Origin of the sequence: Microbacterium sp. NPDC087589, assembly GCF_044743635.1 — a bacterium.
In the GTDB taxonomy this organism is placed as follows: domain Bacteria; phylum Actinomycetota; class Actinomycetes; order Actinomycetales; family Microbacteriaceae; genus Microbacterium.
Map to the genome: position 1 here is coordinate 1 of NZ_JBIUWV010000002.1, position 54319 is coordinate 54319.

Consider the following 54319-nt stretch of genomic DNA (forward strand, 5'->3'; position numbering starts at 1 on the left):
ACGGGTTCAGCCTGCTCGCGGCCCCGGTGCAGTTCACCATCAACCCCGACCGCACCGTGAGCGTGACCGCGGGCGGCGACGAGGCGGTGACCGCCGCCGGTCAGATCATCACGGTGCGCGATGTGCCCGCGTTGACCCTTCCGACCACCGGGGGGACGGGCGCACTGCCCTACATCCTCGCCGGTTCTGTGACCGTGCTCGCCGCGGGCGGGCTGGCCCTCTGGGTTCGCCGCCGCAGCACACGAGTCGACACGGGGGTGTGAGACCGCCGCTGCAGCGGGCGCTCGCGCTTCGGACCCAGCCTCAGTCCCCGGCATCCAGCGGCGAGCCGAGTTCGGACGGGTGAGTGAGTCGCCACCACTCGCTGGGCGGGTCGATGCTTCCCGAGATCGTCACGGGAGCGGTGACGATGTCGGGGCCGGCTGTCCAGGTGATGCTTCCCACGACCGTGCCGTCGCGGTACGTGGGTGGAGTCTCGATGTCCATCGTCAGTTCGATCGGCGTGTCCGACCAGGTGAGGATCGACGCGCTCTCGCCGATGACGATCTCGGCCGCGGACCCCCAGGGTGTCGAGATGGCCCCGATCTTCTGACCCTCGGTCGCGACGGGCACCTGGTGGAAACCGGAGCGGATGCTGTCGAGTGCGGCGACCACCGTGGCGTTCACCGACTCGTGCGAGTATCCCCCGAGGACGACCCCGGTGACGGAGAGCGGATCGGTCGCGCCCACGTCGAGTGTCGCCGTGTACAGCAGGTTGTGGGTGCCCGCGCCCAGGTTCCCGGTCTTCAACCCGGTGATGCCGGCGGTGCCGAGGAGGCTGTTGGTGGTGTACACCGGGCCGGCGCCGGGGATCGAGATCGCCGGGGTCGCGACGATCTTCGCGATCGCCGGATGTGCGGCGGCGAGCTTCGCGATGGCCAGCAGGTCGGCGGGCGTGCTCGTGTTGCGCGGACTGAGACCGGTGGGCTCCGTGATCGTCGTTCCGGTGAGCCCGTGGGAGACGAGCCAGTCGCGCGTCGCGCCGAGGAATGCACTCTGCGAGCCGAAGATCCGCGATGACAGCGCCTCGGCGTAGTTGCTCGCGGAGGGGATCAGCATCGCGGCCAGGGCATCGCGCAGCGACATCGAGGCGCCGGTGGGCATCGGAGCGATGGTGGCACCCCGCACGTAGTACTCGTCGTACAGATCATGATCGGCCTTGCCGAACGTGATGGTCGGCCCGGGGTCGTCCGCAGACGTGAGCGGCGCCGCATCGAGGATGACGAGGGCGGTGATGAGCTTGGTGATGCTCGCGATTGGAAGCGGTTCACCCGTCCCCGTCGCCGACCAGGTTCCGCTCGCCCCCTCGCCGAGATAAGCGTCGGCGCCGGTGATGCTGATCGCCGATGCAGCGGCCGTATGCGTGGGGACGGTAACAGCGTCGCCGACCGGGACCTGCGGTGCGCGAGTGGTCACTGACGGCGCAGCCGTCGGCGCCGTGAGTGCCCACCCGACGTAGCCTCCGGTCACGGCCAGCAGCGCGACGAGGCAGACGGCGGTGATGAGGAGCGCCCGTCGCCGACGTCTTCTGCGCACCACGGGGTCGATCCGATCGCCGCTGAACTCCTGCTCGTGCGCCATGAGCTCCGCGAAATCCGACAGCTCATCCACCGGCTGGTCGGGCGCCGTCATCGAGAGACCCTCATCGTGCCCCACCTGTCGCTTGCGATCCTCAGAAAAGGCCATCCTCGCGCATGTCCGCAGCCTTCGGTATCGGCCGTTCGGGGGACAAGGGATGCGGCAGCAGCGCATCGAGGCTTCGTTGCCCTGGGGCTACGAACGCCGGCGGCCGCGGGACCAGAAACCTCAGATGAGGCGAGCGATGGCCGGTTACGCTGCGTGCGCTGCCTCAGGGGATGGACTCCGTGCGCGCGGGAACCGTGGCCCTGAGCGTCCAGCCGTCGGCGGTTCGGTCGGCCTCGAGCGTTCCTCCGCACTGAGTGAGGCGTTGCCGGGCGCGGCCGAGTCCACGGCCTCCGAGATGACCCTTCCTTCCCTGATGCGCGACTGGCGCGACGTTCTTCACGACGAGTTCGACGACATCGGAATGATTCCGGAGATCGATGGTCGCTGAACGCGACTTCGGGGCGTGCTTGATGATGTTCGTCACAGCTTCGATCGCTGTCTCCGTGAGGGCTCGGCCTGTCGCCGAAGAGACACCGAGCCCATCGAGGGGCGCCGCGATCTGTGTCGGGATTCCCGCATCACGCAAGAGTGCCCCGAGAGACGACACCGCCTCCACGACGTTCCCGTCGTATCGCGCCGGATGCACTCTCGGGCCCTCGATCGTCGTGTCCCGCATGAGGGAGAGCAGGGAGTGAATGCTATGGAGCGCCTGCTCGGCAGACTCCTCGATGGTGGCGAGCGACACCTGCCGCGCCGCGTCGTCCGGCTGCAGAGGCAGCGCTCGGGCATGGAACAGGATCAGCGTGAGATCGTGTGCGAGGCCGTCGTGGAGCTCATCCGCGATGCGCTCCCGATCTCCCCGCGCGATCGCCTCGAGGTCTTCCGTGACCCGAGCGCGTTCCGCGACGAGGAAGGTCTCGCGTGCAGCCACGAGTCGGAACGCGACCCCCGCGAGAAAAGCGACGACGGCGATGCCCGCTATGCCGAAGACGCCGCCGGAGGCGAGAGCTGTTCCGGTGGCGGCGATGTACGCGGTCAGCGCCGACAGCAGCATGATGTGCGTGACGATCACCCACGGCGCACAGGTCGCAGCGACCAGGCTGAGCGCGATGGCGAGCTCGAGGAGGTCTCCGGCGCTCCCGGTGAACATCACCCCGACGCTACTGATCAGCATGACGATGAAAGCAGCGGACGTCGGGTGCCAAGCGAAGCCGGCGACGCCTGCGTACAGGGCGATTGCAAGAAGGTCGTACCGCGTGAACTCCCCGCCCGCGAAGATGAACCCGACCTCGACGACCAGCAGCACGCCGACGGTCAGGACCAGGAGAACACGGGCTACCGGGTGTAGCAGCTTCTGCTTCCAGAACGTGCGAGAGCGCAGCATCCGCGCCATGGAACCGCGCGATGCGAGGACCGACTCGCGTCTGTGCGAGCCGGCTGCGGCGTGTTCAGGCACAGATGCCAAGGACCTGACAGAGCCAGCCACCCACGTCGGCGTTCGTCTCGACAATGCGGGTGAACGTCTGGGCGGCGAGCGTGGTTATCAGTCCCACGGTGGTCTCCTTGGTCGGTACTCCGCGATACGAGCGCCGGGGATCGACGTCGAGCGCATAAATTGTCCCACGTGCCCTCTCGACCGCGCTCGCGGGGGCCCGATCATGGCCCTGGGGCCAGAGATCGGACAGCCTCGCCGCGATACCGTGAGGGAGTGAGCGAAGTCGTCCGTGTTCTCGTCGTCGACGACGAAGCCCTGGTGCGGCATGCTCTGCGTGCGTTTCTCACCGACGACGACCGCGTCACGCTGGTCGGCGAGGCGACCGACGGATCCGAGGTTCTCGCGATCTGCAGAGCATCGAATCCCGACGTCGTGCTGATGGACATCAAGATGCGCGACATCGGCGGGGTGGAAGCGACCCGGCTCATCCTCGAGTCGAACCCTCACTGTCGCGTCGTAGCTCTGACGACCTTCACCACCGAGTGGCGTGCGCTCGAGGTCTTGCGCGCGGGCGCCTGCGGATACCTGGTCAAGAACTCGACCCCGAAGCAGATCATCGATGCCGTCGTCGCTGCCCACGCCGGAGACCGTGTCGTCTCACCTGAGGTGCAAGATCGATTCGTTCGCGCCGCAATCGAAACAGGTGACAGCCGTACCCTCGAGGCGCCTGGGCTGAGCGAGCGGGAGATGCAGATCGTCGAACTGATCGCGAGGGGGCTCTCCAACGCCGAGATCGCCGAGGAGCTCCACTACGCCGAGGGCACGGTGAAGGCAGACATCCGCCGCATCAACCAGCTGTGGGGCGTAGAGAACCGTCTTCAGATCGTTCTCCGAGCGACGGAACTCGGCGTCATCAGCCTCTGACGAGCGCGGGTGGTCGGCAGACGGTGGCACCTTCGGGATGATGAGCGACGATCTCTAGCCCTGAGGCCATGCCTGACCGGAACAGTGGTGAGCTTCTCGTTGACTCAGGGTGCAACGATCACCTACCCGACAGGCCTGGCCACCGGCGGCGGGGGCAGTGCTGGCATCCATCCGCTCGTTACAGGCGGCGCCGATGCCCCAACAACCGTGAGATGCGCATTTACCCCTTGGTGGGACCGACGGGATTCAGTTGCCAATGATGACGAAGAGACGAATAAGCCCCGCAGTTTTCGCGACGATCGTCGTGGGACCGATCGTGGTCCTCGAGGTCATACTCCTGGCCATGGGCGTCTGGCCCATGTCGGGGGCGATGATCTTCGTTGTGGTGATCAACGCCGTCTTCTGGTTCATGAACTACTTCATCTGGCGACAGGCCGGTCGCGCACGAAGCTGAACAGCCCGGCGGAGTCGTAGCCCTGGGGCTACGAATGACCCCGCTGGCTTGATCGGTCGCGATTGCGGTGGACACCATGGAGAGAGGGCTTCACCAAGGTGATGCCTTCTCGTATCCAGTGCGGCCGATCAGAGAGACGACGATGCCCCAGACCCTCGCGCAGCGCTTCACCGTCGCCCTTCCCCTTGTGGGTGTGGCGCTTCTTCTGACGTCGATGGTGCTCCCGGTGCAGTTCGCGATCGTCGCATGGGGCCTCGCGATGATCACGTTCCTCACGGCGCTGGCGTGCGCGATCATCGCCGAGAGGGAGCGGCGGGCAGATCGTCGCGTCGTCCGGCCAATCGGGTCGAGATGACCTACGTCGTTGCCCGTCGAATGCCCTCTTCGGCCTGCGCGTACTCGGGACGCATGCGCCTGCGTGCGTGAGCGGCGAACCGGTCGGCGACCGGATTGCGCACCCGCTGCAGCGTCCCGGGAGTCTCGACCAGATCGAACAGGCCCATACTGAGCAGGTGATCCGCGCGGGGTGCGGTGCTGTGGCGGTAGGTCCATTCGTACATGTCGAAGAGCGGCCACCACGTGTACCCGACCACATCCGTGCCTTCGGCGCGGAGCTGCTCCACCGCGCTCACCGAGGCGTCCATCCAGGCGATGCGTGTCTCGGCGTCATCGGTCACGCAGGTCTCGGCGAGCATGACCGGTGCGCCGTAGCGCTCGGCGTAGCGTCGCAGCATCTCTTTCAAGCCATTCACCCCGTCGTCGCGCGTCGGCCGCGGGTCGGCGAATCCGCCACGGTGGTGCACGCCCGCCTCGAACAGCTCGGTCGAGTGTCGGGGGTAGTAGTTCACGCCCATCACGTCGGGCTGCACGGCGTTGTCGCGGAACCACTGGAGGAGCTCAGGCGAGGCGCCGCGTGAGCGCAGAAGCGAGCAGAGCGGATGCCGATCGTCGACCTTGCCGGTGACGAGATCCTCGACCAGGAAGCCCTGATGCGCGTAGCGCCGCGCGGTCTCCCAGTGCTCGGGCGCGTCGACGTCTCCGGCGTAGCGCATGGATGCGTCGACGTGGACGAACGTCGCCCGGTCGCCCAGCACGTCGGCGATCGCGCGCTGAGTGAGCACGAACCCCTTCGCGATGGCCGTCGAGATCTCGACCAGACCTGCGGTTCCCCGCCGGTACGGCGGCCAGTAGGCGTACTCGCCGCTGAACAGAGAGTGCAGCATCGGCTCGTTCACGGGGGTGTAGTCGGTGGCGACGTCTCGGTAGCGCTCTGCCGCCCTCGCCGCGTACTCCGCGACGTGCTGCGGGTAGTCGGGATGCGCGAACTGGTCGTCGATCCACAGCGGGGTGCCGTAGTGCAGGATGTCGACGATGGGGCGGATGCCGAGCTCTCCGAAGCGGTCCATCACCCGATCGGTCCACGACCAGTCCCACTGGTTGCGTTCGGGCGAGACGACGTGCCAGGGGATGCCCCAGCGCATGAACTCCGCACCGACCGAGGCGGCGAGACCTAGGTCATCGCTCCACTGGTCGTAGTGCTCGGTGAGGGCGTACTCGTCGATCGCCCGTTCGCCGGGCCGTTCTTGGGGGATGAAGGTGTTCTCGATTCCGAGGCCGAAGTGCAGCAGGCCGTCGCGGTACCAGGTCATATCGATGTCACTTCAGTCCGGTGGAGGCGATGCTTTCGACGAAGCGTCGCTGGATGAGCAGGAAGACGATGGCGAGCGGCAGCACGGCGATGAGCGAGCCCGCCATCATGACGCCCTGAGGGATGATGCCGCCTGGTCCGGTCAACAGGGTGAGCCCCGACGTGACGGTGCCCATCTCGGCATCCGTCGTGAACACCAGCGGCCACAGGAGGTCGTTCCAGTTGTTCACGAAGATGTAGATCCCGAGGGTGAGCAGAGCGGGCACCGCGTTCGGCAGCACGACGCTGCGGAAGATGCGGAATTCGCTCGCCCCGTCGATGCGCGCGGCGTTGTCGAGGTCGCGCGGCAGCGACAGGAAGAACTGCCGCAGGAAGAAGATGCCGAATGCGTCCGCAGCACGGGGCGCGATGAGCCCGGCGTAGGAGTTGACCCACCCGAGGTCGGAGACGAGCTGGTAGATCGGGATCAGGGTCGCCTGGAACGGGATCATCAGACTCGCGATGATCGCGATGAGCAGCACCTTGCTGCCTCGGAAGTCGAGTCGGGCGAGCGCGTAGGCCGCGAGCGAGTCGAAGACCAGCGCGAACAGGGTGACCCCGCCGGCGAACACGAAGCTGTTCAGGATCAGCTGTGCGAACGGCAGCTCGGTGAAGATCCTCGTGAAGTTGTCGAGGGTCCACGCGCTCGGCAGGAGCGTGGGTGGGTACGCATTCACCTCGGACACCGGCTTGAAGGCGGTGAACACGATGATGAGGATCGGCAGCATCACCGCGAGCGTCGCCGCAGCCGCGACGACCAGCAGAGCGATGGAGGCGAGACGGCGCCGCGTCGCGTGCGGCGATCGACGCGTGATGCTCGGAGACGTGAGCGCGGTCACGAGGCATCCGCCTCTCGGCGCGAGAAGAAGAGGAACTGCGCGAGGCTCAGCACGAGAGTGACGAGCAGCAGGACGTACGACAGCGCCGATGCGAACCCGAGCTCGAGCTTGCGGAAGCCCGACTCGTAGATCTCCATGACGATCGTCTGCGTGCTGCCGTAGGGGCCGCCGCCGGTCATGACGTAGATCTGATCGAACGCCTGCAGTGCGGCGATGAGCGCGACGATGAGCACGAAGCCGAGCGAGCTGCTGAGCATCGGCAGGGTGATGCTTCGGAACCGCTGCCAGGCGGTCGCGCCGTCGACTCGGGCGGCTTCGTAGAGACTGCCGGGGATGTCTTGGAGCCCGGCGAGGAAGATCACCATGTAGAACCCGAAGCTCTTCCAGACGGCGACGAGCACCACGGTCGGCATGGCAAGCACCGGATCCTGCAGCACATTGCCGAGCTGGATGCCGAAGCCGCGCAGCCAGTAGTTGAGGAGGCCGATCTGCGGGTCGAGGAGGTACGACCACGCGAACGCGGCGACGGCCAAAGAGACGATGAACGGCAGGAACAGCATGGTGCGGAAGGCGCCGCGCCCTGGGAGGAGCCGGTTGTTCAGCAGCAGGGCGAAGACCAACGCGATCACCACGACGACGGGGGTGAACAGGAGCGAGTACACCGCAGTGTTTCCCATCGCGCTGAGCACGCCGGAGTCGGTGAAGACGTCGATGTAGTTCTGCAGCCCGACCCACTCCTCGTCGCCGAAGCCGCTCGCGTCGGTGAACGACAGTCGCAGGGCGGAGAGCATCGGCCACGCGACGAACACGGTGAGGATGATGATCGCCGGAAGGAGGAACGCGATCACCGTCAGGCGGTACCTGTTGCTGCGACGGAGGGGAGTGCGCCCACCCAGTGGTGCGGGTGGGCGATAGGAACGGCGGGCGGGGGGCGCGGCGGCCTGCGTCGTCATCGGCGTTGCTTTCTCGAAGAAGGACGCGGGAGGGGCGACGTGGGCGCCCCTCCCGCGAGCGGAATCACTTGATGGCCTGCTGGATCTCGCTCTGGGCGGCGGAGAGCAGCTCGTCGATGTCGCCTCCCGCGACGGCCTTCTGAGTGAGAGTGTCGATGGCCGCGAGCACGTCGACGCTGTTGACCACACCGGGAAGCAGCGCGCGGCCGGTCGGCGCGATCTCGGTCAGCGACACGACGACCGGGTTCGACTCGACCGACTCGAGGGGGATGTCGGTGCGCAACGGGGGCCACCCCGACGCGAGAGACCACTCCGTGGCGACGTCCTCCTGGAAGAAGTAGGAGAAGAACGCCTCGGCACCAGCGACCTGGGCGTCGTCGGCCTGCTCGGTGATGCCCATGGACACCCCGATGGCGGATGCCGCCTGGTCTTCCGGACCGGCGGGGATCGCCGCGATGCCGTAGTCGATGTCGTTGTCGGCCGAGATGAACGACATCCACGGCCCACCCACGTGCATCGACGCCTTGCCGGAGCTGAAGAGCTCGTCTGCCCCGATGCCGTCGAGGCCCGTGGGGGAGATCTTGTCGTTCGTGATGGCGTCGACCCAGTAGGCGATCGACTCGGCGTTCTCGCTCGAGTCGATGACGGCGTCCGTCGATCCGTCGACGATTCCGCCACCGCCGCTGAGCAGCAGGCTCGGCCACAGTCCGTTCGCGACGGTCGCGTGATCGGGAAGCGCGAGGCCGTACTGCTCAGGGGTTCCGTCGCCGTCCTCATCGACGGTGAGTGCCTTTGCGGCATCCACCCATTCGTCCCATGTGGTGGGGAACTCGTCGATGCCCGCGGCGGTGAACAGCGCCTTGTTGTAGAACACCGAGAGCGGCACGAAGCCGGTCGGCACTCCGTAGGGCGTGCCGTCGACGGTGACCATGTCGACCGACTGCTCGGCGAGCTCGGCGGTGTTGCTGTCGTCCGAGGCGTAGAAGTCGGTCAGGTCGACGAAGGCTCCGCGATCGGCGTACACCGGCATCCGCTCTGCGGGCATCGCGACGATGTCCGGGCCCTCGTCCGATGACAGCGCCGGCAGCAGTGTGTCATCGATGACCGCCCACGTCTTGGTCTCCGTCTCGATGACGTAATCGTCTTGCGACTCGTTGAAGTCGGCCACGATCTGGTCGAGGACCTCACCGTCGGCTTCGGTGTATCCGTGCCAGAACGTGAGGGTGGTGGGCCCTTCGGGGTCGTCGTCCGCGGGGGCGGAGCAACCGGCCAGGGCGAGCGCTGTCGCGCTCGCCGCGGCGACGGCCATCATGGTTCGTCTCATCATCATCTTCGATGCCCTTCTGTGACTGCGGTGTCAGGTCGGCTCGGGTGCCGTTGTGCTCGGGTTTACAACGATGGAGGTAAACGTTGTAAATGGATGATCGCGCCTCCACGGGGCGATGTCAAGAGGGGGACTGTTCGACTAGCGAGCGGCGGCGGTCGACTCGCGCTCGACGAGCGAGAAGTCGGTGAAGACCTCGCGGGGAGGCCCGGCATCCGCTCCGCCTATGCGCGCGACGAGAAGATCCACTGCGGTGCGGGCGATCTCGGACCGCCCGGGGTTGATCGTCGAGAGGGCCGGAAGGCTGTAGCGCGTCTCGTCGAGGTCGTCGAAGCCGATCACGGCCACGTCCTCCGGAACACGCACGCCGCGTTCGAGGAGGACCCGCAGCGCACCGAGTGCGAGGGAGTCGTTGAAGGCGACGATGCCGTCGAACTGCACTCCGGCGTCGAGCACGGCGCGCATCGCATCGGCTCCGTCGGCCCGATGCCAGAGGTCCACCGGAACCACGAGGCTGTCGTCGAGGGGGACCCCGGCGGCAGCGAGTGCATCGGCGTACCCCTCAAGGCGGAGGCCCGGGGAGCCGAACTCCTCACTGGGGTGCGAACCGAGTGCGAGGATGCGTCGGCGGCCCAGCCCGAGCAGATGAGCGGTGGCGGCCTGCGCGCCCTCGGTGTTGCGCATCGTCACGTGATCGCGCGACGAGTCGAAGAGTCGCTCGCCCAGCAGCACCATCGGCACGGGCACGCGTTCGAGCAGCGCGGCATCGCCCTGCTCGAGGGTCAGCACCGAATGCAGGATCCCGTCGAGCCCGCGAAGGTGAGCGTCGCGCAACGCGGCGAGTTCGCTCTCGCGATCGAGGTCGAACTGCTCGATGAGCACCGAGAACCCGCGCTCGCGCGCGGCCCGCATGACATCGTCGGCGAGCTCGGCGAAGTAGGGGTTGCGCAGATCTGGCACGATCAGCCCGATCATGTCGGTGCGACCGGAGCGCAGGCTGCGCGCTGCGCGGTTGGGCTGATAGTGCAGCTGGTCGATCGCCTTCTCGACCCGCTCACGCGTCTCAGGGCGTATGTGCGGATAGCCGTTGATGACGTTCGAGACGGTCTTGATCGACACGCCCGCCGCCCGTGCGACGTCGTGCAGAGTCGCCGTCGTCTCTGACCCAGCTTTCATTCTGCGCACTCTACAACGTTTCCCCTGCGACCCCGGACGCCATGCGATCAAGAAACAGATGCTTGACGCGGGCTCATGCGCCCCATACGGTTGCCGCGGGTCTCTACAACGTTGCAGAACCTGCAGTGTCGAGGCTTGCATCACCACATTGAGTGCAAGGGCACGCGCTACGTGGGCGCGCGCACGCTCTCGCCCCCCGGAGAAACTGAGGAGCAGGAGAACATGCAAGATTCCCAAGTAGCGCGCGGCCGAAAAGCCCAGAGGCTGGCGGCCGCCATCGCCGGTCTCGCCCTGGTCGTGGCCGCCGTGATCGTCCCGAGCGCGGCATCCGCTGTGACGACCGGAAACGGTGCGCTGGTCTATTCGCCGGCCGCCGGCTCATCGTTCAACCCCGAAGGCGGAACCCCCGCCGGCACCACCTACGCGAAGATCATCGTGCTGAAGAACAACGGATCGAACAACGGGACGCAGCTCGTGACGTTCGACCAGTTGGTTCTCCAGAACGGGGTGCAGGTGTACCCGATCTACCGCAGCACCAATGACGGATCGTCGTGGACCAAGGTCGCCGACATCAACCCGAGCGCGACATTCCCCACGTTCACACGCACCGCGCAGCCGTTCCTGTTCGAGGTCACGCAGGCGACCGGGAACCTGGCTGCCGGCACCATCCTCTTCACCGGCATGATCATGCCGGAGGACCGGTCGAGCAGCAAGCTCGTCGTCTACAAGAGCACCGACCGTGGATCGACATGGAGCTTCCTCAGCACCATCGACTCGGGCGGCCCCGCCGTCTATGATCCCTCTCCCTCCTCCACGACCACGACCGTGTGGGAGCCGTCGCTCGCCATCGACGGAAGCGGCGGTCTCGTCGCTTACTACTCCGACGAGCGGCAGAAGGCGAACGGCGTGCTGCAGGCGGTGTCCTATCGGCGTTCCACCGACGGCGGTCAGACCTGGGGTTCGCTGGTGAACGTCTCGGCGCCGACGAACCAGAGCGATCGTCCCGGGATGATCACCGTGGCGAAGCTGCCGGACGGCCGCTACATCGCCACGTTCGAGGTCGTGAACCGGCCGAGTCAGAGCCAGAACACCGCGCCGGTCTACTTCAAGATCTCGAACGACGGGCTCAACTGGGGCACGACATCGAGCATCGGCACACCGATCCAGCTCGCCGATGGACGAGGCATCGGTTCGTCGCCGTACGTGAAATGGGTGCCGTCGGGTGGCCCCAAGGGCATGCTGATTGTCGCATCGAAGTGGTCGCTGACCGCATCCGGTGCGATCGACGGAGGTCAGAACTTCTACGTCAACTACAACCTCGGTGCCGGCCCGTGGGAGCGGCTGCCGATGGCAGTGACCTATGACGCGACCGACACCCAGGCTGGCAATTTCAGCGGTTTCGCTCAGGGCATCGACGTCAGCGCCGACGGCCGCACGCTGTACCAGGCGACGAATGTCGAGAACACGGTGACCGACCTCAACGACGTGCGCGTCGGGTCGATTCCGCTCGATGCTCAGCAGTACGAGGCCGAGAGGGCCACCGTCAGCGACGCGGCCGTCGTCACGCATCCTCAGGCGAGCAACGGGCAGAAGATCGGCAACATCAATAACGCAGGCAGCTACGTGCAGTTCACGGTTCGCGTTCCCGCTGCCGGCACCTTCACGCTGAACGCGCGATACGACAACGGATTCGGATCAGCCGCGACGCACAACGTCAGCGTCAACGGAGGCACGGCCTCGTCGATCAGCTACCCCGCGACGGTCGATTGGGGTCGCTATGCCTGGGCGCAGAAGAGTGTGACCCTGAACGCGGGAACCAACACCATCCGCTTCACCAAGGGCACCAACTTCGCCGAGCTCGATGCGATACATCTCTACCGCAGCACGGCGCTGGACCCGCAGTTCCAGGTCGTCAACCGCAACAGCGGCAAGCTCCTCGAAGTGCTGAGTGCGCTGACCACCGACGGTGCCGCCGCCGGTCAGTGGGGCTCGACGAACAACGCCACCCAGCGGTGGAACCTGCGCCCGTCAGGCGCCTCGACGCAGTTGGTCAACGTCAACAGCGGAAAGCTGCTCGAGATCCCCTCGGCAGCGACCGCTGACGGCGTGGATGCTGTCCAATGGGGGTCTACCGGCTCGGCGACACAGAACTGGAACGCCGCAACGACGGGAGGGTGGTGGACATTCACCAATGCGAACAGCGGAAAGCTGCTCGAGATCGACGGATGTTCGACCGCTGACGGCGCAGTCGCTCAGCAATGGGGCCCGACGGGCGCGACCTGCCAGCAGTGGCGCCTCGTGAAGGAGGGCATTCAGTAACAAGCGCGCTGGGCGTCGGGAGAGACGAGCAGATCGTCCCGTCATCCGGCGGATCAGGCGGGGGTAACATTATCGAGCCGAGTGCGGGTTGATAATGTTATCCCCGCTGAAGACAGCCCGATCTAGGTGACGGCCGGAGTCGTCAGATGAGCGCCGAGCCGTCCGATCAGGTCGACGAGCTCGGCCGGCTCGAGGACGCTCACCGGAGCGGTGAGCGCGATCTCTGCAACAGCCATGGCGAGCCGGCCGAGGTCCTCGCTGCGAATCTGCACGACGCATCGGTCTGCGTCCACCTCTATCAGCGTGTGGTCGACCCACCGCAGGACCCCGTCGAGCTCTGCGAGCGGTGCCGCGATGACGAGTTGCGCATCGTGAAGGCGTGCGGTGGCGCCCAGCGACCGTGCGACGAAGTCTGCTGCGTCCCCGCCCGGGATCTCGCGGGGCGTGAAATGGCTGCCGACCTGCCGCGGTTCCTCGATCCGGTCCAGCCGGAACGTCCGCCAATCATCTCGATGCCTGTCCCAGGCCACGAGGTACCAACGACTTCCGGCGGCGACGAGCTGGTGCGGCTCGACGAGTCGCCTGCTCGTCTCGTCGTCGCCTCGCCGATAGTCGAATCGCACGTCCTCGTTGTCACGACACGCCGCGGCGAACACGCTGAGCGATTCGGGATCGATGACGCCGCCGTCGACCGCCCGTCGCAAAGAGACGACGCTCGAGTGCAGCGCCGAGACACGGCGGCGCAGCCGATGGGGCAGGAGCGATTCGATCTTCATCAGCGCGCGCAGAGATGTCTCTTCGATGCCGCTGATGGCAGCCTCCGCCGCATGGCGTAGCCCGATGGACACCGCGACGGCCTCCTCATCGTCGAGGATCAGAGGAGGCACGTGTGTGCCGGTCGCGAGACGGTAACCGCCGTACCTCCCCGACGTGGAATCGACCGGATATCCGAGGTCGCGGAGTCGGTCGAGGTCGCGTCGCACGGTTCGCTCCGTGACGTCTAGCCGGGCCGCCAGCTCGGCGCAGGGCCAGAAGCGATGGGTCTGCAGCAGCGACAACAGTTGCAGTGCTCTCCCTGTGGCATCGGTTCGCATGTCTCGAGCATGCCAACGATCTAGGACACCCGGTGTCCAGAATGCTCCGTACGGTCTGAGCAACCGCCGGTCCGCATCCGCGATCGGCGCCGATCTCAGAGGAGCATCCGTGAATCCGTCCCAGTTTCCCGAACCCACCCGCATCCCCGTCAACGGCGTAGAACTCGAGGTCTTCGAGGCCGGGCGGCAGAACGCCGGCAACCCCATCGTGCTGTGCCACGGATGGCCGGGTCACGCCTCGTCGTGGCGCCATCAGGTGCCTGCTCTCGTCGCAGCGGGCTACCACGTGATCGTCCCGAACCAGCGCGGGTACGGAAACTCATCCCGGCCGACCGAGGTCACCGACTACGACATCGAGCATCTGTCCGGCGACCTCGTCGCGCTCCTCGATCACTACGGATACGACGAGGCCACCTTCGTCGGTCATGACTGGGGCGCCATGGTCGTCTGGGGGCTGACACTGCTGCATCCGAACCGCGTCAACCGCGTCATCAACCTGAGCTTGCCGTACCAGGAGCGCGGAGACACTCCGTGGATCGAGTGGATGCAAGCCGTGCTCGGTGAAGATTTCTACTTCGTGCACTTCAACCGCCAGCCCGGTGTCGCAGACGCGGTGTTCGAGGAGAACACCTTCCGGTTTCTCCGCAACCTGTACCGCAAGAACGAGCCACCCCAGCAGCCGCAGCCGGGCATGGCGCTGATCACCCTCGCCAGAGCGGAGGCACCACTCGGCGATCCTGTCATGAGCGACGAGGAGCTGGCCGTCCTGGTGGCCGCGTTCGACACGTCGGGGTTCACCGCCAGTGTGAACTGGTATCGGAACCTCGACCGCAACTGGCATCTTCTTGCCGACGCGGATCCGATCATCCGTCAGCCCGCCCTCATGATCTACGGCGATCGGGACATGGTGCAGAAATCCGAGACGCTGGCCGAGTTCGTGCCGGATGTGGAGGTGGTCGAGCTGGACTGCGGGCACTGGATCCAGCAAGAGAAGCCGGAGGAGCTCAACGCCGCGATCCTGAGCTGGCTGCAGCGCCAGGATGCCACGCGTCTTCGGTAGGCTGCGCGACTCATCTGCGGAGGCGGAGCCGTCCGCAGCAAGTCAACCCCACCGACCGTTCTCTCCTTTCCGCACGACACGTGTCACTGTGGACGAATGAGACCAGACGCGCGCAGCTATGACCTCGACGATCTGCGGCGGCGGGTCATGCACGAGCAGGGCGGAGCGGTGGATGACAGCATCCCCGAACTGGCCGATGCCGACGACGACCTGTGCGCGCTGGCGCTGGTGCTGCCGGACGGGACGATCCGCACCAGCGCTCAGGCGGCGGTGCCGTTCAGCGTGCAGTCAGCGGTCAAGCCGTTCCTCTTCGCTCTGGCCCTGCTCGACACCCAGGGTGAGGCGCTCGACCTCGTCGGCATCGAACCGACAGGGGAGGCCTTCGACGCGATCAAGCTCGAGAGCGGGACAGGCCGTCCGCCGAACCCGATGGTCAACGCGGGCGCGCTGCTGACGGCGTCGCTCGTCGACGGAGAGAACGTGGAAGAGCGCGACGAGCGGATCCTCCGAGGGCTGTCGGCCTTCGCGGGGCGCAGCCTCGAGGTCGATGAGAGCGTCGCACGGAACGAGCACTTGCTCGGTGACCGCAACCATGCGCTCGCCCACCTCATGCGGGCAGAGGGGACCCTGCATCTCAGCGCCGACGACGCCGTCGCCGTCTATGCGCGGGCGTGCGCGGTGCTGGTCGACGCGGAGGCACTCGCTGTCATGGGCGCGACTCTCGCCTGCGGGGGAGTGAACCCGGTGTCGGGGGAGCGTGTCGTCCCGCAGAGCGTGGCGCGCGACGTCGTCTCTGTCATGGCGACCTGTGGCGTGTACGACGGCTCCGGGCGGTGGATGCGCGAGATCGGCATCCCCGCGAAATCGAGCGTGTCCGGCGCGATCGTGCTCTCGGCGCCTGGAAGGCTCGGTGCGGCAGCCGTCAGTCCGCCGCTGGACGAGCAAGGGACGAGCGTGCGCGGCAGAGTGGCGTGCGACGCGCTGAGCGCCGAGCTCGACCTGCACGCGTTCGGAACAGCGGCGAGCTGAGGAGATGCTCCTCAGTCGGCGTCGACGGAGAAGACGGGGCTGAGGAAGCGACGCTCGTATCGGCGGATGCACTGAGTCCTGCGTGCCAGTTCGAACGCCTCGATGCATTCGGGGTCGGCCTTCGAGGCCGTGCGGTAGATCTCGTACTCAGCCAGGGAGGGAAACGTGAACAGCGCGAACGCTTCGTCGCTGTCGCCTTCGCTCGGCAGGAAGTAGCCGTGGTGGGTTCCTCCGTGCTTCGCCACCAGCCGGATCCACGCGCGTCCGTACTCGGTGAAGTCGTCGAGCTTGTCGGGGTCGATCTCGTAGCGCAGGTGAATCGTGATCATGTCGTTCATCCTCCCAGAGGGCGAACGACACCTCGATCTTCAGCCCGCATCCACATCCGCATCCGCAGCACTCCGTTCCTCGTCCGAGTTCGGGGTCCAGCCGAACCAGCCGCTGTCAGTGCTCATGACGCTCCAGTCGCCGCAGGCGAAGACCGTCTTCGCCTTGTATGGATCGGGAGCATCATCGAGCACCCAGGTCGGCGCCGACAGTCGTTCCACTTCGGTGCAGTCGTCGGCGAGCGCGGATTCGCTGGAAAGCAGGACGACGGCGTCCGCGGCGGTCTCGATCGTCGACGTCCGCACGGTGATCTCGGTGGCGTCGGCCGGGATCCAGCCGGCATCGACCTCGGCCCCGTCGTCGAAGGCATCGACGTCGTCGAAGGTCGACGTGGCCTGCTTGTGGACGATGCTGTCGTAGGCGGAGCATCCGGCGAGAGAGGTCACCCCCAGGAGGACCAGGGCGGAGGCGGCGAAAACCGTTCGTGCGTTCATACGTTCCAGCCTGGTCGACGCGGGCCGCGCCGACATCGGGCGGGCGAGGTAGCGGCGTACATCTCGAGGATGATCCTGTGCCGGGCCCGCCTCTGAACGCGAAGGTACGCTGAAGGCATGGGTGATCAATCGCCGCTCGCCTCTCGACCCCTGTGGGCGAGCGTGGCCGACGGCTTCTACGTGGGCAGCCGGGACGGGTCGTTCCTCGGCTACGTCGACCGTCAGGCGGATGGCATGTGGCGTGCCTTCGATGCCGTCTCGCGCTCCATCGGCGACTATGCCGACCACCACCGCGCGATGGCCGCGGTGACGACTCGGGAAGGGGATGCCGGATGACTCCGGAGAACCCGCTCGTGTCGCTCGTCTACTGCAGCAGCGCGACACACCCGTTCAGCGAACAGGAGCTCGCCGACCTCCTGGCAGTGAGCCGCGCCCGGAACAGCGCTCGCGACATCACCGGCATGCTGCTCTACCGCGGCGGTGAGTTCGTCCAGATCCTCGAAGGCGCCAGGTCGGACGTGGAGGGTCTGATGGAGACCATCGGACGAGATCCCCGTCACGCCGACGTACGTGTGCTGATCGAGGAGCCGCTGCATGAGCGGCGCTTCGCCGAGTGGACGATGGGCTATCAGTCCCTCGTCGCCCCGGAGCCGAGGATGCTGACGGGATACCGCGATTCCTTCGACGACCTCCGCGTGGGGGACCACGACATGATCGGCCGGGCGATCATGGAGCTCACCCTGTGGTTCCGCGTGCGCGAGTCCGCCGCGGGGTAGGCGCGAAAGCCGGGAAAGGGGAGCGCCCAACCACGGTGCGAACCCCGCACCGGGCGGCAGGCGATCAGCCTTCCTCGAACAGCTCGGCGATGCACCGGTGCAGGCGCTCTGCGACCGCCTTCTCGTCGTGGGTCAGGGTGCGGCCACCCACGATCGTGCGGGTGACGTCTGCGCTGGTCGCGGTCAACGGCAGCTGTTCCACTCTGCTGCCCGCGGTGCGGATCGAGCTCGGGTCGAGTTCGACGAGGTCGAGTGGACCTCCCAGACGCGCCGGTTCGGCGAGACCGAGTGACCCGTAGCCGCCGGCCGAGCCGATATGCCAGAGGGATGCCGGCGCGATGCGCCCGCGGCGCAGCGAACGCAGTCGCTCACCGGCCTCGAGGCCCCGAAGCTCGAGCAGCGGGTCGATGACGGCATTCTGATCCGAGCCCACCGCCAGTCTGGCCCCCGCCGCGATCAGCTCGACGGCCGGGCCGATGCCGTCGCCGAGATCCGCCTCCGTCGTGGGGCAGAACACGGCGTGCACCCCTGCGTCTCCGAGCAGGCGGATGTCGGTGTCGGTCAGGTGAGTCGCATGCACGACAGAGAGGCGCCGGGAGAGCACTCCTTCTTCGGCAAGAAGCTCCGTCGGGGTCAGGCCGTGCGCGGCGATGCAGTCGGCGTTCTCGGCAGGCTGCTCCGACAGATGGATGTGCAGCGGCACGTCCTCGGGCAGTTCGCGGGCGATGTGCGCGAGGGCATCGCGGGGCACCGCGCGCACCGAGTGGAGCGCCGCGCCGAGCGTGACGAGCTCGGACCTGTCGGCCAGGGCTTCGCGCAACGAGTGCCACCGTGCGAGCCACGCGTCGGCATCTCCATCGCCGAAACGCGCCTGTTCCGGGGTGAGGGGTGCCCCGATGCCTCCCGCGAGGTAGCAGGTGTCGAGCAGGACCAGACGGATGCCGGCGTCGACTGCGGCCTCGGCGAGGGCCATCTCCATCGCGTGGTCGGCGTAGGAGGTCCCATCGGGGCGGTGATGCACGTAGTGGAAATCCCCGACGGCCGTCCATCCCGATACGGCCATCTCGGAGAACACTGCGGCGGCGAACTCTCGATACGTCGGGGGATCGAGCCGCCCCGCTGCTCGGTACATGAGCTCTCGCCACGTCCAGAAAGACCCGGACTCGTGAGTGCGCCCGCGAAGAGCCCTGTGGAAGGCATGCGAGTGCGCGTCGGCGAAACCGGGGGCCGCGAGCTCGAGGATCGTGGCATCCGCCGGAGCCGCTGTGCCGGTGGCCTCCGAGACGACCAGCCCCGCGGCATCCGTCTCCCACAGGACTCCACGCTCGATGGTGCCCGCACGGACGAGCCGAGCGGCCCAGACCCTCATGACAGATCCTCGATGGTCCGCACGAGGGCGTCGACGCCGGCCTGCACGGCCGCATCGTCGGCGCCCTCTTCGGGAGCATGCGAGACGCCGGACGGGTTGCGCACGAAGAGCATCGCCGTCGGCACGTGCGCCGCGAGGACGCCCGCGTCGTGGCCCGCTCCGGTGGGGAGAACGGGAACGCCGCCGAGGGTCGTGGCGATGCGGTCGCGCAGCTGCGGGTCGAAGAGAACCTCGCCACTGTACGACTCTTCGATCACGGACGCCTCGCAGCCCTCGGCGGCGGCCGCTTCGACGACCGCGGCCCGCACCTCGTCGACGATGTCGCGAGTATCCGCTCCGGAATCGGCGCGGACATCCATCCAGGCCGACACCCGAGACGCGATGACATTGGTGCCACCGGGCATCGGTTCGAGACGGCCGATCGTCGCCCGCGAACCGATACGCACGAGAGCGGCCCGCCGCGCGGCGAGCACTGCGGCCGCAGCCGGAAGCATCGGGTCGTGGCGATCGGCGATCTCGGTGGTACCGGCGTGATTGCCCTGGCCGCGCACGTCGATGCGCCACCGACCGTGCTCGAGGATCGACGAGCCGACCGCGACGGGGCTGCCGAGGTCGATCAGTCCCTTGCCCTGTTCGACGTGGAGTTCGACGTACACCCCGATGCGCGAGAGCGCCTCGGCGTCGTAGCCGGGGTCGGGCAGCGATGCGTCGCGTGCGACATCGATGTATCGCTGTCCCGAGGCATCCGTCAGCTGTGCCAGGCGGTCGGGGGTCATCGCGCCGGAGAGAAGGCGCGATCCCAGACACGCGACGCCGAAACGCGAACCCTCCTCTTCGGCGAACACGACCACCGCGAACGGGCGGCTCGGCACGAATCCGCCGGCTCTGAGGCGCTCGACGGCGGCCAGCGCGCTGACGACACCGAGAGGGCCGTCGTGCGCGCCGCCGCCGGGCACGGAATCGAGATGGCTGCCCGTGACGAAGGCATCGGGCCCCGGCTCTCCCCACCAGGCCCACAGATTGGCATTGCGGTCGGTGGTGACCCGCAGGCCGAGCCGCTGAGCGCGTTCGACGAACCAGTCGCGAAGGTCGCGTTCGGCGTCGTCGAACACATGCCGCGAGTACCCGCCCCGTCGCCCGTCTCGGCCGACGTCTTCTATCTCTCGGAGAAGCTGGAGTGCATCGAACTCGGTCACGCTCCCTCCCACATGGGAACCCGGAGGCCGCGCTGGCGTGCGATCTCGGCCGCGTCCTCGCCGTAGACCTCGGTGACGTTCTTGAATCTGATCATGACTGCTCCTAGAGGGCGGTTCCGTCGGTGAGCCCGGCCGATAAGCGGCGGGCGGCGGTCGCGAGAAGCGCGCCGCACTGTTGGGACGACTTCTCGGTCATCCGGTAGCTCGGCACGAGGATGCTGATGACGGCCACGATGCGTTCCCCCGTGGAGATGGGTGATGCGATGGCGGTCACGTCGCGCTCGATGCCCCGTTCGACGACCACGAAGCCTGCGGGGGGCGTCTCACCGCGGAAGACGAGTCCGGCCGCGGAGCCTTCGAGAGGGATGGTGCGACCGACCCAGTTCGAATGCCGGACGGAGTGGGATCCCTCGACGATGCTGATGTAGAGGGCGGATGCCGCGTGTCCTTCGACACTCAGATAGACCGATTCACCGGTCGCCTGTTCGAGCCCGACCATCTCTTCGTGGCACACGTCGATGAGTGACTCGTGGCCGAGGGCCCGCGCGCCGAGCTGCATCAGCCGGGAGCCGGCGCGATAGCTGCCTTCGTCGTCGCGCCGCACGAAGCCGCTGGACTCGAGTGTGCGAAGCAGCCGCAGCGCCGTGCTCGGCGGCAGTTCTACTGCCCTGGACGCATCCGCGAGAGTGGTGCTTCCCGTCTCGCACACGTTGGCGAGGAGCGAGAGCGCCCGTTCCACGGTGCGGGTGGACTGTTCGCTCACGAGAGCCTCCCCGAAGCGACAACTCTGACGATTGGCTCCGCGTGTCTCCCGGACCTCTTGTGTCTAGCTTCTGACTAGTAAAATACACGTGCCACTCAATGAAATGAATAGCCACGTCGAGATTCCTGCGCCGTCTACCGGATGTGGGTGAGTCGGGGTTTCGCGCTGAGCCGGATCGCGGCCGCACTCGCCTGCACAGAGTTCTCGATCGCAGTTCGCGACCGCCGTGAGCGCCGAGACCGCGGAATGGGCGGCGTCACCTCCTGAATCGGGCGTGGACGTCTGAGAGCGCTGCCGCATCAGCGGTGTCGAGTTCCGCGACCGACCTGCGCAACGCATGATCTGCCGCGCCCTCGAAGACCGCGGCGTGCTGCGGCGAGGTCGCGGCGAGAGAGGCGAGACATTTCTGCAATCTGATCTGCACTTCGATCATGCCGGCACCGTCGCGCGCGAGCGGTCGGAATGCGTCGACGACGAGGTCGTCCCACTCGATGGGGCGGATGCGCACGTGGGGGTGCTTCACCTCTGTATCGGGTTCGGTGCGCAGAGTCTTCGACAGCACGCGCTGTAGAGCGCCGACGATCTCGATCGCAGTACCGGGGTCGTTGGTGGCAGGCGAGAGAGCCCGGCTGCCGATCTCGGCGAGCGCGATCACACCGAGCCGGGGATCCTGCTCGTAGGTACGATGCGGCTCGATGCGGAAGGCGCCGAGGATCGCCTCGCGAGTCGCGTCGTCGAGGGCGTCGGAGCCGAGCGTGCCCGCAGAGGCGGCGCTGGCCTCGACGACGACCGCGAGCGGGGCGACCGTGTCGGCGAAGCTTCCGGCGAGGGCTGAGATGTGGATGTCGCGTCCGAGCCGGGAGGCAGTCGTCTCGAGCGCCTCGACGTCGACGAAGGTGACGTAGCCGGACTCGGACGAAGGGATGCGCTCGCCGCGGACCTCGCCCGAGGGTGCTGCCCGCGCCCCCAGCGTCGGGGAGGTGGCATAGGCGCCGAGAGCCTCGGATGCCGCTGCTTCGACGCGATCGATGATGTCGCCCATCCGCCCGAAGTTCGACAGGTGCGCGATCCAGCGCAGCAGAGTCACCACGATGACCGCCACCATGACGAGTGTGCCGAGGAACAGGATCGTGCGCCCCTGATCGCCGTAATACCCCGTGGACAGCGCGATGATGCCGACGAGCGAAAAGGTGAACCCGCCGACGAACGTCGACAGGGCGTTCTGTGACGTGGTGTCCTCCACCAGAAGCTGCGTCGCTCGGGGAGTCGCAGTCGTCGCGGCCGAAGAGTAGGCGGTCACCATGGCCGTGATCGAGAACGTCGTCACCGCAAGCATCGAACTCGCGATGATCTGCAGGATCGATCCCACCGAATCCTGACCGAGATCGATGATCACGCGGAACGGGAGCACCCTGCCCACCCAGCCGGCGGCGAGCACGAAGACGATCGAGATCGCCGTGACGAGCGCGGCGCGAGCCCACACACGCTTGGACAGTCGGAGCAGGAACGCCCTGGCGACACCTTTCACCGTCACTCCTTCTGCCGTGCCGGGTTCATGACGAGCCACGGTTCGTCCACGTCACAGCTCCCATTCGTCGAACGGAAGGTCCCACGCGCTCTGGTCCGACTCGACGTGCTCGTCCTTCTCTACCGAGATCACCACCCGGGTCGTCGAACGGATCAGCACGCTGAGGCTCCGGCCCTCCGCAGACAGGGTGACGAATGTCGGCGACGAGGACGCGGCGGCCTCGATCTCGTCCATGACCTGGTTCAGGGGCTGATCGTCCTGAAGCACGAAGCTTCTGCCGTCAATCTCTATGTGAGTCCTCACGGCTCTCCTTCCCCTCGTGGGCGAGGATAGGCGAGACAGGCGAGTGCGCAGAGGGCCTTGCGCCGGGGGCGCGCAGTGGTTAACGGATTCGCCGCTGAGGGTGGGCGGCACTCTCTACGATGGGGTGATGCAGCTCATCGACACTCTCGCTCTCGTCGGTGAGGTGCTCTCGTGGGTGGGCCTCGGCGTCGGTCTGCCATTGCTTCTGCTGGCGCTTCTCATCCGCACTGTCGAGGGAGCATGGCTGCCCGTCGAGATCGCCGTCATCGAGCGCGACGGTTCGCTGATCGGACGCTGGTTCGCCGGCGGCGACTTCCACGAGCGGCCGCTGACCAGGCGTGAGTCCGCCGCCGCTGACGCAGACGACGGCTGGGCCGAGGGCGTGGTCAGCGCGAACAACCCCGCCCATGCGCGGGTCGGCGAGCCGCCCCACGCACGGCGCGTCATCCTGACTCTGGGGATCGTGTTCGCCGGCGTCGGGTTCGCGGGGCTCGTCGTGTCGCTGCTGCCGCTGCTGCTGTCCTAGCCAGGCGGAACCTCGCCGAGCGCAGCTGAGCTGTCACGTCGGCGAGACGGGATGCGGCGGTATCCGTCGCCGTGGGGTTCGACCGCACCGCCCTCGACGAAGCTGTCTATCCAGCCGCGCATCGGCCACTCGCCCCAGCGCTCGGCGAACAGGGCACCGTTGCGCAGGATGTCGTCGAGGTGGCGCCACGGCGGAGAGCCGGCCGGATGCCACTGGTGGTAGGCGTGCGCGCCGCCGACCCATTGCACTCGCATGCCGAGCGACCGAGCCCGTCGGCCGAGGTCGGTGTCTTCGGCACCGTACCCCTCGTATGCCTCGTCGAAGCCGCCGAGCCGCCTCCACGTCTCAGCGGTCACCGCGAACGACAGCGACCAGAACAGGTCGAACTCGTCATCGGTCGCCGTCACCACTGTGCCCTCTGGCGGCAGGGGACGAGCCGGATGCGGCCGGGTCATGGCCTCGAGCTCGAGCGGGGTCGACGGGCGTTGCACGCTGTGCAGGTAGGTCACCGGTCCGCAGAGCAGGTCGTGCGGGTATGCCTGTGCTGCGCTGGCGTATCTCTCGAGCAGTGCCGGCCCCGGCAGGCAGTCCACATCGAGGAACACCAGCAGGTCGGCGCCGTGATCCAGCGCGAGGGCGGCGGCCGCGTTGCGCGCCGCGCCGACGCGCATGCCGTCGCGACCCGGCGGCACGTGCACGCTCAGGGGTGACGGTGCGGCGGGCGGTGCGTCGAGGTCGAGCGATGCCTCGACACGCACGACGTCGATGCCCGCTGTGCGCACGGCGTCGAGGAATCGGCGCTGGCGCTGCAGGTGGTCGAGACGGTTCACCGACGCGGGGGTGATGACGGCGATGCGGGTGGTCATCGCGCGAGCTCCTCGATCGCGGCCGCGGCACGTGCGCCGGCGCCCGCCACCTGCCACAGGTCCCAGCGGGGCGCGGTGTCGGCCGCTCGTCGAATGCTGTCGACCACCGCGGCGGGCGTCGCATCGGCCGAGAGGGTCTGCGCGAGGCCGTGCGCTGCGAGCACGCGGGCCATGTCCTCCTGCTCGTCGAAGGGGCGCTCCTGAGCGATGACGACGGCTCGGGCATCCGCCGCCGCGAGGTCGGCGATGCTGTTCTGACCCGCCGCGCTCACGACGACAGTGGCCCGGCACAGCAGTGGCCACACGTCGTCGACGCGATCGTCCCGTCCGGCCCCTGCGCTCGCGACGGCCCACCCGTCTGCGCTCAGCAGCTCGATCGTCTGTGCGAGCCGCGGCGGATCGAGGGCGAGACCGAGGAACAGCACGCGGCGCACGCCGTCGTCCGCATCGGTGCGAGCACGGCCGTCGTAGCGCGAGATCGCGCCCACCGATCGGACGCGATCTTCGCGACCGGCCAGGGCCTTCGCGGGGATCGTGCCCGCAGCCCAGGGTGCCAGGATGCGGTCGGCGAGGTCATACCCGAGACGGTGCGGAGCGTCGGTGCGATCACCCGGCTGCGCGACGGAGATCGTCGGCACCCCCAGCAGACGAGCGAGCATCGTGACCTCCACGCTGACATCGACGACGAAGACGGAGGTGGGGTGGATCGCCACCCACTCCGCGATCGCGGCGAGACGAGCCTGGTGGCCCGGGTGCCCGACGGGTGCCCAGTGCAGCGTGCCTCCGGCTGTGACATCGCCGAGCTCGCGCGCCTCGCGGCGCACGCCGTCGGGCCCGATCACCGCGTCGGAGTCGGAGGGCAGCTGCACCCAGGTCGTCCCCGGAGCCGACGACTCGGGCTCGGGGAGGCTCGAGAACACCGTCACCTCGTCGCCGAGATGCGGGCGGATCGCCTGCATCCGGGTCACATGGCCCCAGCCGTGATGATGCACGTACCAGCCGATCATGCGCCGACCGCCTCTGCGAGCTCGTGGGCAGGCACCGCGCTCTGCGCGGCGACGGTGAGGACCCGCTCGATCTCGCGGTGCCTGTGGTCGAGCGAGTGGCGAGCGGCGGCCGCCTCGCGCACGACCCGACGAGACAGCCCGAGCCGCGATTGCCCGACCAGCGCCGCTGCGGCGTGGGCGAGAGCATCCGTGTCGGCGGAGGGCACGATGGCCGTGCCGGGGATTCCGGCCAGCACCTCGCTGGTGCCGCCGGAGTCGAACGCGGCGACAGGCGTGCCGGTCATGAGCGCCTCGGCCATCACGAGACCGAAGGGCTCCGACCACACCGGGGTCACGAGAGCGACCGATGCGGCCCCCACGAGTGCTGAGAGCTCGGGCTGTCGCAGCGCGCCGACATAGTCGATGCCGCCGCCGAGGAGCGGACGCACCTCCCGGTCGAAGTACGCGGCGTCGCCCACTCGGCCCGCGAGCTTCAGGCGGGCGCCAGCGCGTCGGGCGGCGATGATGGCGAGGTGCGGGGCCTTCTCGGGGACGATCCGTCCGAACCAGACCCAGTCGCCGCCTCCCGCGCCCAGGCTCCACTGCGCCGCGTCGACGCCGTTCGTGAAGACGAACGCCTCGACGCCCTCGGCCGACCAGGCCCGAGCGGTGTACTGGCTGACCGCGAGGAACCGATGCGGCGACGAGCCGGCGAGCGCGTTCGAGGCGATCACCATGTCGGCGAGGGGCGGCGTGTGCAGCGTGGTGACGACCGGCACCCCGATGTCGCGGCTCCAGAGGATCGGATCCCCGTGGAGGCTGTGATTGTCGACGACGTCGACGCGGGTCTCGGGGGAGTCGAGCCGATCCCGCACCCGGGCGAAGGCGTCGGTCATGAGCCGGCGGTGTCCCTCGGGGAAGTCGGTGTCCGACGCATCCCGTGATCGATGCCAGCGGGGGCTCGGCAGGTGCAGATCGATGTCGGCGCCGAGGAAGTCCGATCCCTCTGCCGCACAGAGCTGCACGTCGTGGCCCCGGCTGCGCAGCCAACGGACGCGGTTCCACACCACTGCCTCCAAGCCACCGGCGTGCGGCTGGCGCAGGGCGTGACGTTCGGGGGCCACGACGAGCACCCGCAACCGTTCGCGAGCGATCACGCGCGGGCCCCCGTCGAGATCTCGGCGCACGCGGTGGCGTAGAGCCGGGCGTGCGCGTCGCGCACGGTCTCCCGCTCGGCCACTCTCTCAGAGCGTCGCCGGTCGACCAGCGAAGCGCGAGGTGATGTGGCGCGCGCGTCGGAGGCGAGCGCCACTGCCTCGACGAGCGTCTGCGGATCGTCGAGGTCGATGACGAAGAAATCATCCGGATGCTGCGACCCGATGTGCCCGACGTCCGTGCCGGCCACAGGGACCCCCAGGTCGTAGCAGAGCTCGACCCATCCCGAATGCGTGCCGTGCAGGTAAGGAAGGACGAAGAGGTCGAGTCCTCCGATCCACGCATCGATGCCCGCGTCGCTGAGCCGCGGAGTGCGTCGCACCCGCACCGCAGGGTGCTCTGCGGCGACAGCGGCCACGCGCGTGGCCGCGGCGTCATCGCGGACGCGCTCGTGCATCAGCACCTCGAACTCGACGGCCCGCCCCGTCTGTGCGAGCAGTGTGGCGGCGTCCGCGGCCGCGCGGACCGCCCGCTCGGCGGCGATGTTGGGGCGCAGGTCTCGCAGGTGGATTCCGATCCGCAGGGTCTCGTCGACCGTCCTCTCGGGCACTGCGGCGCCGTCGAGCAGAGTGGGGTGCGCCAGCACGCGGCTGCTGCGGCGCCACCGCCGTTCGATCTCCGCGGCCGCGGTCGAGGTGAGCGTGACGAGGTGATCGGCCGACGGGATGATCACATCGAGCAGTTCCCGGTAGGGTCGCTGATCTACGAGCTGCGGGTTCTCCAGGTCATGCACGGTGTACATGACGGGACGGCCGAGCCGGTGCGCGGTCTCGAGAGCCTCGCGCAACTCGTCGGCCGCGAACGACTCGAGACCGAAGTGCACGTGCAGCACGTCGAAGTCCGCACCGTGTGAGTCGAGCCACGTCGAGGTGAGCGCGACCGGTGGCCACCACACATCGGCGGGCGCCCCCGGAACAGGAGGGTCGGGCAGCACACGCACACGCTGGGTGTCGGTGATCGCACGCACGTACGGGTGGGCGGCCGGAATCGAGGCGACGCGAATGAGGGCAGGTTCGATGAGGATGTGGTTCTCCGTTGGCGGGCACAGCACGACGTGCGGGCATCGCAAAACGGAGGTGACCGCGCAGCAATGGGGACGCACGATCAGATGCGATCGAGGGGGTACGTTCGAATCATGAGCCATGCCCCCGAACTGCGCACGGCCATTGCGCCCGATGGCTCTCCGGTGCTAGCGCGTCGCAGGCACTACTCGGAGTTCTACGGGCTCACGCCGCTTCCCGAGAGTTTCGGCGTCGTGCTCGGCAACTGCCAGGCCGAATCGCTGCGCATGGTGATGGATGCTCCCGAGCACCGCTTCGTGCGCGTTCCGGCCGTGCACGAGATGACCGCCGACGACGCTGCGCGGCTGCACGAGGTCGTCCGCGCCGCCGACACCGTCGTGAGCCAGCCGATCCGCGACGACTATCGCGATCTGCCGCTCGGCACGCGACAGATCGCCCGAGCGACCGATGCCGGAGTGCTGACCGTGCCCCCGGTGCGCTTCGCAGGGCTGCATCCCTTCCAGGCCGCGATCCGCGTGCCCGACGTCGAGGGCGACCCGCCGATCGTGGCGTATCACGACATCCGCACGCTCGCTGCCGCCGCCGGCATCCCCGTCGTCGCCGCGCTGACCCCAGACCGGGTGCGTGACGTGGGGGAGTCCTCGATCGACACGCTGCGCGTGCGCGAGCAGAGCGCCGACGTGCGGGTCTCCGATCTATTCGACTCGGTCACGGCCGATCACGCGCGCACCGTGAACCACCCGGGTGACGCGGTGTGGATGCCGTTGGGTGCTCGCGTGCTCGCGGCACTCGGTCACGAAGGCGGGCCGACCGACCCCGGCCGGCCGCTGTTGAACTCGGTACGGGCGCCGCTGCATCCCGAAGTCGTCGAGGCGTGGGCGCTGCCCGACGAGCCGCGCGCGCACTGGATCGTCGACGGCGCACGGATCGACGATGCAGAGGTGCGGGCGGCGCACCTCGAGTGGTACGCCGCCCACCCCGAGTTCGTCGACGCCGCCCTGACGCGCCTTGCTCCTCTGCTCGACGTGTGGCGGGCGCGGTGAGCGCCGCTCCGCTGCTGCTCGTGCACCCCGGCACCCACGGCGTCGCGATGTACGGGCGAGAGATGGCCTCGGCAGTGCGCGCGCAGGAACCCTTGATCCGGACCATCGACGCGGCCGATCTGGATGCGACGCCGGCTGATGCCGCGCTGCACGTGCACTTCACGGATCGTCTGTGGGGTGATTCGCCAGAGCAGGCGTCGCGGGCGTTCGGCGCGCTCGCCGCGCGTCGAACGGTCAGCGTCACCCTGCACGACGTGCCGCAGGCGTCGGACGGCGAGCGCAATCTGCCTCGCCGACGCGCGGCCTATGCGGCCGTGGCTGCGGCGGCGCGAGGGGTGGCCGTCAACAGCGAACACGAGCATGCGCTGCTTCACGAAGAGGGGGTCTGGTCGGGCCCGGCCGTGAGCATCCCTCTGCCGGTGGACCTCGAGACCGCCGCGCCACGGATGCCGGCAGACGGGTCGGTCGGAGTGCTCGGCTACTTCTACCCCGGCAAGGGGCACGATGAGGCGGCCCGAGCGGCGGCGCACGCGGGCATCGGCAGGATGACGATTCTCGGCCGCGCCTCGGACGGGCATGCCGCCGAGCTCGAGGAGTTCGTCCGCCGTGCGGGTGCGCTCGGGGTCGACGTCGAGGTGACGGGCTGGCTCGACGACGCGGAGATCGCGCGACGGGGACGCGCTGTGTCGGTGCCGGTGATCGCACATCGTCATGTGTCGGCATCCGGCTCCCTGGCGTCGTGGATCGGGTGGGGTCGGCGACCCGTCGCGGTGAGCAACCGCTACATGGACGAGATGGCGACGCTGCGGCCCGGCACTCTGCAGACGGTCGATGAACCCGAGCTCGCGGTGGCGGTGCGGCAGGCTTTCGAACACCCGGAGTCGACCTGGCACGGGCTGACGAGCCTGCCGATGGCGTGGCCCGAGGCGGCCGAGGCGTACGTGCGCTGGTGGGGAGGGCTGGCCCGGTGACGCGGCGACCCTGGGTCGTCGGCAACCGGTGGGACACGCTCGACGGCGTCGACCCCGAGACTCTGCCGAAGGTGTCGGTGATCGTCGCTCACTACGAGCAGCCGGCGGAGCTCGCTCGTACCCTGTCAGCGCTCGCTGCACAGGACTATCCGCCCGAGCTTCTCGAGATCGTGGTCGCCGACGACGGTTCTGCGGGCGACGTCCGCGTGCCCGACGGCGTGATCCTCGTGCGACAGGAAGACCGGGGCTTCCGTCTCGCGACCGTGCGCAATCTCGGTGTGCGTGCGAGCAGTGGCGACGTGCTCTGCTTCCTCGATGCCGATACCGCCCCCGAACCCGGCTATGTGCGAGCGCTCACCCGACTTCCGGCTCTGCTCCCCGAGGCCGTCACGGTCGGACGCCGCCGGCACGCCGACTTCTCTGGCACCGCCCCGGAGGCGCCCGTGCTCGAGGCGGTGATCGGCCGTGAGCTCCCCGAGCCGGCGTGGCTCGCGCAGGAGTACGCCCGAAGCCGCGATCTGCTCGAAGCCGACGACCGGTCGTACCGTTTCGTCATCGGCGCGGTGATCGCCTGCTCGCGGCGCCTTTTCGACGAGACCGGCGGATTCGACGAGTCCTTCTCGACCTATGGGGGCGAGGACTGGGAGTGGGCGCACCGGATGTGGCAGGCGGGCGCCGTGCTGGCCCACGTCCCGACGGCCGTGGCATGGCACGACGGACCCGAGTGGGCCGAGCGCAGCGGTTCGGGACTCGAGCGTGCGAACGTCCAGACCATGAGGCTCGTCTCGTCGATTCCGGTCGGCGGTTCCGCCCCACGAGGTCTGCTGTCGGACGTGCCCGACCTCGTGGTGAGGCTGCGCGGGACGCACACCCCTGAGGCGCTGTTCGTCGCGGTGGATTCGATCCTCGCCGCGTTCCCGCTGGCGCGGGTGCTGCTCGACACGATGGTGACCACCCTTGAGGGGGACCCACGCATCGTGGTCGAGGAGGAGCAGCTCGACGCCCGGGTGATCTGGGAGCTCGAGCGACCGGTCGTGGTGCTCGAGCAGGCCTGGATCGTCGAGTGCGTCGCGGGTCTCGGCGCGGGCGATGTCGGCACGGTCGATCTCGTCGACGCCGAGGGCTCGTCTCTGGGAGTGCTGTGCTCGCGGCGAGCGATGCGTCGAGCCGTCAGGTGGGGCACCGTCGAGGGTTTCGAGATACGAACGATCGACGCGAACGGGGTCCACCTCCTGCGCTCAGACCCCCGCGTGGAGGCATGGGTCGGCGGATGGGGCGGTCCAGGCGAGTTCTGTTCGGCGTAAGGTTCTCACATGGGGAATTTGGAGTACAACAGCTCGCGACCGGCGATCGAGATCGAGGACGCGACCTTGGCGCACGTCAAGATCGTGATCGGCACGAAGCTGCGTCGCAACGAGAGCTTCATGATGACCTGGCTGTCGAAGCCGGATGCCTCATCGGGTCGACTGACCATCTGGGTGCACCCCGCCATCCCGCTGGTGTTCGAGTTCGACCAGCCCACTGTGCAGGCGATCGACCCCTCGCGGGTCGCCCGGATGATGGATCAGTTGAACTCGCGGGGCGAACTCGTGCTCGACCAGCTCTGAGTCAGTCTGACCCTGGCCGTCCCCGGGTCAGAGCAGGTCGTAGTGGCCGCCGAAGGGAAAGTCGACGTCTCCCGTGTCGCGGGCGTCGAAGAGCACCGTCGCCACAGTGATGGCCACCTGCGAGTGGGGCGTGATCAGGAGGCTCACCTGGCGGTTGCCGACGACGACGAAGTCGACGAAGGTGCCGGCGGTGGTGAGCGCTTCTTCGATGCGGCGTTTCAGTCCGTCGAGGTCTTGGTCCTGGGCGAGGGGATAGGTCACCCCGGCGGCCCGGATCTCCGTCTGGATCATCGTCTTCTGATCTGCCATGCACTCCACCCTACGAGGCGCGCGGGCTCCGATCGCACATCGTTATCAGTCGCATCGCACCAGGGCAAGGGGCGGACGCATCAGCGCGAACTGCTCTAGAACAGAACGATGCAGACGATCATCTATGGCGGCGACGCGTATCTGACGGGCGACGACATCGCGGATGCGCTGCTGGCCTACGGGCGCGCGCTGGGCGAAGAAGTGCGCGCCGAGCTCGTGGAGATTCCCGTGCAGGAGCCGGATGGCGCTGTCGTCACGGCGAAATTCCTGATCGGGCCCGCCAGCCAGATCGTGGCCAAAGGAATGCCCGGCACAGGCCCTGAACTCGAAGACCCCGAGCTGGTCGAGCGGCTGCGCACACTCACTCGCGGCGTCGAATCGCCCACGGGTGCTCCGGTGGAGATGCCGGACGACACTGCCTACGAGCTCGGCTAGAGACGCGGCTGCTGCTGCCCGCGCGACTCCCGGTCCGTTCGGTCACTCGTGCTCGGGGAGCAGCGGGGTCGACCACCCCGGATCGCGGCCCATCTGCGCCGCACGCGAGACCGACGTCGCCCCGAACCGGTCGCGCAGAGTGTCGAGCACCGTGTCGAGCTGTTCTTCATCGCCCCAGTCGATCGGCAGCTCGGGCTGCACGCGGTCTGCATGATCGAGGTGCGACAGTGACAGTCCGATCAGACTGATGCCGCGCTCCGTGATCTCGGGCCCGGCGGCGGCGAGCAGCGTGCGAGCGACGGTGAGCAGGATGGCTGTGCGATCGGTGGCGGACCCGAGCGTGCGTGATCGGGTGGCCTTCGCGAAGTCGCCGAAGCGCAGCCGCAGCACCACCGACCGGCATACCCGGTCGCCGTCGCGGAGCCGACGCGCGAGCCGGTCGACGATCTGCGTCAGGATCAGGTCGAGCTCCTCGGCCGAGCGCGGGCCTCGGCCGAGCGCGCGCTGCGAGCCGATGGATCCCCGTCGTCGGGTCGTGTCGACCGGACGAGGATCCCGCAGACGTGCGAGGGCGTGCAGGTGTGCGCCGGCGGCCTTGCCCAGCATCCGCTCGGCGCTCGCGGACTCGAGCTCCGCCAGCTGTCCGACGGTGCGGATGCCGTAGCGCTGCAGCTTCTCGGCGGTGACGGCGCCCACGCCCCACAGCCGCTCGACCGGCAGGGGGAGCAGGAACTCCTCTTCACGCTCGGGTTCGACCACGAGCAGACCGTCTGGCTTGCTGACGGCGCTCGCGACCTTCGCGAGGAACTTCGTTCGCGCGACGCCGACCGAGATGGCCAACCCGACCTCGGTGCGGACCCGCTCGCGCAGACGCACGGCGACCTCTTCCGGTGTGCCGATGATGCGCCGGAGGCCCCCGACCTCGAGGAAGGCCTCGTCGATCGAGAGCCCCTCGACGAGCGGCGTCGTGTCGCGGAAGATCGCGAACACGTCATGGCTCGCGGCCGAGTACGCCTCCATGCGCGGAGCGACGACCACCGCATCCGGGCAGAGCTCGAGTGCCTGACGCCCGCCCATGGCCGTGCGCACCCCGCGTGCCTTGGCCTCGTAGCTCGCAGCCAGCACGACCCCGCCGCCCACGATGACGGGTCTGCCGCGCAGCTCGGGGGCATCGCGCTGCTCGACCGAGGCGTAGAACGCGTCGAGGTCGGCGTGCAGCACGGTCGCTTCGCCCCGCATCCTGTTCTCCCGTCGACGTGCAGATCGTCGCACGCACCGCGGACATCGGCTCAGGCGGCGACGAGGCGAGAGGAGAAGGCGCGGATGCGCTGGACGAGAGCGTCGAAGGCGGCGTCGAAGGCGGCGGGCGTGCCTGTCCGGGCGGGGTCGCGGATCGACCAGTGCAGATCGTCGCTGTCGTGGAGTCGCTCATGGGCGTCGTCGCACACCGTGATGACCAGGTCTCCGTCGGTGCGCACCTCGTCGAGGTGGCGGGTCGGCTGATCGGCGTCGATGATGAGCCCGTGTCGAGCAGCCGTCGCGGTGGCCTCGGGGTTCACCCTCTCAGCGGGTCTCGTCCCTGCCGAGGCGACCGCCACCGGGCTCATGTCTCGCCAGATCGCCTCGGCGAGCTGCGAGCGCGCGGAGTTCGCGGTGCACACGAACAGCACACGGCGAGGCGGGACGACGCTGGGCGGTGCGAGCGTGTCGAACACCTCCGGGCGCAACCCGATATAGCTGCGTCGGCGGTCGAACTCCGAGCGGGTGCGGGCGACGATCTGCGCCGATTCGAGCACTCCGAGATGGTGCGCGATGAGGTTGGAGCGGAGGTCGAGAGCCGTCCCGATCTCGGAGGAGGACAGATCTCCGAGCGTGAGCAGGTCGACGATGCGCAGGCGCGTCTGATCGGCGAGTGCGGCGAAGATGCCGGCGCGGCGTTCGAGATCGGTCATCGTTCCCATCCATATCACGGGATGCCGGTTGTGTCCACGGCCATTGACTCAATCTGCGCTGACCCTATTCTGGTCGTCGCGAGTCCGCGAACGCGGACCCGGAGAGGAATGGACACATGGGCATCGGAAGCGGAATCGCGCTCTTCGTCATCGGAGCGATCCTCGTCTTCGCACTCAACATCGACACCGGCGGCTACGTCGATCTCGATCTGATCGGCTACATCCTCATGGGCGCCGGAGTCGTCGTCTTCCTGATCAGCCTCATCTTCATGATGCGCAATCGGCGCACCGAGACCGTCGACCGCACGGCTGTCGATCCCGCGACCGGCGAGCGTGTGACCCGCCGCAGCATTCGCGACAACGAGCCCCTCGCCTGATCCGGGAATGACCGAGGCGCAGCGCGGCACCGGCGCGATCGTCGTCGGTGCCGCAGCGACCCTCGCGTTCGTCGTGCTGCGGGCCGTGGTGGCCCTCGGTGGTCATGAACCTCTCGCGGTCGATATCTGGTGGCACGACCTCATGGCAGCGCTGAGCAGCGACGCCTGGCTCGTCGTGGCGTGGGTGCCGGCTGTCGTCGGCGGCACGATCGGGATGATCGTGGTCGGCGTGCTGCTGATCGCCGCGTTCCTGTGGCGCGGGCGGCGATGGGATGCCGTGACACTGGCGATCGCGATGGTCACCGTGGTCGCGATCGGAGCGACCATGGCTGCGGTGATCGGCCGCACCCGCCCCGCCGACTCGCTCGCAGAGAGCGTCGCGACCTCCTTCCCCTCGGGGCACACCGCCGTCGCCACGACGGTCGTGGTGATCCTCGGACTCGTGCTCCGACGCCGCTGGGTGTGGGCCGTAGGTGTCGCATGGATCGCACTCATGATGTGGAGTCGCACCTACCTCCATGCCCACTGGCTCAGCGATGTGGTCGCGGGGATGCTCGAGGGCGTCGCCGTCGCCACGTTCGTCTGGGCCTGCATCCAGGCGACACGCGCTCGTCGCCTGGCTCGTGACCGCACAACCTCAGACATCTCCGAAGAACCGATCGAAAGCACCGTGAACCCATGAACACTCGCGACTCGGCCGCCTCCACCGCGAGGGCCGCCCAGGACTCGACCGCCTTCCGCGTGCTCGCTCGCGTCGGCTACGTCGTGCTCGGCATCCTGCACATCCTCATCGGCGGGATCGCGATCTCGATCGCCACGGGCGGCGGTGGTAAGAACGCCGACCAGGGCGGTGCACTGCAGCAGATCCAGGAGTCGCCCGCCGGGGTGTTCCTGCTCTGGCTGATCGTGCTCGGACTGTTCGCACTCGCGATCTGGCAGATCGCCGAGGCCGTCGTCGAGCGTGATCCCGACACGAAGAAGATGTGGGCGCACCGGGCGAAGTTCGTGGGCACGGCCGTCGCCTACCTGGCGATCGGCGCGACGGCGCTGGTCTACGCGCTCGGTGGCCAGTCGCAGTCGTCCGAGTCTTCGCAGTCGTTCAGTGCACAGTTGCTGGCGGCACCGGCGGGTGTCGTGCTCCTCGTGCTGGTCGGACTCGGGGTGGCGGCAGTCGGGATCGCCTTCATCGTGCGTGGAATCACCCGCGCATTCATGGAGCACCTCTCCGTGCCGTCGGCGAAGGCGCGCTCGGGCATCACCGCGTTCGGAGTGGCCGGCTACGTCGCCAAGGGCATCGCGGTCGGGGTTGCCGGCGTGCTCTTCGTCATCGCGGCGCTCACGCACGACCCCGAGACCGCCGGCGGCTTGGACGCGGCGCTGCGCGCCCTGGCCGGATTGCCGTTCGGTGCGGTCATCCTGTGGGTCGTCGGCGCCGGTCTCGCCCTCTACGGCCTGTTCTGCTTCGCCCGCGCGCGCTACGCCCGCATGTGACACGCGGCAGTTTCCTGCGGTGGCGGGTGGCAGATGGTTGCTCCCGGTCTACAGTTGCACTTTCGCAACCAATAGGCGTATAGTTGACTCTTATCAACTTTCTACGCAGGAGCACTCCACTGTGACCAACACCTCTCACACCTCTTCAGCCGAGGCGACGCGCTCGCCTCGCGAGGTCTTCACCGCGATCTCGGGCCTCGTCGTCGGCATGTTCGTCGCCGTGCTCTCGGGAACCGTGGTGTCGACCTCGATGCCCGTCATCATCGCCGACCTCGGCGGCACCCAGTCGCAGTACACCTGGGTCATCACGGCCAGCCTGCTGGCGACCGCCGTCTCGACGCCCATCTGGGGCAAGCTCGCAGACCTCGTCGATCGCAAGATCCTCGTGCAGCTGTCTCTCATCATCTTCACCGTCGGCACCGTGATCGCCGGCTTCTCGACCGACACCAACATGCTCATCGCGGTCCGCGTGATCCAGGGCATCGGCGTCGGCGGACTGATGTCGCTCGTGATGATCGCGGTCGCCCTCATCATCTCGCCGCGCGAGCGCGGCAAGTACATGGGCGTCGTCGGCGGCATCATGGCCCTCGGCACCATCGGCGGCCCGCTGCTCGGCGGACTCCTCACCGACGTGTGGGGTTGGCGCTCCAACTTCTTCGTCGGCGTGCCCTTCGCGATCCTCGCCCTCGTGCTGCTGCAGTTCACTCTGCACCTGCCCAAGCCGCAGCGAGACAGCAAGGTCTCGATCGACTACTTCGGCATCGTCCTGCTCGCCGTCGGCGTCTCGACCCTGCTCATCTGGGTCTCGATGGGTGGCAGCGAGTTCGACTGGGACTCGTCGACCAGCATCATGCTCGCCGTCATCGCTGGTGTCGCGATCGCCGGCTTCATCACCGTCGAGTTCTTCGTCAAGGAACCGATCGTGCCGATGTCGCTGTTCCGCAACCGCACGTTCACGCTGTCGGTCGTCGCCTCCATCGCCATCGGCGTCTCGATGTTCGCGACGTCGGTGTTCCTCGCCCAGTACTTCCAGCTCGCGCGCGGTGCCACACCCACCGAGTCGGGGCTGATGACCATCCCGATGATCATCGGGCAGATGGGTGCATCGATCATCATCGGCCAGCTCGTGAGCCGCTTCGGCAAGTGGAAGGGCTGGATGATCACCGGCTCCGTGCTCACCACGGTGGGCGTCAGCCTGATGTCGACGCTGCGCTACGACACTCCGTTCCCCTTGGTGGCGACCTACATGTTCGTGCTCGGCGCCGGCCTCGGCATGGTCATGCAGAACCTCACGCTCATCGTGCAGAACGACACCGCTCCTCAGCAGCTGGGCGCGGCCTCGTCGAACGTCAACTTCTTCCGCACGATCGCCGGCACCATCGGTGTGACCGTCATGGGTGCGACCCTCTCGACGAGCGTCGCGAACTACATCACCGATGCGCTCGACGGCTTCACGCCGACGACGCCCGAAGAGGTCGACGCCCTGGAGCACCTCGCTTCGGGCGACGTGCCGAAGGTCACGCAGCTCCCCGACACGATCCGCTCGTTCGTCGAGGGCGCCTACGGCCACGGCATCGCCGACGCGTTCATCATCGCCATCCCGCTCGCGGTGATCGCCATCATCGCCATCGCGTTCATCAAGAACAAGCCCCTGTCGACGAAGAACGCCGCCGAGCAGCTGCGCGAGCAGGCCGAGGAGTCCGTGCTCGAGGTCTCTGAGGCAGAGGTCGGCGCCTCGATGTCGACCGGAGCGATCCGGCTCTCCGGCACCGACTCCCCCTCACCGTCCACCGGATCGGTGACCGTGCTCGAGCGAGACGACCAGGAGTCGAGGCGCTGACATGGCCACCCCCGTGGCGGTCGAGCCCGCCGACGTCGACACCGCGCTCGGCGACCTGCAGACGCATCTGAACCTGATCTTCGCGAGGACCAGGACGCTCTGGAAGGAGTCGGCGGCGCGCATCGATCCCGAGCTGCAGGTCGGCGGGTACAAGCTGCTGACCTTCATCGAACGGGCCGAGTCGGCGAATGCCCATGAGCTGGCCGAGCGCTTCGAGATGGACAAATCGGTCATCAGCCGGCAGGTGCGGATGCTCGAGGAGCTCGGCCTGATCGCGTCACGGCCCGACGAGCGGGACGGGAGGCTGCGGGTGCTGACGCCGACTCCGGCAGCCTGTGCCGTGCTGGCCGAACTGCGCAGAGACCACGCCTCGCGTCTGCGCACGGTCGTGGCCGAGCTCACGCCGGACGAGATCCAGGCGGCATCCAAGGTCTTCCGCCTGCTGGCCGAGGTCTGACCGAAGACCCGGGCCGATCACGCGACGTGTCGGCCCGGGTTGTCGATCGCGAAATATTGTGGTTCAGTCGAATGTCTTGACTTCGCGATTCGGCGTCCCAAGACCGTAAAGAACGGTATGTCGGATGAACTGGATCGCCTCCAACCTCGGATTGATCTTCGATCTGACGATCAACCACGTGCGTCTGGCGATCGTTCCCATCATCCTCGGCTTCCTGATCGCGGTGCCGCTCGGCTGGGTGGCCAGTCGCAACCGCGTCGCCCGGACGTTCATCATCACGACGGGCAGCCTGCTCTACACGATCCCGTCCCTGCCGCTCTTCGTGATCCTGCCGGTCATCCTCGGCACCCGGATCCTCGATGACACGAATCTGGTCGTGGCGCTCACGATCTATGCGGTCGCGATCATGCTGCGCTCGGCGACGGACGCCTTCGGATCGGTCGACCGGTCGATCATCGAGTCGGCGAAGGCCATCGGCTTCTCGCGCGGCGGCCGGTTCTGGCGCGTCGAGTTCCCGCTCGCAGGCCCGGTGCTGATCGCCGGGCTCCGCGTCGTCTCCGTGTCGACCATCGCCCTCGTCTCGGTGGGCGTGATCATCGGCTCGGAGAACCTCGGCTATCTCTTCCAGAACGGCAAACAGCGCGGCATCCTCGAGGAGGTCGTCGTCGGCATCGTCATGAGTCTGCTCATCGCCCTCGTCTTCGACCTGATCCTGGTGGCGATCGCGCGGGTGCTCATGCCCTGGAGCCGCGCCGCGGACGGGCGTGCGAAGAGCGGCGATCCGACGGACGCGGAACCCGGAGCCGATGCCGCGACCGACAGCGCCGGCATCCGTCGGGTGCTCGCACCTCCGGGAGAGGGGATCTGATGAACTTCTTCCTCGACGCCATCGCCTGGATCCTCGACCCCGCCAACTGGGTGCCGGGCTCGCAGAGCCCGCTGCCCATCGGCGACCGACTCGTCGAGCACCTCCTCTACTCGGGTGTCTCGCTCGTCATAGCGATGCTGATCGCTCTTCCGCTCGGCTTCTACATCGGGCACACCGGGCACGGTCGTCAGTTCGTGATCGGCTTCACCGGCGCCATGCGCGCTCTCCCGACGCTGGGTCTCCTGTTCTTCCTCACCATGGTGCTGCGTTCCGGTCTGAGCACCACCCCGGCCGTCCTCGTCGGGTCCGTCATCGCGTTCGTCCTGCTGGCGATACCGTCGCTGCTCGCCGGCGCCTACGCCGGGCTCGAGAGCGTCGGCCGCGAATCGATCGATGCTGCGCGATCGATCGGGATGACCGAGATGCAGATCCTGCGCAAGGTCGAGATCCCCCTCGGGCTGCCTGTGATCATCGGCGGCATCCGCTCGGCCACGCTGCAGGTCATCGCGACCGTGACGATCGCCTCCTACGTCGGACTCGGTGGCCTGGGGCGCATCATCTCGTCCGGCATCGGCCTGAACGACTACACCGTGATCCTGGGCGGAGCGCTCCTGGTGACCGTTCTCGCGCTGAGCGTCGACGGTGTCTTCGCGCTTCTCCAGCGCCTCACCCGCACTCGGGGACGGTCGACCCGTCCGCCCCGCAGCCTGAAACGAAAAAGGTCGGATGCCGCCGTGGCGCCGAACCTCGACGAAAGGATCCCCGCATGACCTCTCGAGCCCGCAAGACCCGGCTGGCAGCATGCCTGATCGCCGTGAGCACCACCGTCGCACTCGCCGGCTGCGCGACCGCCGACCCGACGTCATCCGGGGGTGGTGACGCTGCTGAGGGCGACGCCATCATCGTCGGCTCCTTCGCCTTCCCCGAGAGCGAGATCCTCGGCGAGATCTACGCGCAGGCGCTCGAGGCCGAAGGCTTCGACGTGTCGACCAAGTTCAACATCGGTCCGCGACAGCAGACGATCCCCGCTCTGCAGGACGGGTCGATCAACCTCATCCCGGAGTACAACGGCAACCTGCTGGCCTACTACGACACGGCCTACGAGGAGCGGACGACCGAGGACGTCGACGCTGCGCTGCCCGATGCCGTGGGTGCAGACGACCTGCAGGTGCTCGACTCGGCTGCGGCCGAGGACAAGGACGCCTACGTGGTGACGAAGAAGACCGCCGAGGACAACGACCTGAAGGCGATCGGCGACCTGAAGGCGCTGGAGCCCTTCTCACTCGCCTCGAACCCGCAGTTCGGCGAACTCGGCTACGGCATCCCGGGCCTGCGTGACGTCTATGGGGTGGGTGTAGAGGCGGGCCAGGTCACATTCGTCCCCTACGAGGACTTCGGCGGCCCCGACACGGTGCAGGCGCTCGTGGACGGCACGGTTCAGGTCGCGGACATCTACACGACCTCGCCGGCGATCAAGGCCGAAGACCTCGTCGTCCTCGAGGACCCCGAGAACATGATCTCGGCGCAGAACGTCATCCCGCTGCTCTCGAAGGACATCTACACCGACGAGCTCGCAGACGTGCTCAACGCGATCTCGGCGAAGCTCACCACCGATGACCTGATCGATCTGCGCGAACGGGTCGAGGGAGACGAGAAGGCGTCGGCTGCGACCGCCGCGGAGGAGTGGCTCACCTCCGCGGGTCTGCTCGACGAGTGATCACGCAGCCGATCTGCGAGTCGATGATCTGATCGAAGCCCCGCCGTCTCTGAGACGGCGGGGCTTCGCCGTAAGCTGGCGACCATGAGTGCCTCGCCCGACGAACCCACCCGAGAGGGTGCGCCCGCCGCAGATCCCGCAGGCGCCGATCCCCTCGGTCCGGCCGAGATCGACCAGGCGATCTCGAGAGTCGAGCACGAGCTGGGCAGGCTCTTCGCCCGCATCCGGGTGAGCTGGCGTGAAGCGGCGCAGACTGTGCATCCCGATCTGCAGCCTCTCGGATACCAGGTGTTGACATCGATAGCGACCGGCAAGGCCACGTCGGCCGGGGCGATCATCGAGCGGCTGCAGACCGACAAGTCAGCCGTCAGCCGGCACGTGCGCCAGCTCGAGCAGCTCGGGCTGGTCGAGAGCGTCCCCGATCCTGATGATCGACGGGCCCGGGTGCTGGTCGCGACCGCGCTGGCGCAGGAGCGCGTCGCTCTGGCTCGCTCTCGCTACGAGGAGCGCCTCGGCGAGCGGCTCCGCCGCTGGTCGGCCGAGGACCTCGACCACTTCGCCGAGCTGCTCGCCGCGTTCGGCGACTGACGAAGATCGGCGGCGTTCTCGTCGCACAAGGGGCTGGACTCGGCAACGCGCCCCGACGAGACTGATCCCACGACTACAGGAATGAGGAACAGCCATGGCGTACAGGGTCGGATATTTCGTCGGAAGCCTCTCGTCCACCTCGATCAACCGCATCCTCGCGACGGCGCTGATCAGGCTGGCTCCGGATGATCTGGAGTTCTTCGAGATACCCATCAGAGACCTGCCGCTGTACAGCCAGGACTTCGACGACGACTACCCCGCTGTGGCGGTCGATCTCAAGGAATCCATCGCTTCGGCGGATGCCGTGCTCTTCGTCACACCCGAGTACAACCGCTCGATCCCCGGCGGCCTCAAGAACGCGATCGACTGGGCCTCGCGGCCGTGGGGCCAGAACTCGTTCGACCACATTCCCGCCGCGGTGATCGGGGCGTCAGTGGGTGCCATCGGAACGGCGGTCGCGCAGCAGAGCCTGCGCGGGGTGCTGAGCTTCTGCAACGCGCGCCAGATGACCGCCCCCGAGGCCTACATCCAGTACTCGCCCGACACCTTCTCCGATGACGGCACGGTCACGAACGAGGGCACGGCGAAGTTCCTTCGTGACTACCTGGTCGAGTTCCGCGACCACATCGAGCGCGTACTCACCGTGCTGCCGCGCGACACGGATGCGTGAATCGGGTCGCGTCGCAGGCCATCGCGACCGCAACCGCGTCGCATCCGCGTAGCCTGAATGCATGACGCTCACGAAAGCCCGCACCGCCGCCGAGGTCGTCGACTGGAGGCGTCGGGTCTTCGCCCTCTACGAGGCTGTGCGACGGGCAGACTCCACCGAAGAGGCGCACGAGCTGTGGCGGATAGAGCGTGACGACCTGATGCTGCACCACGCGGCGACTCCGCTGCTCGCTGACGATCGGCCGCTGTTCGAGGGGCTGCCCATCGCGTCGTACGATCCGCAGTGGCGCTTCGAGCTGCCCATCCTGCCCGCAGAGCCCGGAGGCTTCGACTTCGCGACCGGCACCGACGGCGTCGTGCCGTTCGAGCGCATCGGCAGGGTCGAGATCCCCGACACCGGATCGCTCGACGTCTGGAGGCTGACCACCTACGGTGGCGGGATCTTCATTCCGGTGCGTGACGCGCTCGCCGGTCGGCCGGGCGGCACGTACGGGGGAGGGCGCTACCTGATCGACACGATCAAGGGCGCGGACCTCGGATCGGATGCCGAGCGCGGCACGATCGTGCTCGACTTCAACTTCGCCTACAACCCGTCGTGCGCCTACGACCCGGAGTGGGCGTGCCCGCTCGCGCAGCCGGGCAACGTGCTGCCGGTAGCGGTTCCGGTGGGCGAGATGTACGGCCGCGCAGCAGACTGAGCAGCCGCCTGAGCATTCAGCCTGCATCTGGCGAGCGGGGAATACCGCACCCGTCACGGGGCTTGTTCCTGAGCGTGACTATTTTCGAACCGGCCGTCTTCGGCGCCCTCCAGCTGTCCAACCGCGTCGTCATGGCGCCTCTCACTCGCACTCGTGCAGATGATGACGGTGTGCCGACCGAGCCGATGGTGGAGTACTACCGGCAGCGGGCCGGTCAGGGCCTCATCATCTCGGAGGGCACGTGGCCCGCGGCCGAGGGAAAGTCGTACTCGGGTCAGCCCGGAATCGTCACGCCCGAGCAGATCGCCGGCTGGCGGCCTGTCACCGACGCCGTGCACGAAGACGGCGGCACCATCGTCATGCAGCTGATGCACGGTGGCCGCGTCTCGCACCCTGCGATCTCGGGGGAGACCCGTGTCGTGGCTCCGAGCGCGCTCGCCGCCCCCGGCCAGACCCACACCCCGGTCGGCAAGGTCGACATGCCGGTGGCCCACGCCCTGACCCTCGACGAGATCCCGATGGTCGTCGAGCAGTTCGCGCAGGCCGCGCGCAACGCGATCGAGGCAGGCTTCGACGGCGTCGAGGTGCACGGCGCGAACGGCTACCTCGTGCAGGAGTTCCTGTCACCGGTGTCGAACGTCCGCGATGACCAGTACGGCGGATCGCCCGAGAACCGCGCGCGCTTCGCGATCGAGGTCACCCGTGCCGTGGCCGAGGCCGTCGGAGCCGATCGCACCGGCATCCGCCTGTCGCCGCAGCACAACATCCAGGGTGTCCTCGAAGAGGACGGCGACGACGCGCTCGCGACCTACCTCGCCGTCGCCGAGGGTCTGGCCCCGCTCGGTCTCGCCTTCGTCGACATCCTGAACGCCGCCCCGACGAGCGAGCTGGTGCAGCGCATTCGCCGCACCCTCGGCGCGCCCCTCATCATCAACTCCGGCTTCGCGTCGCCCACGACCCGCGCCGAGGCCGAGATGCTCGTCTCGGAGGGATGGGCGGATGCCGTCGCCGCCGGCCGCCCGGTGATCGCCAACCCCGATCTGGTCGAGCGCTGGCGTGAGGATGCCGAGCTGAACGAACCGCGCCCCGCGCTGTTCTACGGCCGCACGGCCGAGGGCTACACCGACTACCCGTCGCTGGAGTCCGTGCGCGCCGACGCCTGAGCGCGGGTGCGCGGGTCGATGCGGCTCAGCGCCGCACGACCCGCGCCCGCGTCTTCGCGACGCTGCTGAGCGTGGCTCGAACGGGCGTGCCCAGATACAGACCGAGCGATGCCCCCGAAGCCAGGGCGATGCCGATGACTGCGGCGTCTACCAGCGACCCTCCGATGCCCACGACGCCCGACGCCGACCCGGCCGAGTGGATCATCTCGAGAAGCCCCTGGAACACCGCGACACCGGGCACGAGCGGCACGATGGCCGCCGTCGTCACCGCGACCGACGGCACATGCAGCTTCACGGCGATCATCATCCCGATGAAGCTGGCCAGCAGTGCGCCGATCGCGCTCGCTGCGGCGGGATGCAGGTTCAGGCCGACCATGGCGGCGTACCCGGCGATGGTCACGGCGCTGAGCAGCGCGCTCACGAGGATGATGCGCACCCCGGCGCCGTTGAAGACGGCGACGGCGATCGCCACGATGATCGCCCCCAGGAACTGATTCAGCAGCGGACCGAACGGTGCGGGGTCGTCGGGCAGACCCATCGTGAAGCCGAGCACGCTGCCGACTTCGAGGCCGATGAGGATGCCGATCACGACGCCGAGCGTCTGCATCGTCAGGTCGAGTATGCGTCCGCCCGCGGTGAGTGCGAACCCGTCGATCGCATCCTGCGCGGCCCCGACGACGGTGAGGCCAGCGAGCATGAGCACGATTCCCGAGGCCACGATGATCGAGGGGCGGATGCCGACGAACGGCTCGATTCCCGCAGAGCCCAGCGCCGAGACGGCGACCGCCACCACCGTGGTGACGAAGCCTCCGGCGATCTGGCTGAAGAACAGGGGGACCCTGGCGCGGGCGAGACCCGCCTGGGTCAGCGCCGCGCACAGCGCCGCGATGAAGGTGAGCCCGACGATGAGCGCCGAGGCTCCGAGCATGATGCTGACGCCGACTGCCAGCAGCGCCCGGGCCACGATGACGACCGGCTGCTGGTAGCCGAACGGCACGCGGCGCAGCACGCGGAAGGCGGTGCGGGCCGATTCGAGGTCGAGGCCGTCGTCGATGTCGGCCACCAGGGCCTGCACACGCTGCAGCTTGGCGTGGTCGGGTGCGGCCACCCGCACGACGCGCACGAGCGTCTCGGGCCAGACCTCGCCGCTCAGGTGGAACGAGACCGTGATCGAGTTGTAGGTCACATCGACCTGCACGTCCCGCATGCCGTAGGCGGCGCAGACGCGGGTGATCGCCAGGGTCACCTCATGGGCCGAGGCGCCGACACCGAACATCGATTCGCCGATGCGGGTGGCGAGATCGAGCACCCTCGGCACAGTGCGTTCGTCGATGACGGGCATCGCCTCGGTGTGGGCGACAGCGGAGGGATCGGTGTGCAGGATGCGCTGTACGGAGGCGAGCAGTCGCCGCGGGGAGTTCGGGGACACCACCCCATTCTCCTCTTCGTCAGGCGTGCGCGGGAACGTCGAGACGCTCGGCCGGCGGTGCGGTGCCCTCTGCGGGCTCCGGCACGAGGTAGAGACCGCTCGGCGCACTGGCGGTGAAGGCGAGGGCTTCGATCCAGGCGCGGTTGATCGAGGGCTGGCGGCTGCCGCTGTACTTGAAGACGAGCGAGCTGCCGGCGTGCACCCAGACGGTCGTGCGGCCGCCGCCGACGCTCATGTCTTCACGCCAGGTGAAGCTGAAGGGCTCTCCTCGACGCAGCTTGGCCGTGATGACGAGCTGCAGGTGCGTGAGTGCGCGGTCTTCGATGTCGGCCTTGACGCTGCCTTCGTAGACGAGCTTTCCCATGATGATCTCCTCACTGCGCCACGGAACCCATGTCATCAGACGCGGTTGACGTCAGACGCGATCGGATGATCACCGGGGGCGCTACCAGCATCCCATATATCGTGGGCTGGCGGCTGTGCATCCGCCACGTCGTCACGCCTCCGTCTGTCAACCCTCTGTCGGATTCTCGGTCATCGACGGAGAGTGGCCACTCGACACCGAACGAGGAGGATGACGATGAAGGCACTCACCTGGCAGGGCACGCGCAATGTGACGGTCGAGGAGGTGCCCGACCCGGTTATCGAGCATGCTACGGATGCGATCATCCGGATCACCTCCTCGGCGATCTGCGGCTCGGATCTGCATCTGTACGAACTGCTCGGCCCCTTCCTCGACCAGGGCGACATCCTCGGTCACGAGCCGATGGGCGTCGTCGTCGAGGTCGGCGGCGCCGTGCGTGATCTGGCGGTCGGGGATCGCGTCGTCGTGCCGTTCAACATCTCGTGCGGCCACTGCTTCTTCTGCCTGCGCGGCCTGCAGTCCCAGTGCGAGACGACGCAGGTCAAGGAGTACGGCAGCGGCGCCTCGCTGTTCGGCTACACGAAGCTCTACGGGCAGGTCCCCGGCGGTCAGGCCGAGTACCTCCGGGTCCCGCTGGCCGACTACAACCACATCAAGGTCGCGCCCGATCTCCCTGACGAGCGCTACCTGTTCCTCAGCGACATCCTGCCGACCGCCTGGCAGGGCGTCGACTACGCGAATGTGCCCGATGGCGGAACGCTCGCCGTGATGGGGCTCGGTCCGGTCGGCCAGTTCGTCGCCCGCGTGGGCGCGCACCGTGGCTATCGGGTGCTCGCGGTGGATCCCGTCGCCGAGCGGCGCGAGATGGCTGCCCGACACGGCGCGGAGGTCTTCGACCTCACAGACGACGTCGTCGCAGAGCTGCGCGACCTCACCGACGGACGAGGGGCGGATGCCGTCGTCGACGCGGTCGGCATGGAGGCGCACGGCAACCCGGGCGTCAAGCTCGTGCAGCGTGCCGTCGGTCTGCTGCCCGACCCCGCGGCCAGGCAGGTCTTCGACAAGGCCGGCATCGATCGCCTCGCCGCCCTGTACGCGTCGATCGACCTCGTGCGCCGCGGCGGAACGGTGTCGCTCAGCGGTGTGTACGCCGGTGATGCCGACATCATGCCCATGAAGACGCTGTTCGACAAGCAGGTCAGCATCCGCATGGGCCAGTGCAACGTCAAGCGCTGGATCGACGACCTGATGCCGTTGGTCGAGGACCTCAGCGACCCGCTGGGAGTGATGGACCTCACCACCCACACTGCACCGCTCGAAGACGCCCCTGCGCTCTACGAGACCTTCCAGCGCAAGGACGACGGCTGCATCAAGGTCGTGCTCCAGCCGTCTGCTGTCTGACTGTGGCCGCCGACTGCGCAGCCCATACTGCGCAGTCGGCTCATATTCGTTGCGCCCTTGTTCTGCCGACCCTGCTCAGCCCGCACGGCCCTCGGCGAGGTATCCCAGCCGGTGCAGCGTCTCGGAGTTGCGCCAGCGCAGCAGGGGAGCGGTGATGACGCCGGGCAGCAGGGTCGCGGGGCCCTTCACCGGCTCCTCGTCGATGCGCACCATCGTGCCACCGTCATACGAGCGGACCCGCAGGGTGACCCGCGCTTCGCCGATCGGCCAGCCCTTCGCGCGAATGACCATCCGGTGCGGTGGAGCCCACTCCTCGACCACCGTGGTGTCATCGAGCAGGGCGGGCCAGACGCCCACCGAGTGGTGCAGCTCGGCGCCGGGCTGCGGCCAGGTGTCGTCGACGTCGCGCATGCGCGAGGCGCCGACGACCCACGCCGGGTAGAGCCAGGCGTCGGCCAGCACCCGGAACACATCGTCGGGCTGGCAGTTCATCGTGCGGACGTTCTTGGCCATGTCGGCTCCTTCTTCTCGCGCGTCTCTGCATAGTCCGTCCACGGGCGCCGCCGCCCCAGGGGGTTGACGCAATGCGATGCAGGGGGTGCTAGCACACGCCCCGCATCCGCGCCTCCCCCTGGAATGCCGCGAGGGTCTCTGCGAACGTCGGAACATGGCACTCATCGATCTTCCCGTTCGGGCCGTCCGCAGACTCGGCGCTCTGGCTCACGACGACGCACCCACCCTGCTCACCCGCGGCTACGGCTTCGGCCCCCGGATCTGGCGCCGGGTGCGACCGGGCGCGAGGTCGGCACCGATGCGGCTGCTGGGCGACGACACCGTGTTCGTGCGCGGCGTCGAGGGCGTCGAGCTCTTCTACGACGAGACCCGCATCGCGCGCTCCGGAGCCATGCCGGCCCTCGTGCAGGAGAGCCTGTTCGGTCACGGCTCCGTGCACAGCCTCGACGGTGACGCGCACAAGCATCGCAAGGCCACATTCATCGACGTCGCCTATGACGACGAGCAGGTCGAGCGGCTGACGCCGTGGCTCGAGCGCGAGTGGCAGAGCGAACGTCAGGCGTGGCTCGACGGCGGCACGCGCAGCGCCTACGACGCGGCCGTCGGCGCGCTCGGCCGAGCGATCATGGGGTGGGCAGGCGTGCCGGGCACGCCCGCGGCCCAGACACGATGGGCCGCGCGGCTCGCGCAGATCGTCGACGGCTTCGGCTCGCCGTACTCGCCGGAGTACCTCGCCGCCCTGGCAAACCGGTGGTGGTCCGACCGACACTCCGCGCGGCTCATCGAGGCCGTGCGGCACGGCGCGCTCAGCGCCGAACCGGGCACGGCTCTCGAGCAGTGGGCGCACCACCGCGATCAGCACGGTGAACTGCTGCCCGCACGCATCGCTGGCGTCGAGCTGCAGAACAGCATCCGTCCGATGATCGCGGTCGCGCGCTTCGTGGCCTTCGCCGCCAAGGCGCTGCACGAGCGTCCAGAGTGGCGCGCCCGCATCGCAGCCGAGGCTGCCGAGCGCGGTTCGCTCGTCGGCGGCCCGCTGTCGGTCATGTTCGCGCAAGAGACCCGGCGCCTCTCACCCTTCGTGCCGATGCTCCCCGGCTGGGCGATCGCCGACGTCGAGATCGACGGCCAGCGAGTGGATGCCGGTGGTCGCGTCGTGCTCGACCTGCAGGGCACCAACACCGACGACCGATTCTGGGCTCGACCGCAGCGGTTCGACCCGGAGCGCTTCCGCGACGCTCAGGACTACGAGGCGCTCGCCGCCTTCGTCCCGCACGGCGGGGCTGGCGTCGCGACCGGTCATAGGTGCCCCGGCGAGAAGCTCGCGATCGCGGGCCTCGCCGCGGCCATCACGGTGCTGAGCGATCCCGGCCTGCGCATCCTCGACGACGGGCTCGACGTCAACCGGCGTCGGCTTCCCACCAAGCCCCGTTCCGGTGGCAAGGTGCGCTCGGCGTCGACACCCGCGTCGAGTGGGTGCCCCTTCCACCGGTAGTGAGACCGCGCCGGGTCGGGGGCCGGCTCGGAGAGCAGACCGATACGGTAGGGCACATGTCACAGGCCCTCAGGACATTCGGGCGCATCCTCGCGCGGCACTGGCCTGCGTTGATGGCCTGGTACCTCGGGGGCGAGGCCCTGCACCGCGTGCTCATCGAGTTCGCCGGATTCGTCGGCGGACACACCACGCTCGGCGGTCTGTTGCTGCTGCCGCTGGCGGTCGCCGCTCGCCTCGTCTCGTACGTCGCGATGTATCTCACGGTGCGACCGTCGCTGCCGCACAGCCGGAGGGAGGATGCCGGGGGGATCCGCGAGTTCGGCTCGGCCACGCTCTCGGCGATCCTGCCGTTCTTCGCGTTCTACACCGCGTGGGGGCTGCTCGACGCCGACCAGATCGAGTTCTTCCAGATCGCGCTCGCGGTCGCGCTGCCCCAGTCCGGAGAGGGATTCTCGCAGATCGGCGACCGCGGTGGACTGATCTCGGTCGGTGTGCTGCCCGTGACGGTGCTCGTGATCGCCCTGGCCGCTCGTGTGCTCCTCTCCCGCTTCGCCGACCGATTGCCGCGCTGGACGATCATCCTCGCCACCTATGCCGAGGTGCTGTGGACGTTCATGCTCTTCACGCTCGTCGCGCGCTGGTGGACGAGCGTGCTCGACTGGTTCGCCGACCGCCAGGCGGTCGGCTGGCTGCGGGGATTCGGCGACTGGTTCGCCGTGAACCTCGAGCCCGTCGCCGCGGTCTGGGAGGGAACGACCTGGCTCGTCGGCATCCTGGTCGCGGCGCTCATCGTGCCGGCCGCGTGGCTCACAGTCGCCGGCGTGATCTTCGGCACCACCTTCGACTCGACTCCCGCGTTCTCGCGGTTCGGCGGGGGAGCTGCCCGCGGCGCCGTGATGAGTGTCGCGCGCACCCTGGTGATGCGGCTCGAAGGGCTCTGGGCAGCTGTCACGGTGATCTGGCGGGGCGGGCCGCTGCTCTTCGGCGCGTACGCCCTGGTCTACGCGGCGTGGGCCTTCGCCGAGCAGGCGGGAACCCGCGGGGTGCTGCTGCTCGTCGGCGGCCATGAACGGTGGTTCTGGGCCGGGGCCTTCCCGCTCATCACCGTCGCGATCGCGGCAGTGGCCGAGCCGCTGAGGGTGGCGATCGTCGCGACGGCGTACGACAGCGTCATCGGTCGCCCGCGCTCCGGCCTCGACACTCGCCCCTCAGGGGTCGATGTGGAACCGGGCGAGGTCGTTGTCGCTCCCCGCGATGTCGAGGAGGAAGGGGCCGTCGGCATCGTCGGGGAGCAGAAAGGTCAGCAGGATGCGGTACGACGACGGCTCGGCGACACATGAGCTCTCGCCCTCGTCGTACGACACGTCGAGGTCGTCGCGAGAGCTGAGCCAGGTCCGAGAGGAGTCGATCTCCGTGAGCGTGGTCTGCCCGCAGCGGTCAGCGGCGGCTCCACCGGTCGACGCCAGCCGAACGCTGAGGGTCTGGGAGCCCTTCGGGCTCTCGAACTCATCCCACTTGGTGGGGCCGAGCGTGAGCGTCTGCCCCGCGATGTCGAGCGTCTCCTCGGCCTCGATCACGCTATCGGTGGGCCGGATGCTGGGCAGGATGTCGAGCCACACGGTGGCGCCGAGCATGGCCACGGCGGCGATCGCCAGCGCGATCAGCGCCCGCCGCTGCCTCCTCCACCACGTCACGGCGCGCTCAGTTCAGGGTCGTCGAGCTCGACGCTCGACGTGCGGGGAAAGTCGTGGAGTTCGAGCTGGATCGCGATCCGGTCGTCGAGCTCGGGAGTGAGATAAGAGGAGGTGAGCCGCAGCTCCGCCTGACCGGACGTGACATCGGGGGGCAGCTCGAAGGCGAGCATGCCGACCGTGTCGATACCGGCCCGCAGCGACTGCGATCGCAACGACGCGCCCGGCCGTTCGCTCGCCTGAAACACGCGGTCGCCGACGGCCAGCGTCGCCAGATTTATGGCGGCGTCGACCTCGGTGCGTGCCGCCGACGCGATGACAGTCACGACGAGCCAATTGCCGTCCGCGTTCCAGTCAGAGTCTGCACCCGGCACGACGACCTCATCAGCGAAGGTCGCATCGGTCGCCGCCGCGATCAGGGTGCGCGACTCGACGGAATCGCCGAAGGATCCGCGCATCTCGATCGGTCCGATCACGTCTTCGTCGCTGGGGGTGACGGCCGTCACGGCACCGGCGGCGATCACCAGCGCGGCACCCAGCAACCAGGGGGTCCTGCGTCTCATGGTGCCTCCTGGGCGGTGACCGTGATGCGTGCGCTGAGTGTGGCAGGGTTCCAGGTGACGGCGCGCGACGAGACGAAGACCCTTCCGCGCGTCACCTCCACCTCGTGGACGTCGAGCGACACCGTGCCGTCGGAGTACGCATCTGCGGGCACCGTCCAGGCGAAGGTCACCTGGCTGGGAACGCCCGGCTGCAGGATCACCTGCCCGGATGAGCCGTCGGCGCGCCACACGTCGACCGAGTCGGTCGGAGTGACGCCCTGCAGCTCGAGGAGCGGGTCGTCGGCGTTGACGAGTCTCGCGCTGACGCGGTCCGCGCCGGTGCCGTCACCGACCGCGATGGGCGCATCCGAGAGGTTCTCCATCCGGGTGGTCATCACGAGGAACTTCTCGCCGGGCTCCGCCTCGAGCCGCTCCGACTCGATCTCGGTGGCGAACTCGGCATCGAGCACGGTGATCGCATACATCGAGGTGCGCGCCTCGTCATCTGCGCCGAGCAGGGTCGGAGAAGCCTCTGCCCGGGCGAGCCCGCCCACCGCTACGACGACGATCAGCAGGGCGACAAGGGCGACCGCCGCAAGCCAGATCCAGCGGGGAAACTCTGCGATGGAACGCGCCCAGCGAGAGAGGGTCGCGCGAACGACGGTTCCGGCACGTGCGGCGGAGGAAGCGGCGGCAGGCAGGGCGGACGGCGCGGCGCCGTCGTGATCCCCCGTCTTGCCCACGGGGTCAGCCTACCCAGGCGCTCGCCCCGGCGGCGATCACGAGCACGTCTCGAACACATACTCCGCGTGGCCCGGTGTGACCAGGTCGCGATCCCGCAGCACCATGGATGCGGGGGCGTCGTCGTCGGCGCACATCTCGGCGAACGGCCACGGCAGCTCGTCGGAGTATTCGATGTCGATCACGGCGTCGCCGTAGACGTCGGTGAAGGCTCCGCACTCCCGATAGACCGAGCACTCCTCGACCACGGCGAAGTCGAACCCGGCGCGTTCGCGCAGCACGGGTGCGTCCTCGGCGGCGTTCTTCTGCCCGGCGGCGAGCCCCGAGTCGTGCGCCACGTCGACGAGCAGGGCGGCGAGGGCGAGGTTGTGGTCGAGCGTGAGCGCGCCGTCGGAGCGGGTGTACGAGTCGAGGTTGTCGTACTCCACCGCGTCGAACCCCGACTCGGCGCATCCCTCGATCCACGGGCCGACGATCTCGGTGATGCGCTCGCGTCGGTCGTCGGTCGACGTGTCGAGCAGAGCTTCGTCGGGCCAGTCAGGGTCGAACACGGGCTCGCCGTCGCTCTGCAGCACGAGATCATCGGGCCAGGTGTCGAGCTCGCCCGGCTGGGTCTGGAATCCGTTCACGTAACAGATCGAGTACAGCCCCTCGGCGGGGTCATCCGAGCGGTCGCGCCCGACCACGCCGACACCATCGGCGGGTGCGTACGCCCCACCCAGCTGATAGTCGGGGGTCCCAGCTGCCGGTGGGGGAAGGAAAGGCGCGGGTGGGTCGGAGATGGTCGTCACGCAACCCGAGAGCGCGAGGATCACTGCGGTGGCGGCGAAGACCGCGGCTCCCCGCCTCAGCGGCCGGCTCCGTACAGCGCGGCGATTTCTTTCGAACCCATACCTCGATCGTACGTGCCGTGCTGGGGCCAGCCGGCCGGGGAGTCCTCCCACTCCTCCTGGCGGCCGTAGGGGAGGAGGTCGACCAGACCCTGCAGGTAGCTCAGGCGCTCGGTGCCTCGTCCGTTCGTGTGCCAGGTGCGATACACGGTGTCGCCGTCTCGGAGGAACACGTTCACGCCGAAGCCCTCGTTCGGCCCGGCATCCATGTCGGCGCCGAACGTGCTGTCGGCGCTCGAGTACCACGTCATGCGATTTCCGACCCGGTCGCGATAGGCCAGCGCCTCATCGATCGGGCCGTTCGTCACGATCACGAAACGCGCGTCGTAGTACCGCTCGATCATGTCGAGCCGCGTGAACTGCGAGGTGAAGCCGGTGCATCCGGGGCACTGCCACTCATTGCCGTCTGTCCACATGTGGTTGTAGACGATGAGCTGTCGATGTTCGCCGAAGATCTCCGGCAGCCTCACCGGCCCGTCGGCGCCGACGAGCGTGTAGTCCGGCAGCTCGACCATCGGCAGACGCCGTCGCTGCGCCGCGATGGCATCGAGCTCTCGCGTCGCCGCCTTCTCGCGCACCCGCAGTGCGTCGAGTTCGCTGCGCCACGTGTCGGCGTCGACGACGGGTGGGAGGGGCGTCTGGGACGTGCTCACGGTGGACCTCCGGATGCTCGGGAAGACGGTGCACCCAGTGTGCGCCCGCCCACCGACATCGTCAACCGATCGGCGAGGCGGCGTCGTCGGGGGCCGGCGTCGCGACCTCGTCGGCCGGGTTGCGGCGGATGCCGATCCACGAGACGACCCCGCCGAGCACGAGCAGAGAGGCCGTGACCCAGGCTGCGTTGTGGAAGCCAGCGAGGTCGAGCGTGCCGCCGATGATGGTCGACAGCATGGCGACGACGAGCAGTCCGGCGACACGCGAGACCGCGTTGTTCACGGCAGAGGCGATGCCCGAGCGAGACTCGTCGATGGCGCCGAGGATCGCCGAGGTCAGGGGAGCCACAGTGAGGGAGAGCCCCAGACCCAGCACGATCATGGCAGGGAGCACCTGCCACCAGTAATCGAAGTCCTCGCTGACGACGAGCAGCATGAGGGCGCCCACCGCCATGATGAGCGGTCCGACGGTCATGAAGATGCGCGGCCCGAATCGACCGGCCCATGAGCCCGCACGCGAGCTGAGCAGGATCATCAGGATCGTCATCGGCAGGCTCGCGAGTCCTGCCGCTGTGGCGCTCAGACCGGCTCCCTGCTGCAGATACACGCCCACGACGAAGCCGTTCAGCGACAGCGCGGCGTAGACGAAGAGCGTCGCGAGGTTGCCCCACGCGAAGTCGCGCACCCGAAACAGCGACAGAGGCATCAGGGGAGAGGACGACCGCTGCTGCCGCACGAGGAACCACGCGAACAGCGCGGCACCGATGACGCCGGGCATCCAGATCGCGGGCGACTGCCATCCGAGATTGGGCTGCTCGATCAGCGCGAACACGACAGCACCGAGACCGATCGCGCACAGGGCTCCGCTGAGCCAGTCGACCCGCACGCCGCTCGGGTGCTCCTGCAGCTTCAGGCGGGAGAGCAGCACGAGGGTGACGGCGATCGGCACGACGTTGATCAGGAAGACGAATCGCCAAGACAGGAAGTCGACGAAGAGCCCGCCGAGCAGTGGGCCGACGAGCTGCGCTCCGGTGGTGAACGCCGTCCAGATGCCGATCGCCCGTGACTGCACGTCGGCGCGCATG

The 54319-nt window shown here is 68.2% G+C and carries 60 protein-coding genes (1 of these 60 cut by a window edge); 30 read left to right on the plus strand and 30 right to left on the minus strand.

Annotation, left to right across the window (positions count from 1 at the left end; translation table 11 throughout):
* Window positions 1-263: LPXTG cell wall anchor domain-containing protein (locus ACIOU8_RS05900; protein WP_400786945.1), on the plus strand; the 263-nt coding region annotated here is incomplete at its 5' end.
* Between the two features lie 40 nt (window positions 264-303).
* Here ACIOU8_RS05900 and ACIOU8_RS05905 read toward each other — a convergent pair.
* On the minus strand, window positions 304-1671 hold the full coding sequence (locus ACIOU8_RS05905) for a D-alanyl-D-alanine carboxypeptidase family protein (protein WP_400786948.1): 1368 nt from the start codon (window positions 1669-1671) through the stop codon (window positions 304-306).
* A gap of 217 nt (window positions 1672-1888) precedes the next feature.
* Window positions 1889-3049, minus strand: coding sequence for a sensor histidine kinase (locus tag ACIOU8_RS05910; protein WP_400786950.1), 1161 nt, complete (start codon window positions 3047-3049; stop codon window positions 1889-1891).
* A gap of 324 nt (window positions 3050-3373) precedes the next feature.
* Between ACIOU8_RS05910 and ACIOU8_RS05915 the strand changes: the two genes are divergently transcribed.
* From ACIOU8_RS05915 to ACIOU8_RS05925, 3 genes are all read left to right on the plus strand, one after another.
* On the plus strand, window positions 3374-4024 hold the full coding sequence (locus ACIOU8_RS05915; protein WP_400786952.1) for a response regulator: 651 nt from the start codon (window positions 3374-3376) through the stop codon (window positions 4022-4024).
* A 304-nt stretch (window positions 4025-4328) separates the two neighbouring features.
* Entirely contained in the window at window positions 4329-4478 is a 150-nt protein-coding gene (locus ACIOU8_RS05920) for a hypothetical protein (protein ID WP_400786955.1), read from the plus strand.
* 142 nt (window positions 4479-4620) lie between these two features.
* The gene (locus ACIOU8_RS05925; protein ID WP_400786957.1) at window positions 4621-4833 is read left to right on the plus strand and encodes a hypothetical protein; all 213 of its coding nucleotides are present in this window, start codon (window positions 4621-4623) and stop codon (window positions 4831-4833) included.
* 1 nt (window position 4834) lies between these two features.
* Here the strand turns inward: ACIOU8_RS05925 and ACIOU8_RS05930 are convergent, their stop codons facing one another.
* The 5 genes from ACIOU8_RS05930 to ACIOU8_RS05950 form a co-directional block, all read right to left on the minus strand.
* Window positions 4835-6127 (minus strand): family 1 glycosylhydrolase, encoded by a 1293-nt coding sequence (locus ACIOU8_RS05930; RefSeq protein WP_400786959.1) that lies wholly within the window; start codon window positions 6125-6127, stop codon window positions 4835-4837.
* 7 nt (window positions 6128-6134) lie between these two features.
* Window positions 6135-7004, minus strand: a complete 870-nt coding sequence (locus tag ACIOU8_RS05935; RefSeq protein ID WP_400786962.1) for a carbohydrate ABC transporter permease — start codon at window positions 7002-7004, stop codon at window positions 6135-6137.
* A complete protein-coding gene (locus tag ACIOU8_RS05940) occupies window positions 7001-7957 on the minus strand; it encodes a carbohydrate ABC transporter permease (RefSeq protein ID WP_400786965.1) in 957 nt (318 codons plus the stop codon). Before ACIOU8_RS05940 ends, ACIOU8_RS05935 begins: the two co-directional genes overlap by 4 nt.
* Window positions 7958-8021: 64 nt before the next feature.
* Entirely contained in the window at window positions 8022-9281 is a 1260-nt protein-coding gene (locus ACIOU8_RS05945) for an ABC transporter substrate-binding protein (RefSeq protein ID WP_400786967.1), read from the minus strand.
* A gap of 141 nt (window positions 9282-9422) precedes the next feature.
* The gene (locus tag ACIOU8_RS05950) at window positions 9423-10457 is read right to left on the minus strand and encodes a LacI family DNA-binding transcriptional regulator (RefSeq protein WP_400786969.1); all 1035 of its coding nucleotides are present in this window, start codon (window positions 10455-10457) and stop codon (window positions 9423-9425) included.
* Between the two features lie 222 nt (window positions 10458-10679).
* On the opposite strand from ACIOU8_RS05950, the gene ACIOU8_RS05955 reads away from it, so the two are divergent.
* Entirely contained in the window at window positions 10680-12776 is a 2097-nt protein-coding gene (locus tag ACIOU8_RS05955; protein ID WP_400786971.1) for an RICIN domain-containing protein, read from the plus strand.
* Window positions 12777-12898: 122 nt separating this feature from the next.
* Here the strand turns inward: ACIOU8_RS05955 and ACIOU8_RS05960 are convergent, their stop codons facing one another.
* Entirely contained in the window at window positions 12899-13870 is a 972-nt protein-coding gene (locus tag ACIOU8_RS05960) for a helix-turn-helix transcriptional regulator (RefSeq protein ID WP_400786973.1), read from the minus strand.
* A 109-nt stretch (window positions 13871-13979) separates the two neighbouring features.
* Here ACIOU8_RS05960 and ACIOU8_RS05965 point away from each other — a divergent pair, with 109 nt between their 5' ends.
* Together ACIOU8_RS05965 and glsA are read left to right on the plus strand one after the other, a co-directional pair.
* A complete protein-coding gene (locus tag ACIOU8_RS05965; RefSeq protein ID WP_400786975.1) occupies window positions 13980-14930 on the plus strand; it encodes an alpha/beta fold hydrolase in 951 nt (316 codons plus the stop codon).
* 96 nt (window positions 14931-15026) lie between these two features.
* Window positions 15027-15959 (plus strand): glutaminase A, encoded by a 933-nt coding sequence (glsA, locus tag ACIOU8_RS05970; protein ID WP_400786978.1) that lies wholly within the window; start codon window positions 15027-15029, stop codon window positions 15957-15959.
* 11 nt (window positions 15960-15970) lie between these two features.
* Here glsA and ACIOU8_RS05975 read toward each other — a convergent pair whose 3' ends face one another.
* Window positions 15971-16288 carry an NIPSNAP family protein gene (locus tag ACIOU8_RS05975; RefSeq protein ID WP_400786981.1) on the minus strand — a complete coding sequence of 106 codons (318 nt, stop codon included), beginning with the start codon at window positions 16286-16288 and terminating at the stop codon, window positions 15971-15973.
* Window positions 16289-16327: 39 nt separating this feature from the next.
* Window positions 16328-16780 carry a hypothetical protein gene (locus ACIOU8_RS05980; RefSeq protein WP_400786983.1) on the minus strand — a complete coding sequence of 151 codons (453 nt, stop codon included), beginning with the start codon at window positions 16778-16780 and terminating at the stop codon, window positions 16328-16330.
* 117 nt (window positions 16781-16897) lie between these two features.
* Between ACIOU8_RS05980 and ACIOU8_RS05985 the strand changes: the two genes are divergently transcribed.
* Together ACIOU8_RS05985 and ACIOU8_RS05990 are read left to right on the plus strand one after the other, a co-directional pair.
* Complete coding sequence (locus ACIOU8_RS05985; RefSeq protein ID WP_400786986.1) at window positions 16898-17116, plus strand: hypothetical protein; 219 nt, start codon at window positions 16898-16900, stop codon at window positions 17114-17116.
* Window positions 17113-17556 carry a BLUF domain-containing protein gene (locus ACIOU8_RS05990; RefSeq protein ID WP_400786989.1) on the plus strand — a complete coding sequence of 148 codons (444 nt, stop codon included), beginning with the start codon at window positions 17113-17115 and terminating at the stop codon, window positions 17554-17556. Before ACIOU8_RS05985 ends, ACIOU8_RS05990 begins: the two co-directional genes overlap by 4 nt.
* Window positions 17557-17620: 64 nt before the next feature.
* Here ACIOU8_RS05990 and ACIOU8_RS05995 read toward each other — a convergent pair whose 3' ends face one another.
* From ACIOU8_RS05995 to ACIOU8_RS06015, 5 genes are all read right to left on the minus strand, one after another.
* Window positions 17621-18925, minus strand: a complete 1305-nt coding sequence (locus ACIOU8_RS05995; RefSeq protein ID WP_400786992.1) for a formimidoylglutamate deiminase — start codon at window positions 18923-18925, stop codon at window positions 17621-17623.
* Window positions 18922-20121: an allantoate amidohydrolase gene (locus tag ACIOU8_RS06000; RefSeq protein WP_400786994.1), complete on the minus strand. Its 1200-nt coding sequence runs from the start codon at window positions 20119-20121 to the stop codon at window positions 18922-18924. The genes ACIOU8_RS05995 and ACIOU8_RS06000 overlap by 4 nt, the downstream gene beginning before the upstream one ends.
* Window positions 20122-20224: 103 nt before the next feature.
* On the minus strand, window positions 20225-20884 hold the full coding sequence (locus ACIOU8_RS06005) for an IclR family transcriptional regulator (protein WP_400786996.1): 660 nt from the start codon (window positions 20882-20884) through the stop codon (window positions 20225-20227).
* 256 nt (window positions 20885-21140) lie between these two features.
* The gene (locus ACIOU8_RS06010; RefSeq protein WP_400786999.1) at window positions 21141-22412 is read right to left on the minus strand and encodes a DUF2254 domain-containing protein; all 1272 of its coding nucleotides are present in this window, start codon (window positions 22410-22412) and stop codon (window positions 21141-21143) included.
* A 51-nt stretch (window positions 22413-22463) separates the two neighbouring features.
* The gene (locus ACIOU8_RS06015; RefSeq protein ID WP_400787002.1) at window positions 22464-22679 is read right to left on the minus strand and encodes a hypothetical protein; all 216 of its coding nucleotides are present in this window, start codon (window positions 22677-22679) and stop codon (window positions 22464-22466) included.
* Window positions 22680-22842: 163 nt separating this feature from the next.
* On the opposite strand from ACIOU8_RS06015, the gene ACIOU8_RS06020 reads away from it, so the two are divergent.
* A complete protein-coding gene (locus tag ACIOU8_RS06020) occupies window positions 22843-23241 on the plus strand; it encodes a hypothetical protein (protein ID WP_400787004.1) in 399 nt (132 codons plus the stop codon).
* Here ACIOU8_RS06020 and ACIOU8_RS06025 read toward each other — a convergent pair.
* Genes ACIOU8_RS06025 through ACIOU8_RS06040 form a run of 4 tightly spaced genes read right to left on the minus strand, consistent with a single transcriptional unit; the run spans window position 23238 to window position 27359 of the window.
* Window positions 23238-24107, minus strand: coding sequence for a galactosyltransferase-related protein (locus ACIOU8_RS06025; protein ID WP_400787006.1), 870 nt, complete (start codon window positions 24105-24107; stop codon window positions 23238-23240). The genes ACIOU8_RS06020 and ACIOU8_RS06025 overlap by 4 nt on opposite strands.
* On the minus strand, window positions 24104-25114 hold the full coding sequence (locus ACIOU8_RS06030; protein WP_400787009.1) for a glycosyltransferase: 1011 nt from the start codon (window positions 25112-25114) through the stop codon (window positions 24104-24106). Before ACIOU8_RS06030 ends, ACIOU8_RS06025 begins: the two co-directional genes overlap by 4 nt.
* Window positions 25111-26250: a glycosyltransferase gene (locus ACIOU8_RS06035; RefSeq protein ID WP_400787012.1), complete on the minus strand. Its 1140-nt coding sequence runs from the start codon at window positions 26248-26250 to the stop codon at window positions 25111-25113. Before ACIOU8_RS06035 ends, ACIOU8_RS06030 begins: the two co-directional genes overlap by 4 nt.
* On the minus strand, window positions 26247-27359 hold the full coding sequence (locus tag ACIOU8_RS06040; RefSeq protein ID WP_400787015.1) for a glycosyltransferase: 1113 nt from the start codon (window positions 27357-27359) through the stop codon (window positions 26247-26249). Before ACIOU8_RS06040 ends, ACIOU8_RS06035 begins: the two co-directional genes overlap by 4 nt.
* Before the next feature lie 84 nt (window positions 27360-27443).
* Between ACIOU8_RS06040 and ACIOU8_RS06045 the strand changes: the two genes are divergently transcribed.
* The 4 genes from ACIOU8_RS06045 to ACIOU8_RS06060 are packed head-to-tail and all read left to right on the plus strand — an operon-like array spanning window position 27444 to window position 30951.
* Window positions 27444-28373: a WcbI family polysaccharide biosynthesis putative acetyltransferase gene (locus ACIOU8_RS06045; protein WP_400787018.1), complete on the plus strand. Its 930-nt coding sequence runs from the start codon at window positions 27444-27446 to the stop codon at window positions 28371-28373.
* On the plus strand, window positions 28370-29344 hold the full coding sequence (locus tag ACIOU8_RS06050; protein ID WP_400787022.1) for a hypothetical protein: 975 nt from the start codon (window positions 28370-28372) through the stop codon (window positions 29342-29344). Before ACIOU8_RS06045 ends, ACIOU8_RS06050 begins: the two co-directional genes overlap by 4 nt.
* On the plus strand, window positions 29341-30648 hold the full coding sequence (locus ACIOU8_RS06055) for a glycosyltransferase family 2 protein (RefSeq protein WP_400787024.1): 1308 nt from the start codon (window positions 29341-29343) through the stop codon (window positions 30646-30648). Before ACIOU8_RS06050 ends, ACIOU8_RS06055 begins: the two co-directional genes overlap by 4 nt.
* Window positions 30649-30657: 9 nt before the next feature.
* Entirely contained in the window at window positions 30658-30951 is a 294-nt protein-coding gene (locus ACIOU8_RS06060; protein ID WP_400787027.1) for a hypothetical protein, read from the plus strand.
* Window positions 30952-30978: 27 nt separating this feature from the next.
* Here the strand turns inward: ACIOU8_RS06060 and ACIOU8_RS06065 are convergent, their stop codons facing one another.
* A complete protein-coding gene (locus ACIOU8_RS06065) occupies window positions 30979-31260 on the minus strand; it encodes a hypothetical protein (RefSeq protein WP_400787029.1) in 282 nt (93 codons plus the stop codon).
* A gap of 108 nt (window positions 31261-31368) precedes the next feature.
* On the opposite strand from ACIOU8_RS06065, the gene ACIOU8_RS06070 reads away from it, so the two are divergent.
* Window positions 31369-31695: a hypothetical protein gene (locus ACIOU8_RS06070; RefSeq protein WP_400787032.1), complete on the plus strand. Its 327-nt coding sequence runs from the start codon at window positions 31369-31371 to the stop codon at window positions 31693-31695.
* A 42-nt stretch (window positions 31696-31737) separates the two neighbouring features.
* Here ACIOU8_RS06070 and dinB read toward each other — a convergent pair whose 3' ends face one another.
* Complete coding sequence (gene dinB, locus ACIOU8_RS06075; protein WP_400787035.1) at window positions 31738-32934, minus strand: DNA polymerase IV; 1197 nt, start codon at window positions 32932-32934, stop codon at window positions 31738-31740.
* 50 nt (window positions 32935-32984) lie between these two features.
* Complete coding sequence (locus tag ACIOU8_RS06080) at window positions 32985-33647, minus strand: ArsR family transcriptional regulator (protein ID WP_400787038.1); 663 nt, start codon at window positions 33645-33647, stop codon at window positions 32985-32987.
* A gap of 116 nt (window positions 33648-33763) precedes the next feature.
* On the opposite strand from ACIOU8_RS06080, the gene ACIOU8_RS06085 reads away from it, so the two are divergent.
* The 12 genes from ACIOU8_RS06085 to ACIOU8_RS06140 all read left to right on the plus strand — a co-directional run bounded on the left by ACIOU8_RS06085 (window position 33764) and on the right by ACIOU8_RS06140 (window position 43515).
* Window positions 33764-34024 carry a DUF6458 family protein gene (locus ACIOU8_RS06085; protein ID WP_400787041.1) on the plus strand — a complete coding sequence of 87 codons (261 nt, stop codon included), beginning with the start codon at window positions 33764-33766 and terminating at the stop codon, window positions 34022-34024.
* Between the two features lie 7 nt (window positions 34025-34031).
* Entirely contained in the window at window positions 34032-34706 is a 675-nt protein-coding gene (locus tag ACIOU8_RS06090; RefSeq protein ID WP_400787044.1) for a phosphatase PAP2 family protein, read from the plus strand.
* A complete protein-coding gene (locus ACIOU8_RS06095; protein ID WP_400787047.1) occupies window positions 34703-35515 on the plus strand; it encodes a DUF1206 domain-containing protein in 813 nt (270 codons plus the stop codon). The genes ACIOU8_RS06090 and ACIOU8_RS06095 overlap by 4 nt, the downstream gene beginning before the upstream one ends.
* A 121-nt stretch (window positions 35516-35636) precedes the next feature.
* Window positions 35637-37355, plus strand: coding sequence for an MDR family MFS transporter (locus ACIOU8_RS06100; protein ID WP_400787049.1), 1719 nt, complete (start codon window positions 35637-35639; stop codon window positions 37353-37355).
* Window position 37356: 1 nt separating this feature from the next.
* Window positions 37357-37812 (plus strand): MarR family winged helix-turn-helix transcriptional regulator, encoded by a 456-nt coding sequence (locus tag ACIOU8_RS06105; protein ID WP_400787052.1) that lies wholly within the window; start codon window positions 37357-37359, stop codon window positions 37810-37812.
* 124 nt (window positions 37813-37936) lie between these two features.
* Window positions 37937-38680 carry an ABC transporter permease gene (locus tag ACIOU8_RS06110; RefSeq protein ID WP_400787055.1) on the plus strand — a complete coding sequence of 248 codons (744 nt, stop codon included), beginning with the start codon at window positions 37937-37939 and terminating at the stop codon, window positions 38678-38680.
* Window positions 38680-39450 (plus strand): ABC transporter permease, encoded by a 771-nt coding sequence (locus tag ACIOU8_RS06115; RefSeq protein WP_400787058.1) that lies wholly within the window; start codon window positions 38680-38682, stop codon window positions 39448-39450. Before ACIOU8_RS06110 ends, ACIOU8_RS06115 begins: the two co-directional genes overlap by 1 nt.
* A complete protein-coding gene (locus tag ACIOU8_RS06120) occupies window positions 39447-40397 on the plus strand; it encodes an ABC transporter substrate-binding protein (RefSeq protein WP_400787061.1) in 951 nt (316 codons plus the stop codon). Before ACIOU8_RS06115 ends, ACIOU8_RS06120 begins: the two co-directional genes overlap by 4 nt.
* An 84-nt stretch (window positions 40398-40481) precedes the next feature.
* Window positions 40482-40985, plus strand: coding sequence for a MarR family winged helix-turn-helix transcriptional regulator (locus ACIOU8_RS06125; protein WP_400787064.1), 504 nt, complete (start codon window positions 40482-40484; stop codon window positions 40983-40985).
* Window positions 40986-41079: 94 nt separating this feature from the next.
* Entirely contained in the window at window positions 41080-41655 is a 576-nt protein-coding gene (locus tag ACIOU8_RS06130; RefSeq protein WP_400787067.1) for an NADPH-dependent FMN reductase, read from the plus strand.
* Between the two features lie 61 nt (window positions 41656-41716).
* On the plus strand, window positions 41717-42352 hold the full coding sequence (locus ACIOU8_RS06135) for a DUF1684 domain-containing protein (RefSeq protein WP_400787070.1): 636 nt from the start codon (window positions 41717-41719) through the stop codon (window positions 42350-42352).
* 74 nt (window positions 42353-42426) lie between these two features.
* A complete protein-coding gene (locus ACIOU8_RS06140) occupies window positions 42427-43515 on the plus strand; it encodes an alkene reductase (RefSeq protein ID WP_400787073.1) in 1089 nt (362 codons plus the stop codon).
* A gap of 25 nt (window positions 43516-43540) precedes the next feature.
* Here ACIOU8_RS06140 and ACIOU8_RS06145 read toward each other — a convergent pair whose 3' ends face one another.
* Together ACIOU8_RS06145 and ACIOU8_RS06150 are read right to left on the minus strand one after the other, a co-directional pair.
* On the minus strand, window positions 43541-44944 hold the full coding sequence (locus ACIOU8_RS06145) for a threonine/serine exporter ThrE family protein (protein ID WP_400787076.1): 1404 nt from the start codon (window positions 44942-44944) through the stop codon (window positions 43541-43543).
* A 19-nt stretch (window positions 44945-44963) separates the two neighbouring features.
* Window positions 44964-45308, minus strand: a complete 345-nt coding sequence (locus ACIOU8_RS06150) for an ATP-dependent DNA ligase (RefSeq protein ID WP_311258646.1) — start codon at window positions 45306-45308, stop codon at window positions 44964-44966.
* Window positions 45309-45524: 216 nt separating this feature from the next.
* Here ACIOU8_RS06150 and ACIOU8_RS06155 point away from each other — a divergent pair, with 216 nt between their 5' ends.
* A complete protein-coding gene (locus ACIOU8_RS06155; RefSeq protein WP_400787080.1) occupies window positions 45525-46709 on the plus strand; it encodes an alcohol dehydrogenase catalytic domain-containing protein in 1185 nt (394 codons plus the stop codon).
* 75 nt (window positions 46710-46784) lie between these two features.
* Here ACIOU8_RS06155 and ACIOU8_RS06160 read toward each other — a convergent pair whose 3' ends face one another.
* Entirely contained in the window at window positions 46785-47222 is a 438-nt protein-coding gene (locus ACIOU8_RS06160; RefSeq protein WP_400787083.1) for an SRPBCC family protein, read from the minus strand.
* Window positions 47223-47376: 154 nt separating this feature from the next.
* Between ACIOU8_RS06160 and ACIOU8_RS06165 the strand changes: the two genes are divergently transcribed.
* Together ACIOU8_RS06165 and ACIOU8_RS06170 are read left to right on the plus strand one after the other, a co-directional pair.
* Window positions 47377-48717 carry a cytochrome P450 gene (locus ACIOU8_RS06165; protein ID WP_400787086.1) on the plus strand — a complete coding sequence of 447 codons (1341 nt, stop codon included), beginning with the start codon at window positions 47377-47379 and terminating at the stop codon, window positions 48715-48717.
* Between the two features lie 56 nt (window positions 48718-48773).
* On the plus strand, window positions 48774-50057 hold the full coding sequence (locus ACIOU8_RS06170) for a hypothetical protein (protein ID WP_400787089.1): 1284 nt from the start codon (window positions 48774-48776) through the stop codon (window positions 50055-50057).
* 350 nt (window positions 50058-50407) lie between these two features.
* Here ACIOU8_RS06170 and ACIOU8_RS06175 read toward each other — a convergent pair whose 3' ends face one another.
* The 5 genes from ACIOU8_RS06175 to ACIOU8_RS06195 form a co-directional block, all read right to left on the minus strand.
* Window positions 50408-50971: a hypothetical protein gene (locus tag ACIOU8_RS06175; protein WP_400787092.1), complete on the minus strand. Its 564-nt coding sequence runs from the start codon at window positions 50969-50971 to the stop codon at window positions 50408-50410.
* Window positions 50968-51693, minus strand: coding sequence for a hypothetical protein (locus ACIOU8_RS06180; RefSeq protein WP_400787095.1), 726 nt, complete (start codon window positions 51691-51693; stop codon window positions 50968-50970). The genes ACIOU8_RS06175 and ACIOU8_RS06180 overlap by 4 nt, the downstream gene beginning before the upstream one ends.
* Before the next feature lie 36 nt (window positions 51694-51729).
* Window positions 51730-52506 carry an endo alpha-1,4 polygalactosaminidase gene (locus ACIOU8_RS06185; protein WP_400787098.1) on the minus strand — a complete coding sequence of 259 codons (777 nt, stop codon included), beginning with the start codon at window positions 52504-52506 and terminating at the stop codon, window positions 51730-51732.
* A 32-nt stretch (window positions 52507-52538) separates the two neighbouring features.
* On the minus strand, window positions 52539-53234 hold the full coding sequence (locus ACIOU8_RS06190) for a DUF899 family protein (protein ID WP_400787101.1): 696 nt from the start codon (window positions 53232-53234) through the stop codon (window positions 52539-52541).
* A 61-nt stretch (window positions 53235-53295) separates the two neighbouring features.
* Window positions 53296-54319 carry the 3' portion of an MFS transporter gene (locus ACIOU8_RS06195; protein ID WP_400787103.1) on the minus strand. Its footprint extends 383 nt past the window's final position, so 1024 of the gene's 1407 nt are visible here — the last part of the coding sequence; its start codon lies beyond the right edge, outside the window — the gene reads right to left on this strand; the stop codon is at window positions 53296-53298.

What these genes read in the sequence shown, in the direction of transcription:
- ACIOU8_RS05905 (WP_400786948.1), bottom strand. Translation starts at nt 1,671, where the DNA reads ATGACGGCGCCCGACCAGCCGGTGGATGAGCTGTCGGATTTCGCGGAG.
- ACIOU8_RS05910 (WP_400786950.1), bottom strand. Translation starts at nt 3,049, where the DNA reads ATGCTGCGCTCTCGCACGTTCTGGAAGCAGAAGCTGCTACACCCGGTA.
- ACIOU8_RS05925 (WP_400786957.1), top strand. Translation starts at nt 4,621, where the DNA reads ATGCCCCAGACCCTCGCGCAGCGCTTCACCGTCGCCCTTCCCCTTGTG.
- ACIOU8_RS05930 (WP_400786959.1), bottom strand. Translation starts at nt 6,127, where the DNA reads ATGACCTGGTACCGCGACGGCCTGCTGCACTTCGGCCTCGGAATCGAG.
- ACIOU8_RS05940 (WP_400786965.1), bottom strand. Translation starts at nt 7,957, where the DNA reads ATGACGACGCAGGCCGCCGCGCCCCCCGCCCGCCGTTCCTATCGCCCA.
- ACIOU8_RS05945 (WP_400786967.1), bottom strand. Translation starts at nt 9,281, where the DNA reads ATGAGACGAACCATGATGGCCGTCGCCGCGGCGAGCGCGACAGCGCTC.
- ACIOU8_RS05950 (WP_400786969.1), bottom strand. Translation starts at nt 10,457, where the DNA reads ATGAAAGCTGGGTCAGAGACGACGGCGACTCTGCACGACGTCGCACGG.
- ACIOU8_RS05955 (WP_400786971.1), top strand. Translation starts at nt 10,680, where the DNA reads ATGCAAGATTCCCAAGTAGCGCGCGGCCGAAAAGCCCAGAGGCTGGCG.
- ACIOU8_RS05960 (WP_400786973.1), bottom strand. Translation starts at nt 13,870, where the DNA reads ATGCGAACCGATGCCACAGGGAGAGCACTGCAACTGTTGTCGCTGCTG.
- glsA (WP_400786978.1), top strand. Translation starts at nt 15,027, where the DNA reads ATGAGACCAGACGCGCGCAGCTATGACCTCGACGATCTGCGGCGGCGG.
- ACIOU8_RS05975 (WP_400786981.1), bottom strand. Translation starts at nt 16,288, where the DNA reads ATGATCACGATTCACCTGCGCTACGAGATCGACCCCGACAAGCTCGAC.
- ACIOU8_RS05980 (WP_400786983.1), bottom strand. Translation starts at nt 16,780, where the DNA reads ATGAACGCACGAACGGTTTTCGCCGCCTCCGCCCTGGTCCTCCTGGGG.
- ACIOU8_RS05985 (WP_400786986.1), top strand. Translation starts at nt 16,898, where the DNA reads ATGGGTGATCAATCGCCGCTCGCCTCTCGACCCCTGTGGGCGAGCGTG.
- ACIOU8_RS05990 (WP_400786989.1), top strand. Translation starts at nt 17,113, where the DNA reads ATGACTCCGGAGAACCCGCTCGTGTCGCTCGTCTACTGCAGCAGCGCG.
- ACIOU8_RS05995 (WP_400786992.1), bottom strand. Translation starts at nt 18,925, where the DNA reads ATGAGGGTCTGGGCCGCTCGGCTCGTCCGTGCGGGCACCATCGAGCGT.
- ACIOU8_RS06020 (WP_400787004.1), top strand. Translation starts at nt 22,843, where the DNA reads ATGCAGCTCATCGACACTCTCGCTCTCGTCGGTGAGGTGCTCTCGTGG.
- ACIOU8_RS06025 (WP_400787006.1), bottom strand. Translation starts at nt 24,107, where the DNA reads ATGACCACCCGCATCGCCGTCATCACCCCCGCGTCGGTGAACCGTCTC.
- ACIOU8_RS06030 (WP_400787009.1), bottom strand. Translation starts at nt 25,114, where the DNA reads ATGATCGGCTGGTACGTGCATCATCACGGCTGGGGCCATGTGACCCGG.
- ACIOU8_RS06045 (WP_400787018.1), top strand. Translation starts at nt 27,444, where the DNA reads ATGAGCCATGCCCCCGAACTGCGCACGGCCATTGCGCCCGATGGCTCT.
- ACIOU8_RS06060 (WP_400787027.1), top strand. Translation starts at nt 30,658, where the DNA reads ATGGGGAATTTGGAGTACAACAGCTCGCGACCGGCGATCGAGATCGAG.
- ACIOU8_RS06065 (WP_400787029.1), bottom strand. Translation starts at nt 31,260, where the DNA reads ATGGCAGATCAGAAGACGATGATCCAGACGGAGATCCGGGCCGCCGGG.
- ACIOU8_RS06070 (WP_400787032.1), top strand. Translation starts at nt 31,369, where the DNA reads ATGCAGACGATCATCTATGGCGGCGACGCGTATCTGACGGGCGACGAC.
- dinB (WP_400787035.1), bottom strand. Translation starts at nt 32,934, where the DNA reads ATGCGGGGCGAAGCGACCGTGCTGCACGCCGACCTCGACGCGTTCTAC.
- ACIOU8_RS06080 (WP_400787038.1), bottom strand. Translation starts at nt 33,647, where the DNA reads ATGACCGATCTCGAACGCCGCGCCGGCATCTTCGCCGCACTCGCCGAT.
- ACIOU8_RS06085 (WP_400787041.1), top strand. Translation starts at nt 33,764, where the DNA reads ATGGGCATCGGAAGCGGAATCGCGCTCTTCGTCATCGGAGCGATCCTC.
- ACIOU8_RS06090 (WP_400787044.1), top strand. Translation starts at nt 34,032, where the DNA reads ATGACCGAGGCGCAGCGCGGCACCGGCGCGATCGTCGTCGGTGCCGCA.
- ACIOU8_RS06095 (WP_400787047.1), top strand. Translation starts at nt 34,703, where the DNA reads ATGAACACTCGCGACTCGGCCGCCTCCACCGCGAGGGCCGCCCAGGAC.
- ACIOU8_RS06105 (WP_400787052.1), top strand. Translation starts at nt 37,357, where the DNA reads ATGGCCACCCCCGTGGCGGTCGAGCCCGCCGACGTCGACACCGCGCTC.
- ACIOU8_RS06110 (WP_400787055.1), top strand. Translation starts at nt 37,937, where the DNA reads ATGAACTGGATCGCCTCCAACCTCGGATTGATCTTCGATCTGACGATC.
- ACIOU8_RS06115 (WP_400787058.1), top strand. Translation starts at nt 38,680, where the DNA reads ATGAACTTCTTCCTCGACGCCATCGCCTGGATCCTCGACCCCGCCAAC.
- ACIOU8_RS06120 (WP_400787061.1), top strand. Translation starts at nt 39,447, where the DNA reads ATGACCTCTCGAGCCCGCAAGACCCGGCTGGCAGCATGCCTGATCGCC.
- ACIOU8_RS06125 (WP_400787064.1), top strand. Translation starts at nt 40,482, where the DNA reads ATGAGTGCCTCGCCCGACGAACCCACCCGAGAGGGTGCGCCCGCCGCA.
- ACIOU8_RS06130 (WP_400787067.1), top strand. Translation starts at nt 41,080, where the DNA reads ATGGCGTACAGGGTCGGATATTTCGTCGGAAGCCTCTCGTCCACCTCG.
- ACIOU8_RS06135 (WP_400787070.1), top strand. Translation starts at nt 41,717, where the DNA reads ATGACGCTCACGAAAGCCCGCACCGCCGCCGAGGTCGTCGACTGGAGG.
- ACIOU8_RS06150 (WP_311258646.1), bottom strand. Translation starts at nt 45,308, where the DNA reads ATGGGAAAGCTCGTCTACGAAGGCAGCGTCAAGGCCGACATCGAAGAC.
- ACIOU8_RS06155 (WP_400787080.1), top strand. Translation starts at nt 45,525, where the DNA reads ATGAAGGCACTCACCTGGCAGGGCACGCGCAATGTGACGGTCGAGGAG.
- ACIOU8_RS06160 (WP_400787083.1), bottom strand. Translation starts at nt 47,222, where the DNA reads ATGGCCAAGAACGTCCGCACGATGAACTGCCAGCCCGACGATGTGTTC.
- ACIOU8_RS06165 (WP_400787086.1), top strand. Translation starts at nt 47,377, where the DNA reads ATGGCACTCATCGATCTTCCCGTTCGGGCCGTCCGCAGACTCGGCGCT.
- ACIOU8_RS06170 (WP_400787089.1), top strand. Translation starts at nt 48,774, where the DNA reads ATGTCACAGGCCCTCAGGACATTCGGGCGCATCCTCGCGCGGCACTGG.
- ACIOU8_RS06175 (WP_400787092.1), bottom strand. Translation starts at nt 50,971, where the DNA reads ATGAGACGCAGGACCCCCTGGTTGCTGGGTGCCGCGCTGGTGATCGCC.